41 protein-coding genes and 1 pseudogene (1 of these 42 only partly in view) are annotated in these 46,432 nt (G+C 59.8%); 26 read left to right on the forward strand and 16 right to left on the reverse strand.

Going from position 1 to position 46,432, the window contains the following annotated elements; genetic code table 11:
* From nuoF to ATY79_RS07290, 17 genes are all read left to right on the forward strand, one after another.
* Nucleotides 1-909: the 3' portion of an NADH-quinone oxidoreductase subunit NuoF gene (gene nuoF / locus ATY79_RS07210; RefSeq protein WP_088691829.1), read on the forward strand. 396 nt of this gene lie to the left of the window's left edge; 909 of the gene's 1,305 nt are visible here — the last part of the coding sequence; the start codon falls outside the window, past its left edge; its stop codon occupies nt 907-909.
* 5 nt (nt 910-914) lie between these two features.
* Nucleotides 915-1,544, forward strand: coding sequence for a 5' DNA nuclease (locus ATY79_RS07215; protein WP_088691830.1), 630 nt, complete (start codon nt 915-917; stop codon nt 1,542-1,544).
* A 217-nt stretch (nt 1,545-1,761) separates the two neighbouring features.
* Nucleotides 1,762-3,843: an NADH-quinone oxidoreductase subunit NuoG gene (gene nuoG / locus ATY79_RS07220; RefSeq protein ID WP_088691831.1), complete on the forward strand. Its 2,082-nt coding sequence runs from the start codon at nt 1,762-1,764 to the stop codon at nt 3,841-3,843.
* A 12-nt stretch (nt 3,844-3,855) separates the two neighbouring features.
* Complete coding sequence (nuoH, locus tag ATY79_RS07225; RefSeq protein WP_088691832.1) at nt 3,856-4,899, forward strand: NADH-quinone oxidoreductase subunit NuoH; 1,044 nt, start codon at nt 3,856-3,858, stop codon at nt 4,897-4,899.
* Between the two features lie 40 nt (nt 4,900-4,939).
* Entirely contained in the window at nt 4,940-5,431 is a 492-nt protein-coding gene (gene nuoI, locus ATY79_RS07230; RefSeq protein WP_007531797.1) for an NADH-quinone oxidoreductase subunit NuoI, read from the forward strand.
* 141 nt (nt 5,432-5,572) lie between these two features.
* Entirely contained in the window at nt 5,573-6,187 is a 615-nt protein-coding gene (locus ATY79_RS07235; RefSeq protein ID WP_088691833.1) for an NADH-quinone oxidoreductase subunit J, read from the forward strand.
* 29 nt (nt 6,188-6,216) lie between these two features.
* The gene (nuoK, locus tag ATY79_RS07240; protein ID WP_007531803.1) at nt 6,217-6,525 is read left to right on the forward strand and encodes an NADH-quinone oxidoreductase subunit NuoK; all 309 of its coding nucleotides are present in this window, start codon (nt 6,217-6,219) and stop codon (nt 6,523-6,525) included.
* A 7-nt stretch (nt 6,526-6,532) separates the two neighbouring features.
* Nucleotides 6,533-8,533, forward strand: a complete 2,001-nt coding sequence (gene nuoL / locus ATY79_RS07245; RefSeq protein ID WP_088703383.1) for an NADH-quinone oxidoreductase subunit L — start codon at nt 6,533-6,535, stop codon at nt 8,531-8,533.
* The gene (locus ATY79_RS07250) at nt 8,533-10,044 is read left to right on the forward strand and encodes an NADH-quinone oxidoreductase subunit M (protein WP_088691835.1); all 1,512 of its coding nucleotides are present in this window, start codon (nt 8,533-8,535) and stop codon (nt 10,042-10,044) included. The genes nuoL and ATY79_RS07250 overlap by 1 nt, the downstream gene beginning before the upstream one ends.
* A gap of 18 nt (nt 10,045-10,062) precedes the next feature.
* Entirely contained in the window at nt 10,063-11,508 is a 1,446-nt protein-coding gene (nuoN, locus tag ATY79_RS07255) for an NADH-quinone oxidoreductase subunit NuoN (RefSeq protein WP_088691836.1), read from the forward strand.
* Nucleotides 11,508-12,272: a biotin--[acetyl-CoA-carboxylase] ligase gene (locus ATY79_RS07260; RefSeq protein ID WP_088691837.1), complete on the forward strand. Its 765-nt coding sequence runs from the start codon at nt 11,508-11,510 to the stop codon at nt 12,270-12,272. The genes nuoN and ATY79_RS07260 overlap by 1 nt, the downstream gene beginning before the upstream one ends.
* 17 nt (nt 12,273-12,289) lie before the next feature.
* On the forward strand, nt 12,290-13,960 hold the full coding sequence (locus tag ATY79_RS07265; RefSeq protein ID WP_088691838.1) for a ribonuclease J: 1,671 nt from the start codon (nt 12,290-12,292) through the stop codon (nt 13,958-13,960).
* Between the two features lie 3 nt (nt 13,961-13,963).
* Nucleotides 13,964-14,368 (forward strand): methylmalonyl-CoA epimerase, encoded by a 405-nt coding sequence (mce, locus tag ATY79_RS07270; protein ID WP_088691839.1) that lies wholly within the window; start codon nt 13,964-13,966, stop codon nt 14,366-14,368.
* Between the two features lie 134 nt (nt 14,369-14,502).
* Nucleotides 14,503-14,784: a DUF1467 family protein gene (locus tag ATY79_RS07275; protein ID WP_088691876.1), complete on the forward strand. Its 282-nt coding sequence runs from the start codon at nt 14,503-14,505 to the stop codon at nt 14,782-14,784.
* Nucleotides 14,785-15,356: 572 nt separating this feature from the next.
* Nucleotides 15,357-16,679, forward strand: coding sequence for a proline--tRNA ligase (proS, locus tag ATY79_RS07280; protein ID WP_088691877.1), 1,323 nt, complete (start codon nt 15,357-15,359; stop codon nt 16,677-16,679).
* A 17-nt stretch (nt 16,680-16,696) separates the two neighbouring features.
* Nucleotides 16,697-18,007 carry a lipoprotein-releasing ABC transporter permease subunit gene (locus tag ATY79_RS07285; protein WP_088691840.1) on the forward strand — a complete coding sequence of 437 codons (1,311 nt, stop codon included), beginning with the start codon at nt 16,697-16,699 and terminating at the stop codon, nt 18,005-18,007.
* A gap of 14 nt (nt 18,008-18,021) precedes the next feature.
* The gene (locus tag ATY79_RS07290) at nt 18,022-18,705 is read left to right on the forward strand and encodes an ABC transporter ATP-binding protein (RefSeq protein ID WP_088691841.1); all 684 of its coding nucleotides are present in this window, start codon (nt 18,022-18,024) and stop codon (nt 18,703-18,705) included.
* Here the strand turns inward: ATY79_RS07290 and ATY79_RS07295 are convergent, their stop codons facing one another.
* On the reverse strand, nt 18,706-19,170 hold the full coding sequence (locus ATY79_RS07295; protein ID WP_088703384.1) for a DUF5680 domain-containing protein: 465 nt from the start codon (nt 19,168-19,170) through the stop codon (nt 18,706-18,708).
* 70 nt (nt 19,171-19,240) lie between these two features.
* Complete coding sequence (locus ATY79_RS07300) at nt 19,241-19,825, reverse strand: hypothetical protein (RefSeq protein WP_088691843.1); 585 nt, start codon at nt 19,823-19,825, stop codon at nt 19,241-19,243.
* A 304-nt stretch (nt 19,826-20,129) separates the two neighbouring features.
* Here ATY79_RS07300 and dnaE point away from each other — a divergent pair, with 304 nt between their 5' ends.
* Nucleotides 20,130-23,630, forward strand: a complete 3,501-nt coding sequence (dnaE, locus tag ATY79_RS07305; protein ID WP_088703385.1) for a DNA polymerase III subunit alpha — start codon at nt 20,130-20,132, stop codon at nt 23,628-23,630.
* Nucleotides 23,631-23,632: 2 nt separating this feature from the next.
* Here the strand turns inward: dnaE and ATY79_RS07310 are convergent, their stop codons facing one another.
* Nucleotides 23,633-24,868 (reverse strand): L,D-transpeptidase family protein, encoded by a 1,236-nt coding sequence (locus ATY79_RS07310; RefSeq protein ID WP_088703386.1) that lies wholly within the window; start codon nt 24,866-24,868, stop codon nt 23,633-23,635.
* A 94-nt stretch (nt 24,869-24,962) separates the two neighbouring features.
* Nucleotides 24,963-26,282 carry a DNA polymerase IV gene (locus tag ATY79_RS07315; RefSeq protein ID WP_088703387.1) on the reverse strand — a complete coding sequence of 440 codons (1,320 nt, stop codon included), beginning with the start codon at nt 26,280-26,282 and terminating at the stop codon, nt 24,963-24,965.
* A 45-nt stretch (nt 26,283-26,327) separates the two neighbouring features.
* On the opposite strand from ATY79_RS07315, the gene ATY79_RS07320 reads away from it, so the two are divergent.
* The gene (locus tag ATY79_RS07320) at nt 26,328-26,918 is read left to right on the forward strand and encodes a GNAT family N-acetyltransferase (protein ID WP_088691847.1); all 591 of its coding nucleotides are present in this window, start codon (nt 26,328-26,330) and stop codon (nt 26,916-26,918) included.
* Here ATY79_RS07320 and ATY79_RS07325 read toward each other — a convergent pair.
* Together ATY79_RS07325 and ATY79_RS07330 are read right to left on the reverse strand one after the other, a co-directional pair.
* Nucleotides 26,893-27,564: a hypothetical protein gene (locus tag ATY79_RS07325; RefSeq protein ID WP_088691848.1), complete on the reverse strand. Its 672-nt coding sequence runs from the start codon at nt 27,562-27,564 to the stop codon at nt 26,893-26,895. The genes ATY79_RS07320 and ATY79_RS07325 overlap by 26 nt on opposite strands.
* 2 nt (nt 27,565-27,566) lie before the next feature.
* Nucleotides 27,567-27,875: a DUF3572 domain-containing protein gene (locus tag ATY79_RS07330; protein ID WP_088691849.1), complete on the reverse strand. Its 309-nt coding sequence runs from the start codon at nt 27,873-27,875 to the stop codon at nt 27,567-27,569.
* A 132-nt stretch (nt 27,876-28,007) separates the two neighbouring features.
* On the opposite strand from ATY79_RS07330, the gene ATY79_RS07335 reads away from it, so the two are divergent.
* Nucleotides 28,008-28,379 (forward strand): response regulator, encoded by a 372-nt coding sequence (locus ATY79_RS07335; RefSeq protein ID WP_007531841.1) that lies wholly within the window; start codon nt 28,008-28,010, stop codon nt 28,377-28,379.
* 18 nt (nt 28,380-28,397) lie between these two features.
* Entirely contained in the window at nt 28,398-29,768 is a 1,371-nt protein-coding gene (locus ATY79_RS07340; protein ID WP_088691850.1) for a PleD family two-component system response regulator, read from the forward strand.
* Between the two features lie 698 nt (nt 29,769-30,466).
* On the opposite strand, the gene rpmG is transcribed toward ATY79_RS07340, so the two are convergent.
* The 5 genes from rpmG to topA all read right to left on the reverse strand — a co-directional run bounded on the left by rpmG (nt 30,467) and on the right by topA (nt 37,692).
* Complete coding sequence (gene rpmG, locus ATY79_RS07345) at nt 30,467-30,634, reverse strand: 50S ribosomal protein L33 (protein WP_003587245.1); 168 nt, start codon at nt 30,632-30,634, stop codon at nt 30,467-30,469.
* A 93-nt stretch (nt 30,635-30,727) separates the two neighbouring features.
* Nucleotides 30,728-31,915 carry an MFS transporter gene (locus ATY79_RS07350; RefSeq protein ID WP_088691851.1) on the reverse strand — a complete coding sequence of 396 codons (1,188 nt, stop codon included), beginning with the start codon at nt 31,913-31,915 and terminating at the stop codon, nt 30,728-30,730.
* Nucleotides 31,916-32,177: 262 nt separating this feature from the next.
* Complete coding sequence (locus ATY79_RS07355) at nt 32,178-32,633, reverse strand: DUF983 domain-containing protein (protein WP_088691852.1); 456 nt, start codon at nt 32,631-32,633, stop codon at nt 32,178-32,180.
* Between the two features lie 32 nt (nt 32,634-32,665).
* Nucleotides 32,666-35,038: a ribonuclease R gene (gene rnr, locus ATY79_RS07360; protein ID WP_088691853.1), complete on the reverse strand. Its 2,373-nt coding sequence runs from the start codon at nt 35,036-35,038 to the stop codon at nt 32,666-32,668.
* Nucleotides 35,035-37,692, reverse strand: a complete 2,658-nt coding sequence (topA, locus tag ATY79_RS07365) for a type I DNA topoisomerase (protein WP_088691854.1) — start codon at nt 37,690-37,692, stop codon at nt 35,035-35,037. The genes rnr and topA overlap by 4 nt, the downstream gene beginning before the upstream one ends.
* A gap of 258 nt (nt 37,693-37,950) precedes the next feature.
* Here topA and ATY79_RS07370 point away from each other — a divergent pair, with 258 nt between their 5' ends.
* Nucleotides 37,951-38,130 (forward strand): hypothetical protein, encoded by a 180-nt coding sequence (locus ATY79_RS07370; RefSeq protein ID WP_088691855.1) that lies wholly within the window; start codon nt 37,951-37,953, stop codon nt 38,128-38,130.
* Between the two features lie 4 nt (nt 38,131-38,134).
* On the opposite strand, the pseudogene ATY79_RS07375 reads toward ATY79_RS07370, so the two are convergent.
* From ATY79_RS07375 to ATY79_RS07390, 4 genes and pseudogenes are all read right to left on the reverse strand, one after another.
* A pseudogene (locus ATY79_RS07375) lies at nt 38,135-38,986 on the reverse strand (DNA-processing protein DprA).
* A gap of 1 nt (nt 38,987) precedes the next feature.
* Nucleotides 38,988-39,608, reverse strand: a complete 621-nt coding sequence (gene plsY / locus ATY79_RS07380) for a glycerol-3-phosphate 1-O-acyltransferase PlsY (protein WP_088691856.1) — start codon at nt 39,606-39,608, stop codon at nt 38,988-38,990.
* Nucleotides 39,609-39,627: 19 nt separating this feature from the next.
* On the reverse strand, nt 39,628-40,917 hold the full coding sequence (locus ATY79_RS07385) for a dihydroorotase (RefSeq protein ID WP_088691857.1): 1,290 nt from the start codon (nt 40,915-40,917) through the stop codon (nt 39,628-39,630).
* Nucleotides 40,914-41,870 (reverse strand): aspartate carbamoyltransferase catalytic subunit, encoded by a 957-nt coding sequence (locus tag ATY79_RS07390; protein ID WP_088691858.1) that lies wholly within the window; start codon nt 41,868-41,870, stop codon nt 40,914-40,916. The genes ATY79_RS07385 and ATY79_RS07390 overlap by 4 nt, the downstream gene beginning before the upstream one ends.
* 180 nt (nt 41,871-42,050) lie before the next feature.
* Here ATY79_RS07390 and ATY79_RS07395 point away from each other — a divergent pair, with 180 nt between their 5' ends.
* The 4 genes from ATY79_RS07395 to ATY79_RS07410 all read left to right on the forward strand — a co-directional run bounded on the left by ATY79_RS07395 (nt 42,051) and on the right by ATY79_RS07410 (nt 45,749).
* Nucleotides 42,051-43,700, forward strand: coding sequence for an acyl-CoA dehydrogenase family protein (locus ATY79_RS07395; RefSeq protein ID WP_088691859.1), 1,650 nt, complete (start codon nt 42,051-42,053; stop codon nt 43,698-43,700).
* Nucleotides 43,700-44,317, forward strand: coding sequence for a GNAT family N-acetyltransferase (locus tag ATY79_RS07400; protein WP_088691860.1), 618 nt, complete (start codon nt 43,700-43,702; stop codon nt 44,315-44,317). The genes ATY79_RS07395 and ATY79_RS07400 overlap by 1 nt, the downstream gene beginning before the upstream one ends.
* Before the next feature lie 143 nt (nt 44,318-44,460).
* Nucleotides 44,461-45,123: a TetR/AcrR family transcriptional regulator gene (locus ATY79_RS07405; protein ID WP_088691861.1), complete on the forward strand. Its 663-nt coding sequence runs from the start codon at nt 44,461-44,463 to the stop codon at nt 45,121-45,123.
* Nucleotides 45,124-45,416: 293 nt separating this feature from the next.
* The gene (locus tag ATY79_RS07410) at nt 45,417-45,749 is read left to right on the forward strand and encodes a DUF6105 family protein (protein ID WP_088691862.1); all 333 of its coding nucleotides are present in this window, start codon (nt 45,417-45,419) and stop codon (nt 45,747-45,749) included.
* Here the strand turns inward: ATY79_RS07410 and ruvX are convergent.
* A complete protein-coding gene (gene ruvX / locus ATY79_RS07415; protein ID WP_088691863.1) occupies nt 45,686-46,180 on the reverse strand; it encodes a Holliday junction resolvase RuvX in 495 nt (164 codons plus the stop codon). The two genes, ATY79_RS07410 and ruvX, sit on opposite strands and share 64 nt — an antisense overlap.
* Nucleotides 46,181-46,432 lie beyond the last annotated feature (252 nt).

A 46,432-nucleotide genomic window follows, 5' to 3' on the forward strand; every position in this document is an offset into this window, starting at 1 on the left:
CGCGAAGCGCTGCAGGCTGCCATCGATGAGTGCTATGACTACGGCCTGCTCGGCAAGAGCAACAAGCTCGGCTATCCGATGGACATCTACGTCCATCACGGTGCCGGCGCCTATATCTGCGGTGAAGAGACCGCGCTGCTCGAAAGCCTTGAAGGCAAGAAGGGCCAGCCGCGCCTGAAGCCGCCGTTCCCGGCCAACATGGGCCTGTACGGTTGCCCGACGACGGTCAACAACGTCGAGTCGATCGCCGTTGCGCCGACCATCTTGCGTCGCGGCGCGTCCTGGTTCTCCTCGATCGGCCGTCCGAACAACGTCGGCACCAAGCTGTTCATGCTGTCGGGTCACGTCAACAAGCCGTGCACGGTCGAAGAGGAGATGGGGATCACCTTCCGCGAGCTCGTCGATCGTCATGCCGGCGGCATCCGGGGCGGCTGGGACAACCTGCTTGCCGTCATCCCCGGCGGCGCATCGTGCCCGATCGTTCCGGCCAAGGACATCATCGATTGCCCGATGGATTTCGACGGCCTGCGCGCCGTCGGTTCGTCCTTCGGTACAGCCGCGTCGATCGTCATGGACAAGTCCACCGACGTCATCAAGGCGATCGCCCGCATCTCGGCCTTCTTCAAGCATGAGAGCTGTGGCCAGTGCACGCCGTGCCGCGAAGGCACCGGCTGGATGTGGCGCGTGATGGAGCGCATGGCCAAGGGCAATGCCCAGAAGCGCGAGATCGACATGCTGTTCCAGGTCACAAAGCAGATCGAAGGCCACACCATCTGTGCGCTTGGCGATGCTGCCGCATGGCCGGTGCAGGGTCTGATCCGTAACTTCCGTCACGAGATCGAAGCGCGCATCGACCAGTATACGGCAAGCGCGCTGGATCACGGTGCGGTTCTTGAGGCAGCAGAGTAAGGCTGATGACGAAGGCGTCCGACAGCAATGACAAGGAAGAGGTGGCTGATTTCTCGGCCGACTTCGGTCGTCTTGCTGCCGAGATGCTGGAGAACGCCCGCGTGCTCCCGGTGCCGCCTGTAATGGTAAACCCGGCTGCGGCAATGGCTGCGGCGACCGCGATCGGTCTCGGCTTTTCGACGCAGATGGCCGGCGCATTCTTCGGAGCCTTGCAGGGCGCGCTCGATGCAACGAGCAAGCTAGCAGCCGTTCTGGACGAAACGCCGCCCGACGAGGGTAAGCCTCAGGTCGAGATCCAGCCGGAGAACGTTCGTCCTGCGCCTGCCAACAAGGTTGCAGGGAAGGTCAAGCTTTCTGTGGTTGCAGCAGAGCCGACCGCGAAGCCTCGTGTGGTAACGAAGCCAGCTCCGCGTGCTCGAAAGACCGACGATCTGAAGCAGATTTCCGGCGTCGGTCCGAAGATCGAGCAGGTGTTGAATGCCAAGGGCATTCGCGCCTTTGCCGTGATCGCCAGCTGGTCGACCGAGGACGCGGCACGCATCGACGCAGAGCTCGGTTTCGACGGGAGGATCGCTCGCGACGGCTGGGTTGACCAGGCTAAAGCACTGGTTGCTGGAGCGCGAAAGCGGAAGTGAATTTTCGGCCGAAGAGGCTGGAGCAAGGTCAAGGCTGAAGAGTGAAGGGCAGGGGCCCGAAACTGCAAAGGCCGAAAGCCGATCCCGGATCTCGGGATGGGCGCAGAATTTGAGCGACACCGATGCCAACGGGGTAAGAACCGGCGTGGCAGCGAAACTGTTGCAAAGTGGGTTTGTTTGCCGCCATCCGGCAAACGGGAAACAGGACTGAGTGACGATGGCAAAACTGAAGATTGACGGCAACGAGATCGAAGTTCCGGATCATTTCACGCTGCTGCAGGCGTGCGAGGAAGCCGGTGCTGAAGTTCCGCGCTTCTGCTTTCACGAGCGCCTTTCGGTTGCCGGCAACTGCCGCATGTGCCTCGTTGAGGTGAAAGGTGGCCCGCCGAAGCCGCAGGCTTCTTGCGCCATGGGTGTGCGCGACATCCGCGGCGGCCCGAACGGCGAACTTCCGGAGGTCTTCACCAACACGCCGATGGTCAAGAAGGCCCGTGAAGGCGTGATGGAGTTCCTGCTGATCAACCATCCGCTGGATTGCCCGATCTGTGACCAGGGGGGCGAATGCGACCTGCAGGACCAGGCGATGGCCTTCGGCATCGACAGCTCGCGCTATCAGGAAGACAAGCGCGCCGTCGAAGACAAGTATATTGGACCGCTCGTCAAGACGGTCATGAACCGCTGCATTCACTGCACGCGCTGCGTTCGCTTTACGACTGAAGTGGCCGGCATTTCCGAACTCGGCCTGATCGGCCGCGGCGAGGATGCCGAAATCACCACCTATCTCGAGCAGGCGATGACCTCAGAGCTGCAGGGCAACATAGTTGACCTCTGCCCGGTCGGCGCGCTGACCTCGAAGCCGTTCGCCTTCACGGCGCGTCCGTGGGAGTTGAACAAGACCGAAACGATCGACGTCATGGACGCGCTCGGCTCCGCAATCCGTGTCGATACGCGTGGCCGCGAAGTCATGCGCGTCATGCCGCGCGTCAACGATCAGATCAATGAAGAGTGGATTTCTGACAAGAGCCGCTTCATCTGGGATGGCCTGAAGACGCAGCGTCTCGACCGCCCCTACGTCCGCAAGGATGGCCGTCTGCAGGCAGCGACCTGGGGCGAAGCCTTCGGCGCCATCAAGGCTGCCGTTGCCGCAACCAGCGGCGAGAAGATCGGTGCGGTCGCCGGCGATCTCGCATCCGTCGAAGAAATGTACGCGCTGTCGGAACTCGTGAAGTCGCTCGGTTCCGAGAACCTCGACTGTCGCCAGGATGGGACGGCACTTGATCCGTCGCTCGGCCGCGCAAGCTACCTCTTCAACCCGACGATTGAAGGCATCGAGCAGGCGGACGCACTGCTGATCATCGGTGCCAACCCGCGCTTCGAAGCCGCCGTGCTCAACGCTCGCATCCGCAAGCGCTGGCGTCGCGGCAACTTCCCGATCGGCGTGATCGGCGAAGCTGGCGAACTGCGTTATGACTATGAATATCTCGGCGCTGGCCCGGACACGCTGAAGGATATCGCCGACGGCAACCATGCGTTCGCGAAGGTTCTGACGGATGCCAAGAAGCCGATGATCCTCATCGGTCAGGGCGCTCTGTCACGTACCGACGGTGCTGGTGTTCTCGCAACTGCTGCAAAGCTTGCTGGCACGGTCGGCGCAGTCGTCGAAGGCTGGAACGGTTTTGCCGTGCTGCACACCGCAGCATCACGCGTTGGCGGTCTTGACCTTGGCTTCGTTCCGGGTGCCAAGGGCGTTAACGCCGCGGAGATGCTGACCTCGATGGACGTTCTCTTCCTACTTGGCGCCGACGAACTCGATTTCGGTGCCAAGAAGGCAAAGCTGACGGTCTACATCGGCTCGCACGGCGACAACGGTGCCCACAATGCCGACGTCATCCTGCCGGCGGCTGCCTATACCGAAAAGTCCGGCACCTGGGTCAACACCGAGGGTCGCGTTCAGATGGGCAATCGCGCCGGCTTTGCGCCGGGCGACGCCCGCGAAGACTGGGCGATTCTGCGTGCGCTGTCCGACGTGCTTGGCAAGAAACTTGCATTCGATTCACTTAGCGAATTGCGTGCGAAGCTCTATGCGGCCTTCCCGCATTTCGCAGCGTTCGATGAGATCGCTGAAAGCGACAGCGCCAAAATTGCCGCAGTCGCGAAAAAAGCCGGCAAGATGAACAAATCCGGGTTTGCTTCGCCGGTCAAAGACTTCTATTTGACGAACCCGATCGCGCGCGCTTCGGCAGTGATGGCCGAGTGCTCGGCATTGGCCCGCAACAACTTCAAAGTCGCGGCAGAGTAAGGGCAGGGGACTATGGAATCGTTTGTTTCAACTTATGTCTTGCCCGGCCTCCTGATGGTCGGTCAGTCGCTTCTTCTCCTGGTCTGCCTGCTCGTCTTTATCGCCTACATCCTGTTGGCCGACCGTAAGATCTGGGCAGCCGTACAGCTCCGCCGCGGTCCGAATGTGGTGGGTCCGTGGGGCCTTTTCCAGTCCTTCGCCGATCTTTTGAAGTTCGTCTTCAAGGAGCCGGTTATCCCCGCTGGTGCCAACAAGGCAGTCTTCTTGCTCGCGCCTCTCGTCACCGTGCTTCTGGCACTGTCGACCTGGGCGGTCGTGCCGCTGGCGGATGGCTGGGTCATCGCCAACATCAATGTCGGCATCCTCTACATCTTCGCGATCTCGTCGCTTGAAGTGTACGGCATCATTATGGGCGGTTGGGCTTCGAACTCGAAGTACCCCTTCCTTGGTGCATTGCGCTCCGCTGCACAGATGGTGTCCTACGAAGTCTCGATCGGCTTCGTCATCGTCACCGTTTTGCTCTGCGTTGGCTCGCTGAACCTGACGGACATCGTCCATGCCCAGCAGGCTGGTCTCGGCACGCGCCTTGGTCTGCCGTCATCGTTCCTCGACTGGCACTGGCTGGCGCTGTTCCCGATGTTCATCATCTTCTTTATTTCGGCGCTGGCTGAAACGAACCGCCCGCCTTTCGATCTTCCTGAAGCCGAATCGGAACTCGTCGCCGGCTTCATGGTCGAATACGGCTCCTCGCTCTACATGATGTTCATGCTCGGCGAATATGCGGCCATCGTTCTGATGTGCTCGCTGACGACGATCCTGTTCCTCGGAGGCTGGCTGCCGCCCGTCGACGTATGGCTCCTGAACTGGGTTCCGGGTGTTATCTGGTTCACGCTGAAGTCGTGCCTGGTGTTCTTTATGTTCGCGATGGTCAAGGCGTTCGTCCCGCGCTATCGCTACGACCAGCTGATGCGCCTCGGCTGGAAGGTTTTCCTTCCGCTGTCGCTCGCCATGGTCGTTATCGTCGCATTCGTGCTGAAGCTGACGGGTTGGGCATGATCATGCCGGCCCTCGTTTCAAGCAATATTGGAGGTTGAAGATGGCAGGCTTGTCCAACGCGGTCAGCTCGCTGTTCCTGAAGGAATTCGTCGGTGCGTTCTGGCTGACCTTCCGGTACTTTTTTAAGCAGAAGGCAACGGTCAACTACCCGTTCGAAAAGGGACCGGTCAGCCCGCGCTTCCGCGGCGAACACGCGCTGCGTCGTTATCCCAACGGCGAAGAGCGCTGCATTGCCTGCAAGCTGTGTGAGGCGATCTGTCCTGCACAGGCGATCACCATCGAAGCCGGTCCCCGCCGCAACGATGGCACGCGCCGCACGGTTCGTTATGACATCGACATGGTCAAGTGCATCTACTGTGGCTTCTGCCAGGAAGCGTGCCCGGTCGATGCGATCGTCGAAGGCCCGAATTTCGAATTTGCGACGGAAACACGCGAAGAGCTCTACTTCGACAAGCAGAAGCTCCTCGACAACGGCGACCGGTGGGAGCGTGAAATCGCGCGCAACATCGCGCTGGATGCTCCGTACCGTTGATCGAAATTGAAATGCCGGAGTGTCGCCGCTCGCGCGGCTTCCGGTCAACATGCACCGGAGTTTTGCCGGAGAGTTCCGCGCGAAGCTTCATCGGGCAGGGAAACTCCCGGCTGCCCGGGGGAAGATGAAAAAGGCACCAACATGGGTCTGCAGGCTCTATTTTTCTATCTTTTCGCCTTTGTCGCGGTAGCGTCGGCGTTCATGGTCATCTGGTCGAAGAATCCGGTTCATTCGGTTCTCTTCCTGATCCTGGTTTTCTTCAACGCGGCTGGCCTCTTCCTGCTGCTGGGCGCCGAATTCCTGGCGATGATCCTGCTCGTCGTTTACGTCGGTGCCGTGGCCGTTCTCTTCCTCTTCGTGGTTATGATGCTCGACATCGACTTTACGGAGTTGCGCGCGGGCGTTCTCGAATACGCGCCGATCGGTGCGGTCATCGGGTTGATCCTTGCGGCTGAGCTGATCGTTGTCGGCGGTGGCAGCGTGATCTCGCCGGAGATCGCCAAAACGGTCACGATGCCGATCCCGCCGCTGTCTGAGCGCACGAATACCGCCGCTCTCGGCGATGTGCTCTATACGAATTACGTCTACTTCTTCCAGATCGCTGGTCTGGTGCTGCTCGTCGCGATGATCGGTGCGATCGTGCTGACGCTCAAGCATCGCCAGAACATCAAGCGGCAGAATATCGCCCGACAGGTTGCCCGCAGCCCTGAGACCGCCGTCGAAGTGGTCAAGGTCAAGCCGGGTCAGGGCGTTTGAGGCAGGCGCGAGCTTAAGGAACAAATACAATGGTCATCGGACTTTCCCATTACCTGACGGTCAGCGCCATCCTCTTCACGCTCGGCGTCTTCGGTATCTTCCTGAACCGGAAGAACATCATCGTTATCCTGATGTCGATCGAGCTCATTCTGCTTGCGGTCAATATCAACATGGTCGCCTTCTCGTCGTTCCTCAACGACATCGTCGGCCAGGTTTTCGCATTGTTTATTCTGACCGTCGCTGCGGCTGAAGCGGCTATCGGTCTTGCAATTCTCGTCGTCTTCTACCGCAACCGCGGCTCGATCGGCGTCGAAGACGTCAATATGATGAAGGGCTGATAAGGCTATGTTTTTATATAAGGCTATCGTCTTTCTTCCCCTGATTGGCGCGATCATCGCCGGCCTCTTCGGCCGCGCGATCGGCGCCAAGGCATCGGAATACGTCACCTGCGGGCTGATGATCAGCGCGGCGGTGCTGTCGTGGTATGTTTTCATCACCGTCGGCATGGGCCACCACGAAGGCGGCCCCATCAAGGTCGAAGTGCTGCGCTGGATCCAGTCCGGCGGTATTGACGTATCCTGGTCGCTGCGCGTCGATACGCTCACCTCGGTCATGTTGATCGTCGTCAACACGGTCTCGACTCTGGTGCACGTCTATTCGATCGGATACATGCATCATGATCCGCATCGTCCGCGTTTCTTCGCCTATCTCTCGCTTTTCACCTTCGCGATGCTGATGCTTGTGACGGCCGACAACCTGGCCCAGATGTTCTTCGGCTGGGAAGGCGTTGGTCTCGCTTCGTATCTGCTCATCGGCTTCTGGTTCAAGAAACCGTCGGCAAACGCCGCTGCGATCAAGGCCTTCGTCGTCAACCGCGTCGGTGACTTCGGCTTCATCCTCGGCATTGCGAGCCTGTTCGTGCTATTTGGTGCGATCAACCTCGACACCATCTTCGCGAACGCTGCGAGCTTTGCTCCGGGCGAAGCTGGTGGTGAGGGCGGCGAGATCGTTCTCAACCTCTTTGGCATGCATCTCGACAAGGCACATGCGCTGACTGGCGCCTGCCTGCTGCTCTTCATGGGCGCGATGGGTAAGTCGGCACAGTTCCTGCTGCACACTTGGCTCCCAGACGCGATGGAAGGCCCGACGCCAGTGTCGGCTCTCATCCATGCTGCAACCATGGTTACCGCGGGCGTCTTCCTCGTCGCTCGCATGTCGCCGCTGTTTGAGCTTTCGCCAGATGCGCTCGTCTTCGTAACGACGATCGGTGCGATCACAGCCTTCTTCGCGGCAACTGTTGGCCTCGTGCAGAACGACATCAAGCGCGTCATCGCTTACTCGACCTGCTCGCAGCTCGGCTACATGTTCGTTGCGCTCGGCGTCGGTGCTTATGGCGCCGCCATCTTCCACCTCTTCACGCACGCCTTCTTCAAGGCTCTGCTGTTCCTTGGCGCCGGCTCGGTGATCCACGCCGTCGATGGCGAGCAGGACATGCGATACATGGGTGGTCTGCGTAAGCACATCCCCGTGACCTTCTGGATGATGACGATCGGCACCCTGGCGCTGACCGGCGTCGGTATTCCGTTCACACCGATCGGTTTTGCCGGCTTCTTCTCGAAGGACGTGATCATCGAGGCGGCTTACGCGTCGCATTCGCCGGTCGCAGGCTTTGCCTTTACGCTGCTGGTCATCGCGGCCCTGTTCACGAGCTTCTATTCTTGGCGTCTGGCTTTCTTGACTTTCTTCGGCAAGCCGCGTGCGTCCCACGAAGTGATGCATCACGTTCACGAGTCGCCGCAGGTCATGCTGGTGCCGCTCTACCTGCTCGCTGCCGGCGCGGTTCTGGCCGGCGTCCTCTTCGAAGGCCGCTTCTACGGCGAGGAATATGCCGAGTTCTGGAAGGGTGCGATCTTCACCTCACAGCACAACGAACTGCTCGAAGAGTTCCATCACGTTCCGGCCTGGGTTGGCCTCAGCCCGTTCATCGCCATGCTCATTGGTTTCGTGACGGCCTGGTACATGTACATCAAGTCGCCGTCGACGCCGCGTGTGCTCGCGCAGCAGCATCGTGTGCTGTACCAGTTCCTCCTGAACAAGTGGTACTTCGACGAGCTCTACGACTTCCTCTTCGTCCGCTCAGCAAAGGCGCTCGGTCGGTTCCTGTGGAAGAAGGGTGATGTCGGCGTCATCGATACCTACGGCCCGAATGGCGTCGCTGCCCGCGTCGTCGATGTCACGAACCGCGTCGTGCGCTTACAGACCGGTTACCTCTATCACTACGCGTTCGCCATGCTGATCGGCGTTGCGGCGCTTGTTACTTGGATGATGCTCGGGAGTTCCTTCTGATGACCGATTGGCCCATTCTTTCAACGGTCACCTTCCTGCCGCTCGTCGGCGTGGTGCTCCTGCTGCTGATGAATGAAAATGGTCCGAGTGGCCGCCGCAACGTGCTCAACATCTCGTTGATCACGACGATCGTGACGTTTGTCCTTTCGCTCTTTCTCTGGATCGGTTTCGACAATGCGAACCCGGGCTTCCAGATGATCGAGAAGCATGGCTGGCTCGGCACCGGCATCAGCTATCACCTCGGCATTGACGGGATCTCGATGCTCTTCGTGATCCTGACGACCTTCCTCATGCCGTTCTGCGTACTGGCGAGCTGGCTCTCGATCGAAAAGCGCCTCAAGGACTACATGATTGCCTTCCTGATCCTGGAAGTGATGATGGTCGGCGTCTTCGTTTCGCTCGATATCGTTCTCTTCTACGTGTTCTTCGAAGCCGGCCTCATTCCGATGTTCCTCATCATCGGCGTTTGGGGCGGCAAGGATCGCGTCTACGCCAGCTACAAGTTCTTCCTCTACACGCTGCTCGGCTCCGTTCTGATGCTGCTCGCCATCATGGCGATGTACTGGCAGGCCGGCACGACGGATATCCCGGCGCTGCTCGCCTATAAGTTCCCGCCGCAGATGCAGACCTGGCTCTGGCTTGCCTTCTTCGCATCCTTCGCAGTCAAGATGCCGATGTGGCCTGTTCACACGTGGCTTCCCGATGCACACGTTCAAGCGCCGACCGCGGGCTCGGTCATCCTGGCAGGCGTGCTTCTGAAGCTCGGCGGCTATGGCCTGATCCGCTTCTCGCTCGGCATGTTCCCGGTTGCCTCCGAGTTCTTCGCGCCGCTCGTCTTCGCATTGTCGGTCATTGCCATCATCTACACCTCGCTGGTGGCGCTGATGCAGGACGACATGAAGAAGCTGATCGCCTATTCGTCGGTCGCCCACATGGGTTACGTGACAATGGGTATCTTTGCGGCCAACGCGCAGGGTCTGCAGGGCTCGATCTTCCAGATGCTATCGCACGGCATCGTCTCCGGCGCTCTCTTCCTTTGCGTCGGTGTGATCTACGACCGGACCCATACCCGCGAGATTGCGGCCTATGGCGGCCTGGTCAACAACATGCCAAAATACGCCGTCGCGATGATGGTCTTCACGATGGCGAACGTCGGCCTGCCGGGCACCTCGGGCTTCATCGGCGAATTCCTGACCCTGATTGGCGTCTTCCGCGTCAACACCTGGGTCGCACTCTTCGCCGCGACCGGCGTTATCCTCTCCGCCGCCTATGCACTCTGGCTCTATCGCCGGGTGATCTTCGGCGCGCTGGAAAAGGAAAGGCTGAAGGCGCTGCTCGACCTTTCTCCGCGTGAACAGTTGATACTTTATCCGCTGATCGCACTGACCATCTTCTTCGGCGTCTATCCGGCTCCGGTCTTCGATGTGACCGCTGCTTCGGTTGACCAGCTGATCCATAGCTATACGGCCGCAGTCCAGGCAGCGCAGGACGTTGCGCTGTCGATGAAATGATGACGGGACTTTTGGGACATGACCTCTGAAACTATTCTCGCAAGCCTGCATCTTTCCATTCCGGAGTTGATCCTCGCTGTCGGCGCCCTGGCGTTGCTAATGATCGGCGTCTTCTCGGGAGAGCGTTCGGGCCGTATGGTCAGCGTTCTCGCGATGATCGTGCTGGCTGCTGCCGCGCTCTGGCTGATTTTCGTTCCCAGCGAAGGCGTTGCCTATGGCGGCGTCTTCCTGTCGGACGGCTTCGGTCGCTTCATGAAGATCACGGCATTGGTTGGATCGATCTCGGCGCTCTTCATGTCGCTCGGCCTCGCCAAGGAAAACCAGCTCGATAAGTTCGAGTTTCCGGTACTGCTCGTGCTCTGCACGCTCGGTATTCTGCTGATGATTTCGGCCAACGATCTCATCTCGCTCTACCTCGGTCTTGAACTGCAATCGCTCGCGATCTACGTCGTTGCTGCGATCAATCGCGAGAGCGTCAAGTCCACGGAAGCCGGCCTGAAGTACTTCGTGCTCGGCGCGCTTTCCTCGGGCATGCTGCTGTACGGCATGTCGCTGGTTTATGGCTTCACCGGTCACACGCAGTTCGCTGATATCGCCCAGGCTCTGACCGTCGACGGTGCCCGCTCGCTTGGCCTCGTCTTCGGCCTCGTGTTCATCCTCGCCGGCATCGCCTTCAAGATTTCCGCAGTTCCGTTCCACATGTGGACGCCGGACGTTTATGAAGGTGCGCCGACCCCGGTCACGGCTTTCCTTGCCAGTGCCCCGAAAGTTGCCGCGATGGCGATGATGACCCGCATTGTGATCACCGCCTTCCAGCCGGTCCTGGCGGATTGGCAGCAGGTCGTGGTGTTCATTTCGATCGCTTCCATGCTGCTTGGTTCCTTTGCCGCAATCGGTCAGAAGAACATCAAGCGACTGATGGCCTATTCGTCGATCGGTCACATGGGCTACGCATTGGTTGGCCTTGCCGCGGGCAACCAGACCGGCGTTTCCGGCGTCATGCTCTACATGGTCATCTACATGGTGATGACGCTCGGCAGCTTCGCGATCATCATGTCGATGCGCCGCAAGGACGGGACGGTTGTCGAGGAGGTCAATGACTTGGCTGGCCTGTCGACCACCAATCCGTTCATGGCAACGGTGCTGACCATCCTCATGTTCTCGCTGGCCGGTATTCCTCCGCTCGCAGGCTTCTTCGCCAAGTACTTCGTGTTTGTCGCTGCAATCGAGGCCAAGCTCTATGCGCTTGCCATCATCGGCGTTCTGGCATCGGTCGTCGGCGCTTACTATTACCTGCGCGTCATCAAGCTGATGTGGTTTGATGAAGCCACGGGCGAGTTCGCTCGCGTCTCGGCGTCTCTTCGTCTTGTCTTTGGCCTGTCCGGCCTCTTCGTTCTCGCCTATGTCTTCATCGGCGGTCCGATCGGCGGTGCGGCCGAGCTTGCTGCTGCGACGCTCTTTTGATGAACTCTGAGGCACGGCGCCGGATATCGCTCGACGATTTCAGGCACGAGGCTCTGTCGGAGACATCGTCCACGAACAGCGAATGCCTTGCCCGTGCGCGGGCAGGGGACCGCGGTCTCCTTTGGATCACGGCGGAAAAGCAGACCGGCGGCCGCGGTCGCCGGGGACGGCCCTGGGTTTCGGAGCGGGGCAATCTCTACGCCTCGCTTCTTCTCGTCGATCCGGCTCCCATGGAGCGCCTCGGCTCGCTGCCGCTGGCAATCGCCGTCGCAGTGCATCAGGCTGTTCGCCATGTGCTGCCGCATACGGCCGAACCGCTGGAAGTGAAGTGGCCGAACGATATCCTGATCGGACGAAAGAAGACTTGTGGCATTCTCGTCGAGGGCGAAACCCTTCCGGACGGACGCCATGCGCTCGTCATTGGCATCGGTATCAACGTCGCATTCATGCCCGACAACCCGCTCTATCCGGTGACCTGCCTGCGCGAGCAAGGGAGCTCCGCTTCCCCTGAAGAGGTTTTCGCCCATCTCTTTGCGTCGATGGCGGAGGTCTTGGAGGCATGGGACCGCGGCCGTGGCGTGCGCGAAATCACCGAACGCTGGCGCCGAGTTGCCTGCGGCATTGGCGAAAAGATAACTGTGAACCTGCCGGACCGGTCGATTTCCGGCCACTTCGCCGGAATTGATGATAATGGCCTGTTGATGCTCGATACCGGCGCAGGCAGGATGATGACGATTGCCGCCGGCGATGTCTTCTTTGGTTGATTGGAAATAAGAATAATATGGCGAAGCAGGACGAACTGGTATTTCTGCCGTTGGGCGGCGTTGGCGAGATCGGAATGAATCTCGCCCTTTACGGCTACGGCCCGCCGGATCATCGCCAGTGGATCATGGTCGACTGCGGCGTCACCTTTCCTGGACCTGACTTGCCGGGTGTCGATCTTGTGTTGCCCGACATTCGATATCTCGCCAGCGAGCGCAAGAGCCTGAAGGCGATCTTCATCACCCACGCGCATGAGGACCACTATGGCGCGCTCGCCGATCTATGGCCAGGCCTCAACGTTCCAGTCTATGCCTCGGCCTTTACAGCAGGGCTTCTCGAGGCGAAGCGCAATTTTGAAAAGTCGGCCATCGGCGAGATCCCGGTGACGCTGTTCACGGCGGGCAACACCGTCAATGCGGGCCCTTTCAGCGTCGAGGGCGTGGCCGTCAACCATTCCATCCCCGAACCGATGTCGCTGGTGATCCGCACGCCCCTCGGCAATGTGATCCATACCGGCGACTGGAAGATCGATCATGAACCGTCGCTCGGTCCGTTGACAGACGAGACCCGTTTCCGCCAGCTCGGCGACGAAGGCGTTCTGGCGTTGATGTGCGATTCCACGAACGCTCTTCGGGATGGCGTATCGCCGTCGGAGAAGGACGTCTCCGAGAGCTTGCGCAAGATCATCGAGAATGCCGAAGGCCGTGTTGCGGTGACGACGTTCTCATCGAATGTCGGCCGTATTCGCACGGTAGCCGAGGCGGCCGAGGCTGAAGGCCGCGAAGTCCTTTTGCTTGGCAGTTCGCTCAAGCGCGTTGTCGACGTGTCTCGCGATATAGGTCTGATGGAAGGCATCAAGCCGTTTATTTCCGAGGAGGAGTACGGCTACATCCCGCGCGACAAGGTGGTGGTCATCCTGACCGGCAGCCAGGGTGAGCCACGCGCTGCCCTTGCCAAACTTTCGCGCGACGAGATGCGAAACGTGGCGCTTGCATCAGGCGACATCGTCGTATTTTCTTCCCGCGCCATTCCGGGCAACGAGAAGGCGATCCAGGATATCAAGAACGGCCTGATCGAGCAGGGCGTCCATGTCATCACCGACAACGAGGCCCTAGTTCACGTTTCCGGACATCCGCGCCGCAACGAGTTGCAGAAGATGTACGAGCTGACACGGCCGAAGATTGTCGTGCCGGTACACGGCGAGGCGACGCACCTGACGGCACACAAGGAACTCGCGGAGCAGTCTGGCATCTCGATCGTGCCGCGCGTGCGCAACGGCGACATTCTTCGTCTGGCGCCGGGACCAGTCGAGGTGATCGACGAGGCACCGCATGGCCGCATCTACAAGGACGGTTCGCTGATCGGCGATTTCGACGAGATGGGCATCGGCGAGCGCAAGAAGCTTTCCTATGTCGGCCATGTTGCCGTCAACGTCGTGATCGACAGCCGCTACGATATCGTTGGAGATCCGGACCTTGTTGCGATAGGTCTGCCTGTCTACGACGACGAGGGCGACGAGATGGAAGATACGCTCTACGATGCTGCTGTTGGCGCCATCGAAAGCATACCGCGGGCACGCCGGAAGGATCTCGACCTGCTGCAGGAGTCGGTTCGCCGTGCCATCCGTGCAGCAGCAAACCAGACCTGGGGCAAGAAGCCCGTGGTCACGGTGTTTGTTACGAAGGTGTAACGCATGCTCGGCCGGGTCAATCACGTTGCTATCGCTGTTCCCGATCTCGCGGCCGCAACCGCGGCATATCGGGACACACTTGGCGGATCCGTCTCGGCCCCGCAGGCTCTGCCGGAGCACGGCGTCACTGTTGTCTTCGTGGAACTGCCGAATACCAAAATTGAGCTTCTGCAGCCGTTGGGGGCGGACTCGCCGATTGCGGCTTTCCTGGATAAGAACCCGTCCGGCGGAATGCATCACATCTGCTACGAAGTCGGCGATATTCTCGCTGCTCGCGATCAGCTGATGCAGGCAGGCGCAAGAGTACTTGGCAATGGTCAGCCGAAGATTGGCGCGCACGGCAAGCCGGTGCTGTTCCTGCATCCGAAGGACTTTTTCGGCACTCTGATCGAACTGGAGCAGGTTTGAACAAGCCTGCGGCAGAGTGACACAAATCCGGTAAATGTCGGGAAGTGGTTCAAACCTGCTTTGTGTCGACCGACATTTCGGCCTATAAGCGCGACAATTGCGATAGTCGCAATGAGCTTAGCGGGACCATTTCGATGCTGCAGATATTTCTACAGGGCTTCGCCGTCTACTTTATCGTGTGGTGGATTACCCTCTTTGGCGTCCTCCCGATCGGCCTGCGCACGCAAGCGGAAGACAACGATATCGTATTGGGAACTGTTCACAGCGCGCCGACCCGATTCCGGCCGGTATTTGTCTTCTCGATGACGACGCTCATCTCCGCCGTCATCTATGCGTTGTGGTATATTGCTTCGAACTACTTCGGGTGGGGCTTCGACGCCCTGCCGCAGATCGGCCCTTCATTCTCAAACGTGTAAGAGCGTTTGCCCAGTTTTTGGGCGAACGCGGATTCTAGCTGTCACACGCGTGTCATGAAGTTGCGGCAAGGAGATGCCGCGACGGAATGAGGCCTTACGCTACGGTAGCGAATCTGCTGGAAAGCGGAATATGGCGGAAAAGAGCAAAAAAAAACAAGGCTGAAAGCCTTGTTTTAAGTATCGCGTGATCCTTATCCGTTGCCGGGGCTGCGACAAGCGCGCCTAAGATCTGATCCTCCCAAGACTTGACCGCGAAATCGGCAGGAATTTAGCTCCCTGCCTGTTTTGTGGGCTAAAGCTAGCTCAAAGAATGGGCTTTGTCATCAGGTTTTTTTGCATTTTTGCTACACTCGAGCAATTTTTTTCTGTTGATAAGAATTTCGTACAAACCATTATAATTCCGCCTTTTTCTTACTTTGTCTGCTTCGCACGTGCGAACTTGCTTTTACGGCAGTCCGCTTCAGCCCGTCGCGGGTTTCTTTCCTTTCGCGAAGCAGCTATGAACGCTGCCAATATTTGTGATCGCCTTCGATTCCGCGACATGCGGTATCTCAACAGCTCTGGAATTCACCATGCGCCTGTCTCGCTATTTCATGCCCATCCTGAAGGAAAACCCCAAGGAGGCGGAAATCGTCTCCCATCGGCTGATGTTGCGCGCCGGCATGATCCGGCAGCAGTCGCAGGGCATCTATTCCTGGTTGCCACTCGGCAAGCGCGTCCTTGACAAGGTCAACAACATCATCCGTGAGGAGCAGAACCGCGCCGGCGCGATCGAGCTGTCGATGCCGACGCTGCAGTCGGCCGAGCTCTGGCAGGAAAGCGGGCGCTACGACGCCTACGGCAAGGAAATGCTGCGCATCAAGGATCGCCAGGATCGCCCGATGCTGTATGGCCCGACCAACGAGGAAATGGTCACGGATATCTTCCGGTCCTACGTGAAGTCCTACAAGAGCTTGCCGCTCAACCTGTATCACATTCAGCTGAAGTTCCGCGACGAGATCCGTCCGCGCTTCGGCACCATGCGCTCGCGTGAATTCATGATGAAGGATGCTTATTCCTTCGATCTGACGCGCGAAGGCGCGGAGCACTCCTATAACAAGATGTTCACCGCCTATCTGCGCACGTTCGATCGCCTCGGCCTCCGCGCCATTCCGATGCGTGCCGATACCGGCCCGATCGGTGGCAATCTCAGCCATGAGTTCATCATTCTGGCCGACACCGGCGAGTCAGAGGTGTTCTGCCACAAGGATTTTGTGAACTTTGATATCCCGGCTCAAGATACCGACTTCGACAGCGTGGAGGGCCTGAAGGCAGTCTTCGACAAGTGGACGTCGCTTTATGCCGCCACGTCGGAGATGCATGACGAAGCCGCGTTCAACGCGGTTCCGGAAGACGATCGCCTCTCTGCGCGCGGCATTGAAGTGGGGCATATCTTCTACTTCGGCACGAAGTATTCCGAGCCGATGGGCGCGAAGGTGCAAGGTCCGGACGGCAAGGAACATACCGTCCACATGGGTTCCTACGGGATTGGCCCGACCCGCCTTGTTCCCGCCATCATCGAAGCATCGCATGACGAAAACGGAATCATCTGGCCGGCGTCCGTGGCGCCGTTCGATGCGGTCGTGATCAACATGAAGGCCGGTGATGCGGCGTGCGATGCGGCCTGCGAGAAGATCTATGCGGCGCTCTCAAATGCCGGCAAGGACGTCCTCTATGACGATACCGACGATCGCGCCGGGACGAAATTCGCGACCGCCGATCTGATCGGTGTTCCGCTGCAGATCATTGCCGGCCCGCGTGCGGTCGCGAGCGGCGAAGTCGAAGTGAAGGACCGCAAGACAGGCGCCCGCGAAACGATGACCATCGACGCGGCGATCAATAAGCTCTTGGGCTGAGAAGGGCGGGTGGCAGGATGGCAGATGCAGCGGTGAGCCAGCGGCAGGGTTCCAGATCCGGCTCGGCGCCGGCCAGCCGGCCATTTTCCGCCTTCGAACGGCTTGTGGCGTGGCGCTATCTGCGCGCCCGCCGCAAGGAGGCGTTCATTTCGGTGATCGCCGGCTTCTCTTTCATCGGAATTATGCTTGGTGTTGCCACGCTCATCATCGTCATGGCTGTGATGAATGGATTTCGCACGGAGCTGATCTCCCGCATTCTTGGCATCAACGGCCACATGATCGTTCAGCCCGTTGATACGCCGTTCAACGACTATCCGGCGCTGACCGATCGGCTTGGCGCCGTGCCGGGCGTCAAGCTGGCCCTGCCGCTCGTGGAAGGGCAGACGTTGGCTTCCGGGCAGGGCGGTGCCGGTACGGGCGCGCTGGTACGCGGTATCCGGCCTGAAGACCTGGACAAGGTGAAGACGGTCTCGGGCAACATCAAGTCCGGCGATCTTGTCGGCTTTGCCGCTGGGCAAGGTGTCCTGATCGGCTCGGGCATGGCTACACAACTCGGCCTCCAGGCCGGTGACACCATCACGTTGATATCGCCGGAGGGCGACGTCACGCCGATGGGCGTCAACCCACGGGTCAAATCCTACAAGGTTTCCGGCATTTTCGAGATCGGCATGTCGGAGTACGACGCGACGATCATCTATATGCCGCTCGAGGAAGCACAGCTTTACTTCAACGCCGAGGGGCTGGTTCAATCCATTGAGCTCTTCGTCGACAATCCCGACGACATCGACAACATGCGGCCGAAGGTCGAAGCCGCAGCAGGCCGCCAGATCGCGATCACCGACTGGCGGCAACGCAATCAGACCTTCTTCTCCGCCCTGGAAGTCGAGCGGAACGTCATGTTCATGATCCTGACGCTCATCGTTCTCGTCGCGGCGCTTAACATCATTTCCGGCCTGATCATGCTGGTGAAGGACAAGGGCAGCGATATCGCCATCCTGCGCACGATGGGCGCAAGCTCCGGCGCAATCATGCGCATCTTCTTCATGACGGGCGCGGCAATCGGCGTCGTTGGCACGCTGGCCGGCGTCCTTCTCGGCGTCATTGTCTGTATCAACATCGAGAAGATCCGCGAGTTTTTCTCCTGGGTTTCCGGGACGGTGCTGTTCGATCCTCAGCTCTATTTCCTCAGCCAACTGCCGGCAGAAATGAGCCTTAGAGAGACACTCTCGGTCGTCATCATGGCCCTGACGCTGTCCTTCCTCGCCACCATCTTCCCGGCGTGGCGGGCCTCCAAGCTCGATCCCGTGCAGGCCCTGCGCTACGAATAAGGAATGCTATTTTTATGAAGCGGACTACCGTTCTCAAGCTTTCCGGCGTCGAGCGCCACTACGGCCAGGGTGAGACGCTGCTCTCGATCCTGAAGGGTGTGGACTTCACGTTGAACAGCGGTGAAATTGTCGCCCTTGTCGCGCCGTCGGGCACGGGTAAATCGACGCTGCTGCATGTTGCCGGCCTTCTCGAGCATCCCGATGGGGGAGAGGTGACAATCAACGGCCACGCCTGTGACGGTTTGCCGGACGACAAGCGCACGGCGATCCGTCGCAATGAGATCGGTTTCGTCTATCAGTTCCATCACCTGCTGCCGGAATTCTCCGCGATCGAGAATATCATGATGCCGCAGATGATCGCCGGGCTGCCGCGCAAGGAAGCGAAGGAGCGCGCTGGCCAGTTGCTCGACTACATGCGAATCGGTCATCGCGGTGCGCATCGTCCAGGGGAACTTTCCGGTGGCGAGCAACAGCGTGTGGCGATTGCCCGCGCCGTCGCCAATGCGCCAAGCCTGCTTTTGGCGGACGAGCCTACGGGCAACCTTGATCCTGAAACCGCGAGCTACGTCTTTGACGCGCTCGAAGCGCTGGTCCGTCAATCCGGCCTGGCGGCGCTGATCGCGACCCACAATCACGAACTCGCCGGCCGCATGGACCGGCGCGTCACAATCGCCGACGGCAAGGTCGTGGATTTCTGATCACGGGTGGATGAGGCCGCCACGGTAGTCCAGTTCGTAGGCCCTGCGTTCGTTCACGACGATTACCTCGCGGCCGCTGAAATGGCTGCAGTCGCCCATGCTTTGATCGGCATAGATACCGAAGGCATGATCGAATTCCATACCGCCGAGAAAGCGTCGATACTCGCCATACATTTTTGACAGCGCAGCCTTGATGACAGTCCCCGCCCGTTCTCCGTCGATCAGCGAATGCTCGACGATGCGGCCGAAGTAGTTCATTGCCCAGATCGGTTCGCTGTCCAGCCAGACCACTTCCTGCCCGGCGAAATCGGTGCCGCCGAAATAACTGTCGAGATAGCGCCATGGGCCGCGCTGATAACCGATGTCATGCGATCCTGTTCGGCACGCGGGCGCGGGACTTCCGCCGCCGACATAGGAATTGGCCTTTGCCTCGACGATGAAGCTATTCAGTGCGGCGATATCCATATCTTTGTTCTCCAGCTCGGCAGCCTCTCAATAACCGTGCCAATTGTAAAGAACAGAATAAGAACAAAGACTATTGCCCACAGATCGCTTGCCCTGTGTCGTCATTCCATTGGACGATTGGGATGACGCGCGGCTCGGCCTTGATGTCTTTGCCATTCTTCTGCAGCTTGCCGGTCAATGCATTGTAGTCGCAGGTACCGCCGGCGTTGGGGTCGAGCGTGTCATAGTGATTGTAGGTGTAACCGGCGACAACGAACTGTTTGTTGCGATAAGCCACTGTCAGCGTCTGGTCCCAGCGGTCGCGCCCGATGGCGCTGTTCTGCGAATGTATTGCGATCGAGGACTTGCCGACGGCTTTCAACGAGGGTTCCTGACCGAAGACGCCGTCAGCGCTGGTGCTGCCCCAAATCTTGTTTGGCGCGCTCATGGAAAGTCGCAGCAGCTCGTGGTCGCTATCACGAAGATAGATGTAGATTCCGATTTGATCGTCGCTGGCGCTATCTTCAGGTGCAACCAGCAGTGCGAGATCCGCACTCCCGTCGCCATCCCAATCACCTGTCGCCGCGTCGATGATACGCGCGGGGTCGATCTGCTCGGCTCGAGCGGTAAACGCTGTCGATAGAACCAATCCCGCAATTAATACAAACTTAAACATGCTTTTCTCCCATCGCCATACGGCCAGCAGAGCGGAAAAGAATCCTGTTGACAATAGAACAATAGCGGAACAAATTGAAAACATAAGAGAACAGGAGAGCCAAATGACTGACTTGATCCGTGATATCGCAGCATTCACCTCCATCGCAATGTTCGTTGCCAGCTTCTCGCTGATCTGCATGGCAATGTAAGAATTTCGGGGACCGCATGGCTGTCATGCGGTCCGAACGCAACCCTTGTCTGGACATCGACCCCCCGATGCTGAGAATAGACCTGATTTGATTCAGGTGATCGGAAGGCATGTCATGGCGGGTGCGGAGAAAGACGCGGCAAGCGGTTTCATCGGCGGTACGCCGGGCTTCGTTCACCTTCGTGTCCACTCGGCTTATTCGCTCCTCGAAGGGGCACTGCCGCTCAAGAAGATCCTCTATAAGGCGTCGGGCGATAGCCAGCCGGCCATCGCGATCACTGACACCAACAATCTGTTTGTCGCCCTCGAGTTTTCACAGAAGGCCATGGACGAGGGCCTGCAGCCGATCATTGGCTGTCAGGTCTCGATCGACATGGAAGATGGTCTTGAGCCGGAACGGCGCGGCGGCCAGCAGGTGCTCGTCAAGCTGCCGTCGCTGGTCCTCTTGGCGGCGACTGATGCTGGTTACGAGCGGCTGGTGGATCTGGTCAGCCGCGCCTATCTCGGCGGCGAGGGCAATGGTCAATCGAGCCACATTCGCGCCTCTTGGCTCGACGAGATCGGAACGGAAGGCCTGATAGCTCTGACCGGTGCCTTGACGGGACCGATCGACATGGCGCTCAAGGACGGACATGCAGCTCAAGCGGAGGCACGCCTTCTGCTGCTGAAGCGTCATTTCGGCGACCGGCTTTACGTCGAGTTGCAGCGGCACGGCACCTATGACAAGCGCCATGAGCAGAAGGTGATCGGCCTTGCTTATAAGCACGATTTGCCGCTGGTCGCCACCAATGAAGCCTTTTTCCCGACCCGTGACGATTATGATGCGCATGACGCCCTGATGGCCGTTGCCCACAACGCGATCGTTTCCGACGATACGCGGTTCCGTCTAACGCCTGATCACTACCTGAAAAGCCGCGCCGAAATGGCGAAGCTTTTTGCCGATCTACCGGAAGCGCTGGAAAATACTATCGAGATCGCGCGGCGCTGCTCCTTCATCCTCAAGACGCGCAAGCCGATCCTGCCCCGCTTCACCGGCGCCACGGCCGACCCTGAGGAAGCGGAGCGCGAAGAGGCGCTCGAACTGCGCCGGCAGGCGGAGGAGGGACTGGATAGTCGCCTTGCCACGCTCGGCATGTCGCACGGCTACGAGGAGAAAGACTACCGCGAGCGGCTGGAGTTTGAACTCAGCGTTATCGAACGCATGAAGTTCCCGGGCTACTTCCTGATCGTTTCGGACTTCATCAAATGGGCAAAGCAGCATGATATTCCCGTTGGCCCGGGTCGCGGTTCGGGTGCGGGCTCGCTGGTCGCTTATGCGCTGACGATCACCGACGTCGATCCGCTGCGTTTCTCGCTGCTCTTCGAACGCTTCCTCAACCCGGAACGCGTCTCGATGCCGGACTTCGACATCGACTTCTGCCAGGATCGCCGAGAAGAGGTGATCCGCTACGTGCAGCGCAAATACGGCCGCGAGCAGGTGGCGCAGATCATCACCTTTGGGTCGCTACAGGCGCGCGCGGCACTGCGCGACGTCGGCCGTGTGCTGGAAATGCCCTACGGCCAGGTCGACAAGATATGCAAGCTGGTTCCCAACAACCCTGCCAACCCGACGCCGCTGTCGAAGGCGATCGAGGAGGAGCCGAAGCTGCAGGAGGAGGCCGACAAGGAGCCTGTCGTCGCGCGCCTGCTCGATATTGCCCAGAAGATCGAGGGCTTGTACCGCCACGCCTCCACCCATGCTGCCGGTATCGTCATCGGCGACCGACCACTGTCGAAGCTGGTGCCGATGTATCGCGATCCGCGCTCCGACATGCCGGTCACCCAGTTCAATATGAAATGGGTCGAGCAGGCTGGCCTCGTCAAGTTCGACTTCCTCGGTCTGAAGACGCTGACGGTGTTGAAGGTCGCCGTCGATTTCGTCGCCAAGCGCGGCATCAAGGTGGACCTCGCTTCGATCCCGCTCGACGACAAGAAGACCTACGAGATGCTTTCGCGTGGCGAAACCGTCGGCGTGTTCCAGGTCGAAAGTGCGGGTATGCGCAAGGCGCTGATCGGCATGAAGCCGGACTGCATTGAGGACATCATCGCGCTCGTGGCCCTTTATCGTCCGGGTCCGATGGAGAATATTCCGACCTACAATGCCCGCAAGCACGGCGAGGAAGAAATCGAGTCGATCCATCCGACGATCGACCATCTGCTGAAGGAAACGCAGGGGGTTATCGTCTACCAGGAGCAGGTGATGCAGATCGCCCAGGTCCTGTCGGGCTATTCGCTCGGCGAAGCCGACCTTCTGCGTCGCGCCATGGGTAAAAAGATCAAGGCGGAGATGGACCAGCAGCGCGAGCGCTTCGTCGATGGCGCCATCAAGAACGGTGTGTCTAAGCCGCAGGCCGACAACATCTTCGAGCTGCTCGCCAAGTTCGCGAACTACGGCTTCAACAAGTCGCACGCCGCCGCGTACGCGATTGTCTCCTATCAGACCGCCTACATGAAGGCGCATTATCCGGTCGAGTTCCTTGCCGCGTCGATGACACTCGATATGTCGAACACCGAGAAGGTGAACGACTTCCGCCAGGACGCCAAGCGCCTCGACATTGAGGTGATCCCACCCTCGGTGCAGACCTCGTTCCGCCACTTCGAAACCGGTGACGACAGGATCTACTATGCGCTGGCGGCGCTGAAGGGAGTCGGCGAATCAGCCGTCGACCACATCGTGGAGGTCCGGGGCGGCACCCCATTTGCAAGCCTTGAGGATTTCTGCCTGCGCATCGATCCGCGCCAGGTGAACCGGCGTGTGCTGGAAAGCCTGATCTTTGCCGGTGCTTTCGATTGCTTCGGGCTCGATCGGGCGCAACTCGCAGGCGGTCTCGATCGGATCATGGGCTATGCGCAGCGTGCGCAGGAAAACAAGCTGAGCGGCCAGTCGGACATCTTCGGCAGCGCGCTGTCGTCTGGCCCGGAGAAAATCTCGCTACCGCAGTTTTCGCCATGGCTGGCCTCCGAGAAGCTGCTCAAGGAGTTTCAGGTCCTTGGCTTCTACCTGACGGCACATCCGCTCGACAGCTACCAGAACATTCTGCAGAAGATGCGGGTCCAGACCTTCGCCGAGTTTTCGGCCGCGGTGAAGCAGGGCGCGAGTAACGGCCGCCTTGCAGGGACGGTCATCTCCAAGCAGGAGCGCAAGACCAGGACCGGCAACAAGATGGGCATCATCGTGTTTTCGGATTCCTCGGGTCAGTTCGAAGCCGTGCTGTTTTCCGAAATGCTGAACCAGTATCGTGATGTGCTGGAATCCGGAAAGTCCTTCGTTATCACCGCGACGGGGGAGGAGCGGCCTGAAGGCGTTGGCCTTCGCCTGCAGACCATCCAGTCGCTTGAAGAGAAATCACTACAAATGCAGAAGGCCCTACGCGTCTACGTGCGGGATTCAGGGCCGCTTCGGGCGGTTGCGGCGCACCTGAATGCGAAGGGCGATGGCTTGGTCTCCTTCATCGTGATCAAGGAGGAAGGCAAGCGCGAGGTGGAGGTCGAGCTTCCGCAGAAATATCGCATCACGCCTGAGATTGCCGCAGCCCTTCGTGCAGCCCCGGGCGTCATCGACGTCGAGCTGGTCTGATCTCAGCCTTTCGTAAGGGTAATGAAGTCCGTTCCTTCGCCGGTCTCGATTCCGAGGCCGGTGTCGGAGATTGTCAGTGTCGAGCCCGTGGTCAACATGGTGTCGATCTTGCGCCGTGTCTCCTCGGGAATATCGATACGGCTCAAGGCGTTGGCGATCGGTGTGCCTGATATGATCGAGCTTTCGAGGCTGCTGATGCCGAGCCGGGTCATGGTTGCGCGCGAGAGTGTGTTGGGGAGCGTTGCCCCCATCCAGTCCGCCGAGCCGGTTTCGAAATCGACGTTGTGGACAAAGAAGAAGTGCGTGCCGAGGGCAAGTCCAGGGTTCTCAATCGAGATCGGCGCCTCAAGAATCGGCTCAAAACCCTGGCGGATCAGGATAACGCCATTCGGTGGCGTTCCCTTGCCGGCCGCGGCATAGACTGCCCTGATGAGTGCGTCACTCGTTGGTGACTTTTCTGCCGCGGGCTCCACCGGATACCTCAGTTTGAAGTCGCTGATTGCCTGCAGCGTTGCCGACCCGAGGAAACCATCGGGTTCACCTGCGGCAAAGCCAAGCTCATTCAGGTAGGTCTGAAGGTCGATGACCTCCTCTCGGAGACTGCGGCGCGTTATGAGAATGCGGATCGGCGTGTCGTTTGTCGGCCCCGTTGCCGCCGGCGTATCAGGAGATGGTAGTGCGACTTCGTTCATGGCGACCTGAACGGGCGCTTGCCCGATTGCCGGCCTCAGCGAAGCGTCGGAAAGCAGTGCTGGAGGTTCCGGCACGTCCGGCCGGAAGAGCATCGGGTGATCGATCGGTTCGGGCGTGAGTTCGGCGTCGGTTATGACAACGGGAACGCCCATCGTCGTCATCTTGTAGAGCTGCTTGGCGAAGGCTGCCGGCATGCGGACGCAGCCGTGTGATGCAGGGTAGCGCGGTACGGAATTGGACTCGTGAAGCGCGATGCCGGACCAGGTCAGCCTCTGCATGAAGGGCATCGGCGCAGCCGAATAGATATTGGACTCGTGATATTTCTGCTTCTCGATGACCGAGAAGATGCCACTCGGCGTGCTATGGCCAGGTTTCCCCGTCGACACCTTCGAGGTCGCCACGACCTCGGTGCCATTATAGAGCGTAAGCGACTGCGCATCCTTCGATACGAAGATCTGCAGCGTGCGTGAATCCGCGGCAACCGCCGGGTACACGAGCGCGGTGGCCGACAGCAAGCCGAGGCCTAAAACGAGACGCGACAACATATGACTCAACCGATACGCAATACTTGAAGCACCAGCCTAGCCGCCGAAGCTTAAGGAAAACTTGAAATAACGGAGGTTGAAGCAGGCTCACATACTAGTGATCGCGCTTGCCGCCAAAGGTGTATCCGGTCTGGACGGTGCCTTTTCCGAACTTGTCGCGAAGCTTGTCCATTGCAGCTTCGGCGGCTGCCCTGCGGCCCGATTGTACGTCGATAAGGTCGGGCGGATCAGCGCGCGCGGGATCGCAAAGATCAGTCACGCCGATCCCGATCAGCCGAAACTTCGTACCGTCCGTCTCCTTCTCCAGGAGTTCCAGCCCCGTACGGAATATCCGGTCGGCAAGCTGGGTCGGGTCTTCGAGCTTGCGATTGCGGGTGCGCAACTTGAAGTCCGCCGTCTTCATTTTCAGAACTACCGTCCGACCAGCGATATCGTGCTTCTTCAGCCGCCAGGAAACTTTTTCCGAAAGGGTGCGGAGAATCGGGACGAGTTCGTCATAGCGGGAAATATCATCGAAGAAGGTCGTTTCGGACGAAACGCTTTTTGCTGCGTCGTTCAAATGGACCTCGCGGTCGTCGATGCCGCGCGAGAGGCGTGCAAGCCGCTGCCCCATGCTGCCGTATCGGCGCATGAGGTCGCTTTCCTCCATTGTCTGCAATTGGCCGATCGTTCGGATGCCGTCTGCCTCGAGCGTTGCAGCAAACGCCTTGCCGACACCCCAGATCGTCGTCACCGGTCGCGGCGCAAGGAAGGAAACGGCCTCCTCCCGACCGATGACCGAGAAGCCTCTCGGCTTCTGCAGGTCGGACGCGACCTTGGCGAGAAATTTGCAGTAGGAAAGGCCGACGGAGATGGTGATGCCGATCTCCTTCTCGATCCGCTGAACGAACTTGGCGAGCGTGCGCGCCGGCGGATCGTGATGCAGCCGCTCGGTTCCACCAAGCTCCAGGAACGCCTCGTCGATGGAAAGCGGCTGAACCAACGGCGTCAGCTCCTCCATCAACGTGCGGACCTCCCGTCCGACCTTGAGGTATTTTTCCATGTCGGGCCTGATGACGACCGCCTGCGGGCAGGCCTCCAGAGCCTTGAACATCGGCATTGCCGAGCGAACGCCATGGATGCGCGCGATATAGCAAGCGGTCGAGACCACCCCACGCTTTCCGCCACCGATGATGACGGGCTTGTCGGCGAGTTCCGGATTGTCACGCTTCTCGATCGCTGCATAGAAGGCGTCACAATCGATGTGCGCCAGGGTCAGCTCGTAGAGCTCCTTATGCCGCACAACACGAGGACTTCCGCACGCAGCGCAACGGCGCGTTTCAGCTTTCTGCTCGGCAAGGCAGTCGCGACAGAAGCCGGGTGTCTTGGCGTAGGCAGGTGTCATGGCAAGAACAAAGATTGAACATTGCAACATTAGCCTCTAAGCTTTTGAGACTCAAGACAGGCTGGGAGGTTTGCATTGGATATCGATCTCCGTTTCGAGCCGGTGACCGCAGACCGCTGGAGTGACTTCGAGCGGCTTTTCGGTCCCCGAGGAGCCTTTTATGATTGCTGGTGTGTTGCGCTTCGCTTGCCTCATGCCGTCCGCACGAAGATGGAGCCGGATGAGCGAAAATCGCACATGCTCGGTCGGATCGCCGTTGGGCCGCCGCCTGGCATCCTGGCCTATGCCGCCGATGACGAGCCGGTCGCCTGGGTTCAGGTCGGGCCACGGTACGACGTGCCGCAATTCAATTCGCCGCGAACCGTGTCCCGGCCAGTGAAAGACGAGGATGCGCACGATCCGTCATTCTGGGCCGTGAGTTGTTTCTTCCTGACGTCTCGTTTGCGGGGGCAGGGGCTCAGCCATCGTCTGCTCGCGGGTGCGGTCGACCATGCGCGGCGCCACGGTGCCCGCTACATCGAGGGCTGTCCGATTGACCACGTCAAGCAATCGAAGTCGGTGACGCTCTGTACCGGATCGACCGCGATTTTCGATGCGGCTGGATTTGAAACCGTGGCAAAGAGAAAGGATGGTCGGCCGCTCATGCGGCTGGATTTGCGCTCGTAAGAACATCCGCCGCGAAATGTGCCCTTAGCAGCTCAGCGGCATGGTCCCAACCAGTAGCCGCGACGATGTTGCCAACTGGCGGTGGTGCGAATGGCTTGAAATCGGCATTGGCCATCATGCTCAGGAGCAGGCAGTCGGGCACATGATCGGCAACGGAAAGGAGATTGCGTTGCATATCATCGATGAAGGCGACCGGGAGGCTTCGGCGATCATGGAGCCTCGCAACGACCGGTCCTTTGGCCTCTTCCGTGGCGATCAGGTCGAAGGAGAGGTGAAGCTGGTTGAGAAATTCGCGCCGGATGCCATGGTGCCGAGGTGGCATCGCGGTCAGGAAGACGATGTCGGCGTCGGCCGAAAGCGACTGCAGTGTTTCGACGGCCTTTTCCGCTGGCTTCTGCCAGATGTGCTGGTTCGCGAAGAATATTTCCTCAAACGAATCGACCGCCGCTTTATCCAACTCGCTGCCATCGAGCAGAGAGACGATGTTGCCATAGAGGCGGAACGACCGTGGCAGGAGGTCATAGCTGTGCGAGCGCAGGAAAGCCGTAAACGGAGTGAGAAACTCGAGAACCACTTCATCGATGTCGCAGACGACCAAGGGCCGGTCGCGGAGGCGCACCTGGCTAACGTTGGTAGCAATATTCATGCTCAATATTCTCCCGACCCAAGTCCCGGTGGCGAAAAGTGCAGCCATGCCGCATTCAAAGCGTCGGGCGCGGTGCCGGTCGCCTGGCAAAAGGCCATCGCCGTCGGCTCATGCTGCATGATGAAATCCATCATGCCCGAAAGAAACCCGGGATCGTTGATCGCGTGGCGGACCTGTGTGGGCTCGACGCCGGTCAATGCAAGGAAGCGGCTGAACAAATCCGGTTCGTTGGCAAGCCAGGCAAGAACGGCGATCGCGGTCTGCTGCGGATCGGCTGCGAGTTGTTTCGAAGTCTTGAAGTTGCTTTGCATTTCTCTGGGTAAGTTACCTATTTTTCAACCAAATACCGATAGTGTGCAGCCATCGGTTCTATGGAACCATGCCATCGCAGAAGTCTTCTTCATGCGGGGAAGCGGTACCAGAACGGACGTAGGACGCGTGTCATGCCCAAGCAGGTGATGATTGTAGAAGATAACGAGCTCAACATGAAGCTCTTTCGCGACCTCATCGAGGCGTCTGGCTACACGACAATCCAGACCCGAAACGGCATGGAAGCGCTCGATCTCGCGCGTAAATACCGGCCCGATCTGATTCTGATGGACATTCAGCTCCCCGAAGTTTCTGGTCTCGAGGTCACCAAATGGCTGAAGGAAGACGATGACCTGCACGTCATTCCTGTTATCGCCGTTACGGCATTTGCCATGAAGGGGGACGAGGAACGCATCCGCCAGGGCGGTTGCGAGGCCTATGTCTCCAAACCCATTTCAGTTCCCAAATTCATTGAGACGATCAAGACCTATCTGGGCGATGCCTGACGCATCGGAAAGAAGCCTATGACTGCGCGCATTCTGGTGGTTGATGACATTCCGGCCAACGTCAAGTTGCTTGAGGCGCGGCTGGTGGCCGAGTATTTCGACGTATTGACCGCGAGCGACGGCTATCAAGCGCTGGCAACATGCGAGCGCAACCAGGTCGATCTTGTCCTTCTCGATATCATGATGCCGGGGATGGACGGTTTCGAGGTGTGCGAGCGCCTGAAGGCCAATCCCAAGACCTCGCACATACCCGTCGTCATGGTGACGGCGTTGGATCAGTCGTCCGACCGAGTCCGTGGCCTGAAGGCTGGCGCCGATGACTTTCTCACCAAGCCGGTCAATGACCTTCAGCTGATTTCGCGGGTTAAGAGCCTCTTGCGGCTGAAGACGCTCAGCGACGAATTGCGCATTCGCGCGGAAACCGCCCATACAATGGGGATCGATGAGCTTCTGCGCTCGAGCGAGGGCCGGGGCGACGAATCAGGCCAGGTGCTGCTGGTCGATGGGCGTGCCAGTTCCCAGGAACGCATCATCAAGGCGCTGAAACCCGTCGCCGATGTCTCCGCAATCTCCGATCCGCAGGCGGCTATCTTCGAGGCTTCGGAAAGTCCGTTTGAACTGGTCATCGTCAACGCCAATTTCGACGGCTACGATCCGCTGCGCCTGTGCTCACAGCTTCGTTCGCTGGAGCGCACGCGTTTTCTGCCGATCCTGATTATCACCGAGCAGGGCGACGATGACATGGTGATCCGGGCGCTCGAGCTCGGCGTCAACGACTATATCGTTCGGCCGGTTGATCCCAACGAACTTGTGGCACGTAGCCTCACCCAGATGCGCCGCAAGCGCTACAACGATCGCCTGCGCGCGAGTGTCAAGCAGACAATCGAGCTTGCCGTCACGGATCCGCTGACCGGGCTCAGCAACCGCCGCTACCTGGATAATCACCTGAGCACTCTGTTCAATCGCTCGATGGCGCGCGGGCGTCCGCTATCTGTGCTGATTACAGATATCGATCGGTTTAAGCAGGTCAACGACACCTATGGGCATGACGCCGGGGATGACGTACTGCGGGAGTTCGCGAACCGCATTCGCTCCACCGTCCGCGGCGCCGATCTTGCGTGCCGCTACGGCGGTGAGGAATTCGTGGTGGTGATGCCCGACACCTCGCCCGAGGTGGCCGCGACCGTCGCGGAGCGATTGCGTTCTGTGGTCGAAACGACACCGTTCCAGCTGAAGTCATCGGGGCAGGAGTTGAGCGTGACTGCCTCCTTCGGCATATCGTCGCGGATCTCATCGGTCATCACGCCGGGGCAGCTGATGAAGCAGGCGGATCTGGCACTCTACGAGGCAAAAACGGGCGGTCGAAATCGGGTTGTTGCCGCCGCCTGAGCGGGCCTTTTAGTCCGGTTTTCGCGTCATCCACAGCTATGCGGCGAGGTGCTGGAATCAAGTAGTTCGAGTAGAAAGCCGGCCAGTCGATTGCATTCCAGCTTGCTCGAAATCTATCGCTCTAAGCAATTGTCGGCGCAGGTGCGCGATAAATGTGATCATGCGTCAGGTTTAGCCGGCATTCGGCTATGTGCAGGTAATGTTCAAGTCCTGGTCTGTAGCGTCAGCAACTAACACTATTGGTCTATATTGTGGCGTTCCTTGCCAACTTTGGCGCTATTCTTGCTGTCAGGACCGAATCGAAGGTCTAGAAATTGTCCTAAAGCGGTACTTTTAACCATAGAATCAACCTCGGAAATCTAACCATTAAGAATTTGTTGATTTTCTTTCATTTTCGAGCAAATTATCGGACCATAAGAGATAAGCACTCCCTGTGAGGAGTCCGAGATACCCCATGATGCTCAGGTCCGCCGCATCTCCTGGGTCGTGGGGTCGGTCGGCTGGTTTGCAACATTAAGCGGTTCCTCGTGCCGCGTTGCTTGCCGGTCGACCCCCTTTCAAGAAAACGCCGTCCTTTCCGCATTTCCGGGAGGACGGCGATTCTGTTTTTGGGCATTGAAACCAGCGGTAAAGCCGGCAAACAAAAAGGCGCGCAGCCGGTGGGCGCGCGCCTTTTTGAAAAACATCAGATCAAGCGATTACTTGATCTTGGTTTCCTTAAACTCGACGTGCTTCTTAGCAATCGGGTCGTACTTGGTCTTCGTCATCTTGTCGGTCATCGTACGGCTGTTCTTCGTCGTGACGTAGAAGAAACCGGTGTCGGCCGTCGACAGCAGCTTGATCTTGATTGTGGTAGCCTTGGCCATGGTCGTCCTGCCTTTAATAAAATGAAAGCCGTGGCAGGCCGGATAGGCTCCACGGCAAATTCTGGCGCGAAACTACGAATCCCGCCCGAAAAGTCAAGCCCGCTTTCGGAGGAAAAGCAGCCTCACGGCGGAAAGCAGGGCATAAAGCCCGAAGAATCCCGCGATAGCCCAGGCAAAACCGTTATTGCCGGCAACGTCGATGGCTGCGCCGATCACCTGCGGCCCGGCCACCGTGCCAACGGCGTAACAGAATACAAAGGCCGCGTTGGCTGCCGCAAGATCGGAACCTGTCAGGCGTGAACCCAGGTGGCTGAGACCCACGGTATAGAGGCCTGCGACGCACCCGCCCCAGAAGAGCAGCACGGTGGCCATCAGGATCCAGCTGTGCACGAGGACGGGCAGCATCAGCGCGCCGATCAGGCCCATGAAGGCCATCGCGGCCAGCAGCGGGCGCTTGTCCCTCATGCGGTCCGAAAGCAGGCCGACCGGAATCTGGAAGATCACGTTGCCGATTCCCATAACCGTCAGCAGCAGGGCGGCCTGCGCTTCGGTAAAGGAGGCGCGCACGGCATAGATCGGGAACAGCGCGAGGCCGCCGGCCTCAACGGCACCGAAGATAAAGACAGCAGCGGTTGCGGTTGGCACGAGGAAGACATAGCGCATGAAATGCAACTCCGGCTTCTCTTCGAGAACCGGGCTTTCGTACCGCGCGATATAGATCGGAATGGCGGCCAATAGAACGGCGCCAGCGCCGACCGCAAAGGGCAGCACGCCATCACTGCCGAGAATCGAAAAGAGCAGTGGCCCGCCTGCGAACCCGAGCGACAGCACGGTCGCATAGATACCAAGGACGAACCCACGCTTCGACGGCGGCGAGGCGGCGTTGATCCAGAATTCCGACAGGATAAACAGCGTCGTTGTCGCGCCGTGAAAGGCGAAACGCAGCGGAAACCACATCCAGAAATCCTGGGCGTAGTAGAAGCCGAGTGCGCTGATCGCTGAAATCACGACAGCCCAGATCATGGTCGGGGCGACACCGTATTTGTGCGCGAGCTTCGTGGTGATGGGCGCAGCCGCCATCGCGGCAACACCGGCCATTGCCGTGTTTAGTCCAATAAGCGTTGAGGGAATGCCGCGTTTTTCGAGAATGATGCTGAGGAGCGGAAGTCCGAGACCGATTGCTATGCCGACGGCTGAGATGGACGAGACGGCTGCCACCAGCGAAGGCCAATGAATTTCTTCGACATCGCCTGGTGTGGTGCCGTTTCGCGGCTGAGACATATACGCATCCTTAGAGACCTGCTGCACAGAATCGCTCACCGCGAAGCACCATAGGAAGGCACAGTCATGCCAAATCCAAGTGACGGCTGTGCTTTACAAGATGAAATGCGCTGGCGGCAATAACCTGGATGATCTTGAATGGGTATCGTCAAAGAACCTTACCGAATAAGCATGAGATTTCGCCCCGCGGAGCCGCAGCACCGTTGGGCGTGCCACTACACGTCAATTGTGTCGTGAAGGTGAAGGGGCAGGGCGGGCACGCCTAGCGTTTGCGGCCCGGTATCTCGTAGGCGTCGTGATCGTCGGTGTGACCACCGAAGCCGTGCATCTTCAATGCCCATTGCAAGCCGATGACGCCGCCTTTGATCGGCTGGATGATCAGCAGCGTGGCAATCAGGGTGATGGGCGTCCAGATGGCGAATGTCAGCCAGAGTGGCATTGGCCAAACGAGGTCGGTTGCCATGTAGCCGCCGATGATGAGGTGGCCAATAACGACGATTGCGAGGTATGGCGGCAGGTCGTCCGAGCGATGGTGGTACATTGCTTCGCCGCAAGCAGCACAATTGTCCACCGGCTTCAGGAAGCTCTTGAACAGCTTGCCACTGCCGCATGCGGGGCAGGTGTTCAGCATGCCACGCTTGATAGAACGGCCGAGCGGGCGTTCCACCTCCTCGCTTCCTCCATAACGGATTGCCTGGTCGGTCGAGGTGGTCGTCATCGTTCGTTTCCTTTCGCGGCGTCCCTACACGCCTATCGCCGCCCTCTTGGCGGCCTTGTTCCGGCCTGCTTGCGCGCCCGGCTGGCGTCGCGCCGGCCCGCCTTATGGAACGAACGTACAGCGGTGGGCATTTTTCGCCCCTCGCTGATCATCTCGAAGCGCAACGCACCGGCAAGCGGAATGGCTTCTGCAAGCTTGACCGTGACACCGTCGCCGAGGCGATATCCGAGCCCGGTTTTTTCGCCAGACAGCGCCTGGTGCGCCTCATCATAGATGAAGTAGTCCGTTCCGAGCGTAGATATAGGAACGAAGCCGTCTGCTCCATAGTCCGGGAGAGTGACAAATAGTCCCGATTTCGTCACACCTGATACGCGTCCTTCGAATTCCTCGCCGACGCGGCCGGCAAGATGATGCGCAATCAGGCGGTCCACCGTTTCGCGCTCGGCGGCCATCGCACGCCGCTCGAACGTCGAGATCTCGGCGGCAATGTCGTCGAGCGCGGCTTCTTCATCGGGCGTGATCCCGCCCTCACCAAAGCCGAGCGAGCCAACCAGCGCACGGTGCACGATCAGGTCCGCATAGCGCCGGATAGGCGAGGTGAAGTGCGCGTACTTCATCAGGTTCAGGCCAAAATGCCCAATATTCTCCGGGCTGTAGATTGCCTGGCTCTGGGAGCGCAGCACCATCTCGTTGACCATCGTTTGATGCGGAGTGTCGTCCGCCTTGGCGAGGATCATGTTGAAATTGTTGGCGCGCATGTTGCCGCCCTTGGCGAGCGAAATGCCAAGCGTCGCCAGGAACTCGCGCAGCACCTCCTGTTTCGCCAGTGTCGGCCCGTCATGGATGCGGTAGATCAGGACCTGCCGCTTCTTGTCCAGCGTCTCGGCAGCCGCGACGTTGGCCTGGATCATCATTTCCTCGATGAGCTTGTGCGCATCGAGGCGCGGCGGCACGAAGACGCGATCTACTGTGCCGTCAGGCTTCAGCAGGATCTTGCGTTCCGGCATGTCAAGCTCAAGTGGCTGCCTGCGCTCGCGGCCGCGGGTCATGATCCTGTAGGCATTCCAGAGCGGCTTCAGGATAGGCTCCAGAAGCGGGCCGGTCTTGTCGTCCGGCTTGCCGTCGATCGCCGCCTGCGCCTGTTGATAGGAGAGCTTTGCGGCGCTCTTCATCATGACGCGGTGGAACGTATGGCCGATTTTTCGGCCTTCCTTCGAAAACACCATGCGAACGGCAAGCGCCGGGCGATCCTGACCTTCTCTCAACGAGCAGAGATCGTTCGAGATCCGTTCCGGCAACATCGGCACGACCCGGTCGGGGAAATAGACCGAGTTGCCGCGCTTCAGCGCTTCGCGGTCGAGAGGCGAATTCGGCCGCACGTAATAGCAGACGTCGGCGATGGCGACGGTAACGATGACCCCATCCGGATTGTCGGGCGAGGGGTCCGCCTCCGCATAAACGGCGTCGTCATGGTCCTTCGCATCCGCCGGATCGATGGTGATCAGCGGGACATCGCGCCAGTCCTCGCGATGCGACATCGTCGCGGGCTTGGCATCGTCGGCTTCGGCGACGACGGCAGGCGGGAATATGTAGGGAATGCCGTGCGCATGGATGGCGATCATCGAGATCGCCTTCTCCGATGCAACGGAACCGATGATCGACAGCACCTTCGCCCGTGGCAGGCCGAAGCGGCCGAGGCGGGCGACTTCGACTTCGACAAGATCGCCGTCCTTGGCTTCGCCCTTGTAGTCAGGGTCGATCACCATTTCCTCGCCACGCCGGTCGATCGGAAGCAGACGACCGGCTCCGCCTGGCGCATCCTTGAACACGCCGAGCAGCGCACCGCGGCGCTTGTCCAAAATCTTGATGATGCGCGCCGTGTAGGCCGGCCCGCCGCGATCGGCGGCCGGAAAGATCTTCGCCAGGATCCGATCACCCATGCCGGCAACCGGGGCCTTGCCCTTGCCGTTGCGCCCAGCCGGAGACGTCGATTGGCGGATGGCGACGGCGGGTGCAACGCCCTGATCATCAGGCCACTCCGCCGGACGACCGATCAGTTCGCCGTCCTTGTCGCGCGTCGTGATGTCGAGCACCGTGACCGGCGGCAGTGCGCCCGGCCGGATCAGCGACTTGCGCGTCTTCTGAAGCATTCCTTCTTGCTCCAGTTCGCGCAGGAGGTGCTTCAACTCGACGCGGCTTTCTCCTTTCAGGCCGAAGGCCTTTGCTAGTTCGCGCTTCGACGCCTTCTGCGGATGGTCGGCGATGAATCGCAAAATCACTTCGCGGGAGGGCAGCGTACCGTGAGCGATATTCAGCGGTTCGGCTGCGGGTTGCTGGCTGGCGCGTCCGATCTTGCCGGGACGCTTGCCCACGCCCTTCATTCTTTCCCGCGGGATTTTGCTCACTCTTTGCTCTTTTTCGTCTTTGCCGGCGCCTTGGCCTTCGCCGTCTTAGGCTTGGCGGCGGTCTTGGTCGTCTTGGTTTCAGCTGCGGCAGCCTTCGCCTTCGGTTTTGCCTTGCTCTTCGAAGCCGGCGCCTTGCCCGCCTTGGCGGCGATCAGCGCCAGCGCTTCCTCGACGGTCAGGGCCTGCGGATCAGTGCCCTTCGGCAGCGTCGCGTTGACCTTGCCCCAGTTCACATAGGGACCGTACTTGCCGTCGCGGACGGTGATAGCGCCGCCGTCGGGATGCTCGCCGAGCTCCTTCAGCGCCGCTGCTGCCGTTCGCCCGCGCCCGCCAGGTGCCTTGTTCGCCTTCTCGGCGATCACCGTCACAGCGCGGTTGAGGCCGATCGAGAAGACGTCTTCGACGCTTTCAAGGTTGGCGTAACCGCCATCGTGCAGCAGGAACGGTCCGTAGCGACCGATGCCGGAGGAAATCATCTTGCCGGTCTCCGGGTGCTTGCCGATATCGCGCGGCAGCGAAATCAGCGCCATCGCCTTTTCATAATCGATGTCCTCGGGCTTCCAGCCCTTCGGCAATGACGCGCGCTTTGCTTCTTTGCCATCTCCACGCTGAATATAGGGACCGAAACGTCCCGAACGCAGCGTGAGTTCTTCGCCGGTCACCGGATCGGTACCGAGGTTCTTTGGCTCGTTCAGCGCAACGCCTTCGGCTTCCGAACCGCCTTCGGAAGAAAGCTGGCGGGTATAGTTACATTCCGGATAGTTCGAGCAGCCGACGAAGGCGCCGTATTTTCCGAGTTTCAGCGAAAGGTTGCCCGTCCCGCAGACCTGACAGATCCGCGGATCGCCGCCATCTTCCCGCTTCGGGAAAACGAGCGGCGCCAGTGCCTCGTTGAGCGAATCGAGGACGTTGGTGACGCGAAGCTCCTTCGTATCCTCGATCTGGGAGAAGAAGTCCTTCCAGAAATCGCGCAGAACCTGCTTCCAGTTCAACTCGCCGGCCGAGATCCGGTCTAGCTTCTCTTCAAGATCGGCAGTGAAATCGTACTCGACGTACTTGGTGAAGAAGCTTTCGAGGAAGGCCGTCACCAGCCGGCCCTTGGCCTGCGGGATGAGCTTGCGCTTGTCGATGGTGACATATTCGCGATCGCGCAGGGTTGCCAGCGTCGCAGCGTAAGTTGACGGACGGCCGATGCCGAGCTCTTCCATCTTCTTGATCAGCGATGCTTCCGAATAGCGCGGCGGCGGTTCGGTGAAGTGCTGGGTCGAATTGATCTTCTGCTTGGCGAGGTTTTCGCGAGCGTTGATCTCGGGCAGACGACCATCCTCCTCACCGTCATCACTCTGTTCGCCATCTTCCTTCTGGTCGGTATAGGCGGCGATGAAGCCGTCGAAACGGATCACCGAACCGACAGCGCGCAGACCGGCTTTCTCACCTTCGTTGTCGGCGGTGATTTCAGCCGTCGTGCGTTCGATCTCAGCCGAGGCCATCTGGCTCGCGATGCCGCGCTTCCAGACTAGGTCGTAAAGCTTCAGCTGGTCGGCATCGAGGAACTGCCGGACTTGGTCCGGCGAGCGATTGAAATCGGTCGGGCGGATCGCCTCGTGCGCTTCCTGTGCATTCTTGGCCTTGGTCGAATAGAAGCGAGCCTTCTCCGGCATGTAGCGCTGGCCGAATTGATCGACGATGGCCTTGCGTGCCGCATCGATGGCTTCCGGCGCCATCTGAACGCCGTCCGTACGCATGTAGGTGATCAGACCAACCGTCTCGCCGCCGATATCGACGCCCTCATAGAGCTTCTGGGCGATCTGCATGGTGCGCGACGCCGAAAAGCCAAGCTTCGAGGAGGCGGCCTGCTGCAGCGTAGAGGTTGTGAAGGGTGGTCCCGGGTTGCGCTTGACCGGCTTTGCCTCGACTGTGTCGACGACATAGGTTGCGCCTTCCAGAAGCGCTTTGAACTTACCGGCTTCTTCGCCATTTGCGATCGTGCGAGGCTGCAACCGCTTGCCATTCGCTGCAACCAGTTTTGCTTCGAATTCGTCGCCCCGCGGCGTCTTCAAGAGAGCCGAAAGGTTCCAGTATTCCTCGGAGAGGAAGCGCTCGATTTCGGATTCGCGATCGCAAACCAAGCGCAACGCTACTGACTGGACGCGACCAGCCGAACGCGCGCCGGGCAGCTTGCGCCACAGAACCGGCGACAGGTTGAAGCCGACGAGATAGTCGAGTGCACGGCGGGCGAGATACGCATCAACCAGCGGCACGTCGATGTCGCGTGGCTCGGCCATGGCATCGAGGACGGCCTTCTTCGTGATCGCGTTGAAAACGACCCGCTTCACCGTCTTGCCGTTCAAGACGCGCTTTTTGTTCAGCATGTCGAGGACGTGCCACGAAATCGCTTCACCCTCGCGATCCGGGTCGGTCGCGAGAAACAGGCCGTCGGACGACTTCACCGCATCGGCGATGTCCTTCAGACGCTTGGCCGACGCACCGTCGACCTCCCACAGCATCTCGAAATCCTGATCAGGAAGAACCGAGCCGTCCTTGGCAGGCAGATCGCGGACATGGCCGAAAGAGGCGAGCACCTTGTATCCGGAGCCCAGATACTTGTTGATCGTCTTTGCCTTGGCAGGCGATTCTACCACTACAACATTCATCATGATTCTCTAAAAAAACGTGCCAGGCCGGTGGATAAGCAGATGGAATCCCAGCCGTGCCAAGATAACCGGTCCTTCGACATGGACAGGGAAATCGTTTCGGTCAAGTGGTTTGATTTCATTTTTACGCAATACAACGCTATGCAACCAATGCGAGATAGTTAACGTGTTGCAATTTCTGATAATTGAGGTATCGTTTTTGAAGTGTGGTTCAGGCTCGCCGAAAGGCAGCGCTTCTCTTTCCTCAGAGACTATCCCATGGCGGCCAAGTTCGCAAAGAAAGATACCGGACGATCCGGCTCGCATGAGAACATCACCTTTATTAGGCAGATGCTTGCTGAGTTGCGGCGGGTGGCGGAAAAAGAGAACGCCGATATGCTGTGCTACCTGATCGAGATGGCCTATGTCGAGGCTGGCGATCTGCAGGCCCGGATGTAGGATCTCAATCGCCCATCGCAAGAGAGACAAAGCCGCCGGGATGGCGATGAAGCCTTCCGGCAATATCCAGCTCCAGCAGCACAAGATAAACCGAAGCCGCCGGCAGGCCGGTATGGCGGATGACGTCGTCGATCTCGACCGGCGTCGGGCCGAGCGCATCGACGATAAGCGAGCGATCGGATTCGTCAGGCGGAAGCATCGAAGGGCCACTCTCGCGGTCCGGCTCCGAACGTCATTTCGTTGATGGCAACCCTGTTGCCATTCCAGATGGCGTCAAGCAGACCGGCATTCTCAGGTGGGTAGGGCTGGTCGAGACCTCCCGCCATGGCGGCCACCGTTCCGGTATCGAGGCTTGCGCGATGCGCGGCCGTGTCGATGCCGCGCGCAAGGCCGGAGACGACGGCATAGCTTGCCTTGCCGCATTGATGCGCAATCGTGGCGGCAAACTTGGCGCCACTGATGGAGGCGTTGCGGGAGCCGACAATGCCGACCGCCGGCTGCGAGGAGACAGAAAGATTGCCTTGACGGCGAGCAAAGGCGGAGCACCGTCGACCTGCTTCAAGGCCTGCGGGTATTCCGGCTCGCCGATACCGACGAACCGGGCGCCAAAGCGCCGCGCGGCCTCCAGCTCCTTGTGCGCCTCCGTCTCCGTTGCTATCCGGATGGAGCGCGTCGCCTCGCCACGCGCGGAAAGTTCGGGCAGGGCGGCAAGCGCCGTCTCGGCAGATCCAAAGTGATTGATGAGGTCGCGAAAAGTCGCCGGCCCGACATTGTCGGAGCGGATGAGACGCAGCCACGCGATGCGTTGGCGTTCCGTCAGCGCAACTCCCTTTGGCCTTGCGCTGCAAGCGTCCATCCTATCCCTTCGCTCCGATCTTGCTTTCCGTCCCGCTCATCAGGCGGGAGATGTTGGCCTTGTGCTTCCAGTAGGAGATGACGGTCATGATCGCCATGACAGCTGCAACCTTCTCGGCGCCCAGTATCCACAATGCAACCGGAATGACAAGCATTGCAACCAATGCGGCAAGTGAGGAGTACCGGGTCGTAAAGGCGACCGCCAGCCAGACCACAGCGAAAACCACGACCATGATCGGCGCAACGCCAAGCAGCGTTCCGATATAGGTGGCGACACCCTTGCCGCCCTTGAAGCCGATCCAGACCGGGAAGAGGTGGCCGATGAAGGCGAAGAAGCCCGCAATCAGCGCCGCTTCGTTGCCCAGGAAATAGCCGACGATCCAGGCCGCGGCCGATGCCTTCAGCGCATCGAGCAGAAGCGTTGCGGCAGCAAGCTTCTTGTTGCCGGTTCTCAGCACGTTGGTCGCGCCGATATTGCCGGATCCGATACTGCGCACGTCGCCGAGCCCGGCGGCCTTCGTCAGGATCAGGCCGAACGGGATAGAGCCGAGCAGGTAGCCGATGGTGGCAGCCGCCAGCGCGATCGGCAGCGTGATCTGCCACGTCATGAGATCCGAGACCATGTTCCCTCCGGTGGTCTTTTTATATGCTGTGTACGCACTGTCCGGCGACGTAGGTCGCAACAGCGCGTCCGCTGAAGCGCGCGTCTTCGAACGGCGTGTTCTTCGAACGGGAAAGAAGCATGTCCTTCGAGACAAGCCAAGGGTCATCGAGATCGATCAGCGTGATATCTGCCTTGGCGCCCGGCTTCAGCGTGCCGGCCTCGAGGCCGAAGATCTGCGCCGGCCGCGTCGACATGGCATCGATCAGCCGCATCAGGCTGACCTGGCCGCTGTGATGCAGGCGCAGCGCCGCTGCGAGCATCGTTTCGAGGCCAACCGCGCCATCGGCCGCTTCACCGAAGGGCAGGCGTTTCGTGTCGACGTCTTGCGGGTCGTGCGAGGAGACGATGATATCGATCGCACCGCGCGCCAGCGCATCCACCATGGCCACGCGATCGTCTTCCGAGCGCAGCGGCGGATAGAGCTTGAAGAAGGTGCGGTATTCGCCGATGTCGTTTTCGTTGAGCGAGAGATTGTTGATCGAGATGCCGCAGGTCACGGTGGCCCCACGACTGCGGGCGAGTTCGATCGCTTCGACCGACTCCGGCACGGAGATCATCGCGGCGTGGTAGTTGCCGCGCGTCAGCTTGGCGATACGCAGGTCGCGTTCGAGCGGGATGAGCTCGGCTTCCTTCGGAATGCCACCGAGACCGAGCCAGCTCGCAAACAGTCCCTCATGCATGACGCCGGTGGCGCCGAGATATTTGTCTCGGGTCTCACAGGAAATAACGGCCCCGAACTCGCGCGCATAGGTCATCACACGGCGGAGGACCTGCGTGTCATGGACGCTCGAACGGCCGTCGGTAAACGCGACGGCGCCGGCTTCCATCAGCAGGCCAATCTCGGTCATTTCCTCGCCGGCAAGATGCTTGGTGATCGCCGCTGCCGGATAGACGTTGATGAGCGCCTTGTCCTTCGCCGTCTTCTTGACGAACTCGACCAGTGCGATGTCGTCAATGACAGGATCGGTGTCGGGCATCATGATGATCGAAGTCACGCCGCCGGCTGCGGCCGCACGGCTCGCCGACGCGATCGTTTCGCGATGTTCGGCTCCGGGTTCCCCGATATGAACGCGGGCATCGACGAGGCCCGGTGTGGCGACGAGGCCGGTGCAATCGCGTACTTGGGCGCCAGCAGGCGCTCCCTGGTTCTGCGCATCGGCGCCAGCTGCGACGATCACGCCATCCTTGACTATGATGGCGCCGACTTCGTCGAGATCGCGCGAAGGGTCGACGATGCGAACGTTCTTGAGGACGATCGAGTTGCTCATGCGCCGGCTCCTTCCGTGCGGGGACCCTGGTTCTGCGAGACCAGCAGCGCCTCCATCACGGCCATGCGCACGGCGACCCCCATTTCCACCTGTTCCGCAATCACGCTCTGCGGTCCATCAGCGACCTCGGAGGAGATCTCGACGCCGCGGTTCATCGGGCCGGGATGCATGACGAGTGCATCTTCCTTCGCCGCCTTCAGGGTCTCCGCGTCGAGCCCATAGAAGTGATAGTATTCACGCACCGACGGCACGAAGGCGCCGGACATGCGCTCGCGCTGCAGGCGCAGCATCATCACCACGTCGGCGTCCTTCAGCCCTTCCTTCATGGAATGGAAGACCTCGACGCCCATGTCGGCGATGCCGGCAGGCAGGAGCGTCGCCGGCGCGACGACGCGTACGCGTGCGCCCATCGCGTTCAGCAACAGGATGTTCGAGCGCGCCACGCGCGAATGCAGAACGTCACCGCAGATCGCGACGATGATCCGCGACAGCTTGCCCTTGGCGCGGCGGATTGTCAGCGCGTCGAGCAGCGCCTGAGTCGGATGCTCATGCTGGCCGTCGCCGGCGTTGACCACCGAGCAGGACACCTTCTGTGCGAGGAGCGCGGCGGCACCGGCACTGGAATGGCGGATAACGAGCACATCAGGCCGCATCGCGTTCAGCGTCATTGCTGTATCAATCAGCGTCTCGCCCTTCTTCACCGAAGAATTGCCGACCGACATGTTCATCACGTCGGCGCCGAGGCGCTTTCCGGCGAGCTCGAAAGAAGATTGCGTGCGCGTCGAGGCTTCGAAAAACAGGTTGATCTGCGTGAGGCCTCGCAGCGTCGAGGTTTTCTTCTCTCTCTGCCGGCTGATCTTCACGGCCTCGTCGGCCTTGTCGAGGAGAAAGGTGATATCCTGCTCTGTGAGCCCTTTGATACCGATGAGGTGGCGGTGGGGAAAGAAGACCATGAACCTGCCTCTTGCTGTCGTCTGCGGGGTCTATAAAGAGTGAGCCGGGCGGCGGCAAGCTTGCGCTGTGGGCAAAGACCCGTCTCCCCCTGCAATTTTACCCGAATTCAACTATTGCAGAGGTAGGGAAATTATAACTTCCGGTTTCCCTTTGCCTGCCTCTTGCACTAGAAGCGATTCATGACGCCCGCCGAAGAGAAACTTGCCGAACTCAACCAGCCGAGCCTGTGGTCCGGCATCAATGCCTACAGGTCCGATCCGCTGATCGTCGACCTGACTGGCACGCTGCCGCGCGGGATCCGCGACGATCTCGACAATATGGGCCGGTACGTGACCTCGCCGGAGGCGCAGGAGCTGGCACGCATGGCGAATCAGGGCACGCCGCAGCTGCGCACGCACGGTCCGCGCGGCGAGCGGCTCGATGTCGTCGAGTTCCATCCCGCCTGGCACGCACTGATGCGTCGTTCGATGTCATCGGGGCTGCATTCGTCGGTCTGGGATCCGCAGGCCGATACCGAGGCGAAAAATCAGGCCCACAAGGTCCGGGCGGCTCGCTTCTACCTGACGGCGCAACTCGAATGCGGCCACCTTTGCCCGCTGACGATGACGAGTGCCTCGGTGGCAGCGCTCTCCGCTTCGCCTGCCGTGCAGAAGGACTGGGCGCCGAAAATCCTGTCGCGCAAATACGATTCCACCAACAAGCCGGCCATGCAGAAGTCCGCCGTGACGATCGGCATGGGCATGACCGAGAAGCAGGGCGGCACGGACGTTCGCGCCAACAAGACGACGGCCGAAAAGGTCAGCGAAGGCATCTATCGCCTGTCCGGTCACAAGTGGTTCATGTCGGCGCCGATGAGCGATGCCTTCGTGATGCTGGCACAAACGAAGGATGGGATGGGTTGCTTCCTCGTTCCACGGCTCCTGGAAGATGGTTCGGCAAACGGCCTGCACTTCCAGCGCCTGAAGGACAAGGTCGGCAACCGCTCCAATGCCTCGTCCGAAGTCGAGTTCAACGATACCTTCGGCTTCCTGCTCGGCACGCCGGATGGCGGTATCCGCACGATTCTCGACATGGTGACATTGACGCGCCTCGACTGCGCGCTGGCCTCCTCCGGCATCATACGTGCCTCGCTCGCTGAGGCCGTACATCATACCCGCGGACGCAGCGTCTTCGGCAAGATGTTGGTGAGCCAGCCGATCATGACGCGTGTCTTGGCCGATATGGCGCTCGATGTGGCGGCCGCGACAGCGCTGTCCTTCCGCCTTGCCGATGCGTTCGACCGGGCGCGCGGCAGTGCCGAAGAGGCGGCCTACGCCCGCGTCATGACGCCGGTTGCAAAATACTGGTGCTGCAAGATCGCGCCGTCACTGATCTACGAGGCGATGGAGTGCATCGGCGGCAGTGGCTACATCGAGGAACGTCCGATCGCCCGCCACTACCGCGAAGCGCCTGTTAACGCGATCTGGGAAGGCTCGGGCAACGTCATGGCGCTCGATGTGCTGCGCATCCTCGATCGCGGCAAGGACCTCTTCGAGACGGTGTTTGCCGGGCTCGCGCGTGATCTCGGGCCTGCAGGCAAGAAGACAATCGACGTGCTGCGCGCCGCCATGGCGCTTTGCGAGCGGGACGAAGGTGCTGCGCGTCTGCTGGTCGAACAACTGGCACTCGCCGCCGGTGCCGCCGAACTCTATCGCCTGGGCGCAGGGCGGATCGCCGACGCCTTCATCGAGACCCGTCTGGCGGGCGGCTGGCGTTCCACCTATGGCATGCTGGATTCGCGCTTCGACGCCAGCTACATCGTCGATCTGCTCTATCCGCCAGCAAGCTGATGACTGTACTGCGCCCCGTCCATGCCGATGATCTCGAACAGATCTATCGAATCTCGCGGGTGACGGGCGATGCTGGCCGCGATGCGTCCGAGCTGCATCGCGACGGCAAGCTGATCGGCCATGTCTACTCAGCGCCTTACGTCTCGCTCTGTCCCGAAACGGCTTTCGTGGCAGAAGATTCGCAAGGCGTTGCCGGCTACATTGTCGGCGCCTTCGACACGGCCGCGTTCGAGGAGCGCCTCGAACGCGAGTGGTGGCCTTCGCTTCGTAAGATCTATACCAACCCGCAGGGAGATCCTTCCAGTTGGAACGCGGATGAGAAGTACGCCGCGTCAATCCATCACCCGTCTTACGTACCTGCCGCGATCGTCGAAACCTTTCCCGCCCATATTCACATGAACCTTCTGCCGCGCCTTCAAGGGCAGGGGGTGGGCACCGCGCTTCTTGACAGATGGTTGAAGAATGCCCGAGAGGCTGGCGTTACAGCAGTCCATCTCGGCGCCAGCCCCGATAACCATGGCGCACTGCGCTTCTGGGGTTCCCGTGGGTTTGTCCGCCTCGAACCTCCCTTGGTGGATGCTTCCGATCCGACTGCGTGGTTTGGGCAGAAGCTCTAGCTGCAATCAAGTCACCAAACGGTGACGCGCCCTTGCTATCGGCGCCTTTGGCAGGCTGTCCACAATCTTTCAAAGGCTTGTCCGTTGCCGGTGGTGGGTGAGGTTGCTACTCACCGCAAAGTGACAATTCGGACCGAATCCCAATGCTCAATGATCCCATGGTGCTAGCGCCCGTTGCCGACGCAATCCGTGTCGAGCCGGAAAAGCGTATCCGAGACCGAAGCGCGACCGAGAAGGCAATCCTGAAGGCGGCCAAGTCGCTGCTAGCGGAGGAGGGGTTCCAGAATTTCGGGATCAATGCGGTTGCCCGCCGCGCCGGATGCGACAAACAGCTGATCTACCGCTACTACGGCGGCTTGAACGGTCTAGTGGAGGCGATCGGTGCCGATCTCGGCAATTGGGTTAAGGACCGCATTCCCGAGGACACCGGCGGCATGTTCCTCCTGACCTACGGCGATCTGATGGAGCGGCTATCGCTGCTTTTCCTCGAGGCGTTGCGGGATGATCCGCTTGTTCGTCGCATTGTTGCCTGGGAGGTCTCCGAAAACACCGAGCAGGTCCGGCGACTTTCCGAGGCGCGGTCGAAGGCCTTGGCAAACTGGCTCGACCGCATGCGCGGCTCGCTGACGCCGCCGAAGGGCGTTGACGTCGTGGCCGTCAATGCGATTCTGATCGCAGCCATCCAGCATCTCGTTCTTTCCGCATCCGCCGGCGGCCAGTGCGCCGGACTGGCGCTGAAAACGTCGAAGGATTGGGAGAAGGCGGCAACCGCCTTGAAACGTATCGTTCGCGGCGTCTACGGCTGAAACAGAGACGGTCTTTCCACAGGTGTCCAGGCACGCGTTAACCTTAATAAATGGTTTACGTTGCGCCTTCACGGTTAAGAAGTCAGGTTGTCGGGCAGTCCAAAATGTTGGGTGTCTGGAACCATGGGAACCAAAATCGCGAAAGCCGCGTTTCTTGTTGCCGCGATGATGTTTTTCGCTGTGCTTGCGCTGGATATCGCTGTGCCGGCGCTGGTTCTGGGTTCGATGGCGTTGTCAATATGGCTGGTTTCTTACGAGGGACTATCCACTCGAGGAGAACGAGAGACGACCGCATGAAGTGGTTTCTGATCTTCTGGGCCGGTCCCATTGTCTTCTTGGCAGGATGGTACTGGCTTTCCTATTACGACATGAACTTCGGCATCTTCATGCTGAGCAGGCAGGTTCATGACCTGACGTTCCAGATTTATGGAAAGATCCTTGGCATTCCGCCGGAAACCATTCCGCCACTGGTTGCCCGCGCGATTGCCGTCGATAGCCTCGTCGTTTTCGCAATCATAGGGTTTCGCCGACGCAAGGCAATTCACGCCTGGTGGCGTGCGCGTCACGCATCCAGGTCGTCCGATGCCGCTCTGCCGAGCAAGGAAAGTCTATCCAGCGCTCCCTGAAGAATGAAGCTTGCCGCGGCCGAGTCGATCCGCTCGGCACGCTGCCTACGCGACACATCCATTTCCAGCAGCGCGCGCTCGGCGGCGACCGTCGACAGTCGTTCATCCCAGTAGACGAAGGGCAGATCAGTCTTCTGCTCCATGTTGCGCACGAAGGCGCGTGTTGCCTGGACACGCGGTCCGGCCGATCCGTCCATATTCATCGGCAGGCCAATAACGAAGGCCGCGACCTTTTCCCTTGCGGCGAACTCCAGCAGCGTTACCGCATCGATCGCGAATTTCTCGCGCTTGATGACCGGCCGTGGCGTCGAAAAGCGCCGTCCGAGGTCAGACATCGAAAGTCCGATCGTTTTCGTGCCGAGATCGAGACCCGCGATCGCCTGTCCCGGCTGTAGCACCGTCGCCAGTTCCTCGATCGTCAGCACCGTCATCGTCGTTTCATCCCGTCAAAAGAAATTGAAGCAGCGCCGCTTTTCTTTGTGGCCGCATCGGATATGTCCATAACCAGCAAAGCAGGCTTTTGCATCCCATAATAAAAGGAGGTGGCATGAAAGAGGCCGCGCCCGCTGAGAGAACGGATCACTGAGATGCAGGTGATGATCGAGGGACAGTCACACTTCCAGCCTTTCGGCTTACCTTATTGGGGTTTCGCAGATCTCAACAAGGGAGTTGGAAGCATGACT

This window comes from Rhizobium sp. R693 (assembly GCF_002211315.1).
Classification (GTDB): Bacteria; Pseudomonadota; Alphaproteobacteria; order Rhizobiales; family Rhizobiaceae; genus Rhizobium.

What these genes read in the sequence shown, in the direction of transcription:
- ATY79_RS07215 (WP_088691830.1), top strand. Translation starts at nt 915, where the DNA reads ATGACGAAGGCGTCCGACAGCAATGACAAGGAAGAGGTGGCTGATTTC.
- nuoG (WP_088691831.1), top strand. Translation starts at nt 1,762, where the DNA reads ATGGCAAAACTGAAGATTGACGGCAACGAGATCGAAGTTCCGGATCAT.
- nuoH (WP_088691832.1), top strand. Translation starts at nt 3,856, where the DNA reads ATGGAATCGTTTGTTTCAACTTATGTCTTGCCCGGCCTCCTGATGGTC.
- nuoI (WP_007531797.1), top strand. Translation starts at nt 4,940, where the DNA reads ATGGCAGGCTTGTCCAACGCGGTCAGCTCGCTGTTCCTGAAGGAATTC.
- ATY79_RS07235 (WP_088691833.1), top strand. Translation starts at nt 5,573, where the DNA reads ATGGGTCTGCAGGCTCTATTTTTCTATCTTTTCGCCTTTGTCGCGGTA.
- nuoK (WP_007531803.1), top strand. Translation starts at nt 6,217, where the DNA reads ATGGTCATCGGACTTTCCCATTACCTGACGGTCAGCGCCATCCTCTTC.
- nuoL (WP_088703383.1), top strand. Translation starts at nt 6,533, where the DNA reads ATGTTTTTATATAAGGCTATCGTCTTTCTTCCCCTGATTGGCGCGATC.
- ATY79_RS07250 (WP_088691835.1), top strand. Translation starts at nt 8,533, where the DNA reads ATGACCGATTGGCCCATTCTTTCAACGGTCACCTTCCTGCCGCTCGTC.
- nuoN (WP_088691836.1), top strand. Translation starts at nt 10,063, where the DNA reads ATGACCTCTGAAACTATTCTCGCAAGCCTGCATCTTTCCATTCCGGAG.
- ATY79_RS07260 (WP_088691837.1), top strand. Translation starts at nt 11,508, where the DNA reads ATGAACTCTGAGGCACGGCGCCGGATATCGCTCGACGATTTCAGGCAC.
- ATY79_RS07265 (WP_088691838.1), top strand. Translation starts at nt 12,290, where the DNA reads ATGGCGAAGCAGGACGAACTGGTATTTCTGCCGTTGGGCGGCGTTGGC.
- mce (WP_088691839.1), top strand. Translation starts at nt 13,964, where the DNA reads ATGCTCGGCCGGGTCAATCACGTTGCTATCGCTGTTCCCGATCTCGCG.
- ATY79_RS07275 (WP_088691876.1), top strand. Translation starts at nt 14,503, where the DNA reads ATGCTGCAGATATTTCTACAGGGCTTCGCCGTCTACTTTATCGTGTGG.
- proS (WP_088691877.1), top strand. Translation starts at nt 15,357, where the DNA reads ATGCGCCTGTCTCGCTATTTCATGCCCATCCTGAAGGAAAACCCCAAG.
- ATY79_RS07285 (WP_088691840.1), top strand. Translation starts at nt 16,697, where the DNA reads ATGGCAGATGCAGCGGTGAGCCAGCGGCAGGGTTCCAGATCCGGCTCG.
- ATY79_RS07290 (WP_088691841.1), top strand. Translation starts at nt 18,022, where the DNA reads ATGAAGCGGACTACCGTTCTCAAGCTTTCCGGCGTCGAGCGCCACTAC.
- ATY79_RS07295 (WP_088703384.1), bottom strand. Translation starts at nt 19,170, where the DNA reads ATGGATATCGCCGCACTGAATAGCTTCATCGTCGAGGCAAAGGCCAAT.
- ATY79_RS07300 (WP_088691843.1), bottom strand. Translation starts at nt 19,825, where the DNA reads ATGTTTAAGTTTGTATTAATTGCGGGATTGGTTCTATCGACAGCGTTT.
- dnaE (WP_088703385.1), top strand. Translation starts at nt 20,130, where the DNA reads ATGGCGGGTGCGGAGAAAGACGCGGCAAGCGGTTTCATCGGCGGTACG.
- ATY79_RS07310 (WP_088703386.1), bottom strand. Translation starts at nt 24,868, where the DNA reads ATGTTGTCGCGTCTCGTTTTAGGCCTCGGCTTGCTGTCGGCCACCGCG.
- ATY79_RS07315 (WP_088703387.1), bottom strand. Translation starts at nt 26,282, where the DNA reads ATGTTGCAATGTTCAATCTTTGTTCTTGCCATGACACCTGCCTACGCC.
- ATY79_RS07325 (WP_088691848.1), bottom strand. Translation starts at nt 27,564, where the DNA reads ATGAATATTGCTACCAACGTTAGCCAGGTGCGCCTCCGCGACCGGCCC.
- ATY79_RS07330 (WP_088691849.1), bottom strand. Translation starts at nt 27,875, where the DNA reads ATGCAAAGCAACTTCAAGACTTCGAAACAACTCGCAGCCGATCCGCAG.
- ATY79_RS07335 (WP_007531841.1), top strand. Translation starts at nt 28,008, where the DNA reads ATGCCCAAGCAGGTGATGATTGTAGAAGATAACGAGCTCAACATGAAG.
- ATY79_RS07340 (WP_088691850.1), top strand. Translation starts at nt 28,398, where the DNA reads ATGACTGCGCGCATTCTGGTGGTTGATGACATTCCGGCCAACGTCAAG.
- rpmG (WP_003587245.1), bottom strand. Translation starts at nt 30,634, where the DNA reads ATGGCCAAGGCTACCACAATCAAGATCAAGCTGCTGTCGACGGCCGAC.
- ATY79_RS07350 (WP_088691851.1), bottom strand. Translation starts at nt 31,915, where the DNA reads ATGTCTCAGCCGCGAAACGGCACCACACCAGGCGATGTCGAAGAAATT.
- ATY79_RS07355 (WP_088691852.1), bottom strand. Translation starts at nt 32,633, where the DNA reads ATGACGACCACCTCGACCGACCAGGCAATCCGTTATGGAGGAAGCGAG.
- topA (WP_088691854.1), bottom strand. Translation starts at nt 37,692, where the DNA reads ATGAATGTTGTAGTGGTAGAATCGCCTGCCAAGGCAAAGACGATCAAC.
- ATY79_RS07370 (WP_088691855.1), top strand. Translation starts at nt 37,951, where the DNA reads ATGGCGGCCAAGTTCGCAAAGAAAGATACCGGACGATCCGGCTCGCAT.
- plsY (WP_088691856.1), bottom strand. Translation starts at nt 39,608, where the DNA reads ATGGTCTCGGATCTCATGACGTGGCAGATCACGCTGCCGATCGCGCTG.
- ATY79_RS07385 (WP_088691857.1), bottom strand. Translation starts at nt 40,917, where the DNA reads ATGAGCAACTCGATCGTCCTCAAGAACGTTCGCATCGTCGACCCTTCG.
- ATY79_RS07390 (WP_088691858.1), bottom strand. Translation starts at nt 41,870, where the DNA reads ATGGTCTTCTTTCCCCACCGCCACCTCATCGGTATCAAAGGGCTCACA.
- ATY79_RS07395 (WP_088691859.1), top strand. Translation starts at nt 42,051, where the DNA reads ATGACGCCCGCCGAAGAGAAACTTGCCGAACTCAACCAGCCGAGCCTG.
- ATY79_RS07400 (WP_088691860.1), top strand. Translation starts at nt 43,700, where the DNA reads ATGACTGTACTGCGCCCCGTCCATGCCGATGATCTCGAACAGATCTAT.
- ATY79_RS07405 (WP_088691861.1), top strand. Translation starts at nt 44,461, where the DNA reads ATGCTCAATGATCCCATGGTGCTAGCGCCCGTTGCCGACGCAATCCGT.
- ATY79_RS07410 (WP_088691862.1), top strand. Translation starts at nt 45,417, where the DNA reads ATGAAGTGGTTTCTGATCTTCTGGGCCGGTCCCATTGTCTTCTTGGCA.
- ruvX (WP_088691863.1), bottom strand. Translation starts at nt 46,180, where the DNA reads ATGACGGTGCTGACGATCGAGGAACTGGCGACGGTGCTACAGCCGGGA.